56 protein-coding genes (2 of these 56 running past the window's edge) are annotated in these 56,427 nt (G+C 72.5%); 43 read left to right on the forward strand and 13 right to left on the reverse strand.

The genetic code is table 11. The annotated features are described in order from the left end of the window. Window positions 1–106 carry the 3' end of a ribonucleoside-triphosphate reductase, adenosylcobalamin-dependent gene (gene nrdJ / locus AB0E05_RS13765; protein WP_361962715.1) on the forward strand. The gene continues 1,979 nt to the left of window position 1, outside the view, so 106 of the gene's 2,085 nt are visible here — the last part of the coding sequence; its start codon lies off the left edge, out of view; it ends in the stop codon at window positions 104–106. A 61-nt stretch (window positions 107–167) separates the two neighbouring features. On the opposite strand, the gene AB0E05_RS13770 is transcribed toward nrdJ, so the two are convergent. Together AB0E05_RS13770 and AB0E05_RS13775 are read right to left on the reverse strand one after the other, a co-directional pair. Further along, entirely contained in the window at window positions 168–530 is a 363-nt protein-coding gene (locus AB0E05_RS13770) for a hypothetical protein (protein WP_361962717.1), read from the reverse strand. Window positions 531–545: 15 nt separating this feature from the next. Continuing rightward, window positions 546–1,778 (reverse strand): helix-turn-helix domain-containing protein, encoded by a 1,233-nt coding sequence (locus AB0E05_RS13775; protein WP_361962719.1) that lies wholly within the window; start codon window positions 1,776–1,778, stop codon window positions 546–548. A gap of 189 nt (window positions 1,779–1,967) precedes the next feature. On the opposite strand from AB0E05_RS13775, the gene AB0E05_RS13780 reads away from it, so the two are divergent. From AB0E05_RS13780 to AB0E05_RS13790, 3 genes are all read left to right on the forward strand, one after another. Next, window positions 1,968–2,318 carry a hypothetical protein gene (locus tag AB0E05_RS13780; RefSeq protein ID WP_361962721.1) on the forward strand — a complete coding sequence of 117 codons (351 nt, stop codon included), beginning with the start codon at window positions 1,968–1,970 and terminating at the stop codon, window positions 2,316–2,318. Window positions 2,319–2,622: 304 nt separating this feature from the next. Continuing rightward, window positions 2,623–2,853, forward strand: coding sequence for a DUF397 domain-containing protein (locus AB0E05_RS13785; protein ID WP_361962723.1), 231 nt, complete (start codon window positions 2,623–2,625; stop codon window positions 2,851–2,853). Between the two features lie 241 nt (window positions 2,854–3,094). Next, window positions 3,095–3,430 (forward strand): hypothetical protein, encoded by a 336-nt coding sequence (locus AB0E05_RS13790; RefSeq protein WP_361962725.1) that lies wholly within the window; start codon window positions 3,095–3,097, stop codon window positions 3,428–3,430. Window positions 3,431–3,486: 56 nt separating this feature from the next. On the opposite strand, the gene AB0E05_RS13795 is transcribed toward AB0E05_RS13790, so the two are convergent. After that, complete coding sequence (locus tag AB0E05_RS13795) at window positions 3,487–4,905, reverse strand: DUF6421 family protein (RefSeq protein WP_361962727.1); 1,419 nt, start codon at window positions 4,903–4,905, stop codon at window positions 3,487–3,489. Between the two features lie 296 nt (window positions 4,906–5,201). On the opposite strand from AB0E05_RS13795, the gene AB0E05_RS13800 reads away from it, so the two are divergent. Continuing rightward, complete coding sequence (locus tag AB0E05_RS13800; protein ID WP_361962729.1) at window positions 5,202–5,885, forward strand: glycerophosphodiester phosphodiesterase family protein; 684 nt, start codon at window positions 5,202–5,204, stop codon at window positions 5,883–5,885. A gap of 35 nt (window positions 5,886–5,920) precedes the next feature. Here AB0E05_RS13800 and AB0E05_RS13805 read toward each other — a convergent pair whose 3' ends face one another. Beyond that, on the reverse strand, window positions 5,921–6,472 hold the full coding sequence (locus AB0E05_RS13805) for a GNAT family N-acetyltransferase (RefSeq protein WP_361962732.1): 552 nt from the start codon (window positions 6,470–6,472) through the stop codon (window positions 5,921–5,923). Between the two features lie 212 nt (window positions 6,473–6,684). Between AB0E05_RS13805 and AB0E05_RS13810 the strand changes: the two genes are divergently transcribed. From AB0E05_RS13810 to AB0E05_RS13825, 4 genes are all read left to right on the forward strand, one after another. Beyond that, window positions 6,685–7,248, forward strand: coding sequence for a DUF5134 domain-containing protein (locus tag AB0E05_RS13810; RefSeq protein ID WP_361962734.1), 564 nt, complete (start codon window positions 6,685–6,687; stop codon window positions 7,246–7,248). A gap of 119 nt (window positions 7,249–7,367) precedes the next feature. Beyond that, window positions 7,368–8,303, forward strand: a complete 936-nt coding sequence (locus AB0E05_RS13815; protein ID WP_361962736.1) for a M56 family metallopeptidase — start codon at window positions 7,368–7,370, stop codon at window positions 8,301–8,303. A 244-nt stretch (window positions 8,304–8,547) separates the two neighbouring features. After that, entirely contained in the window at window positions 8,548–9,171 is a 624-nt protein-coding gene (locus AB0E05_RS13820) for a phosphatase PAP2 family protein (RefSeq protein ID WP_361962738.1), read from the forward strand. Window positions 9,172–9,368: 197 nt separating this feature from the next. Then, entirely contained in the window at window positions 9,369–10,073 is a 705-nt protein-coding gene (locus tag AB0E05_RS13825; RefSeq protein ID WP_361962740.1) for a helix-turn-helix domain-containing protein, read from the forward strand. Here AB0E05_RS13825 and AB0E05_RS13830 read toward each other — a convergent pair. After that, window positions 10,070–11,599 (reverse strand): hypothetical protein, encoded by a 1,530-nt coding sequence (locus AB0E05_RS13830; RefSeq protein WP_361962742.1) that lies wholly within the window; start codon window positions 11,597–11,599, stop codon window positions 10,070–10,072. The genes AB0E05_RS13825 and AB0E05_RS13830 overlap by 4 nt on opposite strands. A 172-nt stretch (window positions 11,600–11,771) precedes the next feature. Here AB0E05_RS13830 and AB0E05_RS13835 point away from each other — a divergent pair, with 172 nt between their 5' ends. From AB0E05_RS13835 to AB0E05_RS13860, 6 genes are all read left to right on the forward strand, one after another. Continuing rightward, complete coding sequence (locus tag AB0E05_RS13835; protein ID WP_361962744.1) at window positions 11,772–12,455, forward strand: DUF305 domain-containing protein; 684 nt, start codon at window positions 11,772–11,774, stop codon at window positions 12,453–12,455. A 96-nt stretch (window positions 12,456–12,551) separates the two neighbouring features. Beyond that, on the forward strand, window positions 12,552–13,922 hold the full coding sequence (locus AB0E05_RS13840; protein WP_361962746.1) for an FAD-dependent oxidoreductase: 1,371 nt from the start codon (window positions 12,552–12,554) through the stop codon (window positions 13,920–13,922). Window positions 13,923–14,110: 188 nt separating this feature from the next. After that, the gene (locus AB0E05_RS13845; RefSeq protein WP_361962748.1) at window positions 14,111–15,196 is read left to right on the forward strand and encodes an exo-alpha-sialidase; all 1,086 of its coding nucleotides are present in this window, start codon (window positions 14,111–14,113) and stop codon (window positions 15,194–15,196) included. A gap of 130 nt (window positions 15,197–15,326) precedes the next feature. After that, a complete protein-coding gene (locus tag AB0E05_RS13850) occupies window positions 15,327–15,989 on the forward strand; it encodes a uracil-DNA glycosylase (RefSeq protein WP_361963042.1) in 663 nt (220 codons plus the stop codon). Next, entirely contained in the window at window positions 15,986–17,032 is a 1,047-nt protein-coding gene (locus AB0E05_RS13855) for a BadF/BadG/BcrA/BcrD ATPase family protein (RefSeq protein ID WP_361962750.1), read from the forward strand. The genes AB0E05_RS13850 and AB0E05_RS13855 overlap by 4 nt, the downstream gene beginning before the upstream one ends. A 107-nt stretch (window positions 17,033–17,139) precedes the next feature. Next, window positions 17,140–18,171, forward strand: coding sequence for a hypothetical protein (locus tag AB0E05_RS13860; RefSeq protein ID WP_361962752.1), 1,032 nt, complete (start codon window positions 17,140–17,142; stop codon window positions 18,169–18,171). A 136-nt stretch (window positions 18,172–18,307) separates the two neighbouring features. On the opposite strand, the gene AB0E05_RS13865 is transcribed toward AB0E05_RS13860, so the two are convergent. Continuing rightward, window positions 18,308–19,357: a lactonase family protein gene (locus AB0E05_RS13865; protein ID WP_361962754.1), complete on the reverse strand. Its 1,050-nt coding sequence runs from the start codon at window positions 19,355–19,357 to the stop codon at window positions 18,308–18,310. A gap of 357 nt (window positions 19,358–19,714) precedes the next feature. Between AB0E05_RS13865 and AB0E05_RS13870 the strand changes: the two genes are divergently transcribed. Further along, window positions 19,715–20,404 carry an HAD family phosphatase gene (locus AB0E05_RS13870; RefSeq protein ID WP_361962756.1) on the forward strand — a complete coding sequence of 230 codons (690 nt, stop codon included), beginning with the start codon at window positions 19,715–19,717 and terminating at the stop codon, window positions 20,402–20,404. Between the two features lie 31 nt (window positions 20,405–20,435). Here the strand turns inward: AB0E05_RS13870 and AB0E05_RS13875 are convergent, their stop codons facing one another. From AB0E05_RS13875 to AB0E05_RS13885, 3 genes are all read right to left on the reverse strand, one after another. Next, window positions 20,436–21,239 (reverse strand): SAM-dependent methyltransferase, encoded by an 804-nt coding sequence (locus AB0E05_RS13875; protein ID WP_361962758.1) that lies wholly within the window; start codon window positions 21,237–21,239, stop codon window positions 20,436–20,438. A 136-nt stretch (window positions 21,240–21,375) separates the two neighbouring features. Then, window positions 21,376–21,606: a DUF397 domain-containing protein gene (locus AB0E05_RS13880; protein WP_361962760.1), complete on the reverse strand. Its 231-nt coding sequence runs from the start codon at window positions 21,604–21,606 to the stop codon at window positions 21,376–21,378. After that, window positions 21,603–22,472, reverse strand: coding sequence for a helix-turn-helix transcriptional regulator (locus AB0E05_RS13885; protein ID WP_361962761.1), 870 nt, complete (start codon window positions 22,470–22,472; stop codon window positions 21,603–21,605). Before AB0E05_RS13885 ends, AB0E05_RS13880 begins: the two co-directional genes overlap by 4 nt. A 334-nt stretch (window positions 22,473–22,806) precedes the next feature. Here AB0E05_RS13885 and AB0E05_RS13890 point away from each other — a divergent pair, with 334 nt between their 5' ends. Both AB0E05_RS13890 and AB0E05_RS13895 read left to right on the forward strand, forming a co-directional pair. Beyond that, window positions 22,807–23,250 (forward strand): ATP-binding protein, encoded by a 444-nt coding sequence (locus tag AB0E05_RS13890; protein ID WP_361962763.1) that lies wholly within the window; start codon window positions 22,807–22,809, stop codon window positions 23,248–23,250. A gap of 178 nt (window positions 23,251–23,428) precedes the next feature. Next, a complete protein-coding gene (locus AB0E05_RS13895; RefSeq protein WP_361962765.1) occupies window positions 23,429–24,115 on the forward strand; it encodes a TetR family transcriptional regulator in 687 nt (228 codons plus the stop codon). A 194-nt stretch (window positions 24,116–24,309) separates the two neighbouring features. Here AB0E05_RS13895 and AB0E05_RS13900 read toward each other — a convergent pair whose 3' ends face one another. From AB0E05_RS13900 to AB0E05_RS13910, 3 genes are read right to left on the reverse strand one after another with little or no spacing between them, the layout of a single operon-like run. Further along, window positions 24,310–25,221, reverse strand: coding sequence for a M56 family metallopeptidase (locus AB0E05_RS13900; RefSeq protein WP_361962767.1), 912 nt, complete (start codon window positions 25,219–25,221; stop codon window positions 24,310–24,312). Beyond that, window positions 25,218–25,586 (reverse strand): BlaI/MecI/CopY family transcriptional regulator, encoded by a 369-nt coding sequence (locus tag AB0E05_RS13905; protein WP_361962769.1) that lies wholly within the window; start codon window positions 25,584–25,586, stop codon window positions 25,218–25,220. The genes AB0E05_RS13900 and AB0E05_RS13905 overlap by 4 nt, the downstream gene beginning before the upstream one ends. Continuing rightward, a complete protein-coding gene (locus tag AB0E05_RS13910) occupies window positions 25,570–26,178 on the reverse strand; it encodes a hypothetical protein (protein WP_361962771.1) in 609 nt (202 codons plus the stop codon). Before AB0E05_RS13910 ends, AB0E05_RS13905 begins: the two co-directional genes overlap by 17 nt. 71 nt (window positions 26,179–26,249) lie before the next feature. Between AB0E05_RS13910 and AB0E05_RS13915 the strand changes: the two genes are divergently transcribed. The 5 genes from AB0E05_RS13915 (at window position 26,250) to AB0E05_RS13935 (ending at window position 31,077) form a co-directional block, all read left to right on the forward strand. Beyond that, complete coding sequence (locus tag AB0E05_RS13915) at window positions 26,250–26,711, forward strand: DUF6153 family protein (protein ID WP_361962773.1); 462 nt, start codon at window positions 26,250–26,252, stop codon at window positions 26,709–26,711. A 167-nt stretch (window positions 26,712–26,878) separates the two neighbouring features. Then, the gene (locus AB0E05_RS13920) at window positions 26,879–27,556 is read left to right on the forward strand and encodes a DUF305 domain-containing protein (RefSeq protein WP_361963044.1); all 678 of its coding nucleotides are present in this window, start codon (window positions 26,879–26,881) and stop codon (window positions 27,554–27,556) included. A 136-nt stretch (window positions 27,557–27,692) separates the two neighbouring features. After that, a complete protein-coding gene (locus tag AB0E05_RS13925; protein WP_361962775.1) occupies window positions 27,693–28,559 on the forward strand; it encodes a F510_1955 family glycosylhydrolase in 867 nt (288 codons plus the stop codon). Between the two features lie 139 nt (window positions 28,560–28,698). Continuing rightward, window positions 28,699–29,649: a hypothetical protein gene (locus AB0E05_RS13930; protein ID WP_361962777.1), complete on the forward strand. Its 951-nt coding sequence runs from the start codon at window positions 28,699–28,701 to the stop codon at window positions 29,647–29,649. 183 nt (window positions 29,650–29,832) lie between these two features. After that, window positions 29,833–31,077, forward strand: a complete 1,245-nt coding sequence (locus AB0E05_RS13935) for a LuxR C-terminal-related transcriptional regulator (protein WP_361962779.1) — start codon at window positions 29,833–29,835, stop codon at window positions 31,075–31,077. Window positions 31,078–31,174: 97 nt separating this feature from the next. Here AB0E05_RS13935 and AB0E05_RS13940 read toward each other — a convergent pair whose 3' ends face one another. Further along, complete coding sequence (locus AB0E05_RS13940) at window positions 31,175–33,394, reverse strand: NADP-dependent isocitrate dehydrogenase (RefSeq protein ID WP_361962781.1); 2,220 nt, start codon at window positions 33,392–33,394, stop codon at window positions 31,175–31,177. A 234-nt stretch (window positions 33,395–33,628) separates the two neighbouring features. On the opposite strand from AB0E05_RS13940, the gene AB0E05_RS13945 reads away from it, so the two are divergent. The 20 genes from AB0E05_RS13945 to AB0E05_RS14040 all read left to right on the forward strand — a co-directional run. Then, the gene (locus tag AB0E05_RS13945; RefSeq protein WP_361962783.1) at window positions 33,629–34,444 is read left to right on the forward strand and encodes an SAM-dependent methyltransferase; all 816 of its coding nucleotides are present in this window, start codon (window positions 33,629–33,631) and stop codon (window positions 34,442–34,444) included. Window positions 34,445–34,664: 220 nt separating this feature from the next. Further along, a complete protein-coding gene (locus AB0E05_RS13950) occupies window positions 34,665–35,864 on the forward strand; it encodes an alpha/beta hydrolase (RefSeq protein ID WP_361962785.1) in 1,200 nt (399 codons plus the stop codon). Window positions 35,865–36,218: 354 nt separating this feature from the next. Beyond that, window positions 36,219–37,397, forward strand: a complete 1,179-nt coding sequence (locus AB0E05_RS13955) for a chitinase (RefSeq protein WP_361962787.1) — start codon at window positions 36,219–36,221, stop codon at window positions 37,395–37,397. Window positions 37,398–37,544: 147 nt separating this feature from the next. Further along, the gene (locus AB0E05_RS13960; RefSeq protein WP_361962789.1) at window positions 37,545–37,895 is read left to right on the forward strand and encodes an NADH-quinone oxidoreductase subunit A; all 351 of its coding nucleotides are present in this window, start codon (window positions 37,545–37,547) and stop codon (window positions 37,893–37,895) included. Beyond that, the gene (locus tag AB0E05_RS13965) at window positions 37,886–39,025 is read left to right on the forward strand and encodes a hypothetical protein (RefSeq protein WP_361962791.1); all 1,140 of its coding nucleotides are present in this window, start codon (window positions 37,886–37,888) and stop codon (window positions 39,023–39,025) included. The genes AB0E05_RS13960 and AB0E05_RS13965 overlap by 10 nt, the downstream gene beginning before the upstream one ends. Then, window positions 39,018–39,947 (forward strand): NADH-quinone oxidoreductase subunit H, encoded by a 930-nt coding sequence (locus AB0E05_RS13970; RefSeq protein WP_361962793.1) that lies wholly within the window; start codon window positions 39,018–39,020, stop codon window positions 39,945–39,947. The genes AB0E05_RS13965 and AB0E05_RS13970 overlap by 8 nt, the downstream gene beginning before the upstream one ends. A 41-nt stretch (window positions 39,948–39,988) precedes the next feature. Next, window positions 39,989–40,555: an NADH-quinone oxidoreductase subunit J gene (locus AB0E05_RS13975; RefSeq protein ID WP_361962795.1), complete on the forward strand. Its 567-nt coding sequence runs from the start codon at window positions 39,989–39,991 to the stop codon at window positions 40,553–40,555. After that, window positions 40,552–40,857: an NADH-quinone oxidoreductase subunit NuoK gene (gene nuoK, locus AB0E05_RS13980; RefSeq protein WP_361962797.1), complete on the forward strand. Its 306-nt coding sequence runs from the start codon at window positions 40,552–40,554 to the stop codon at window positions 40,855–40,857. The genes AB0E05_RS13975 and nuoK overlap by 4 nt, the downstream gene beginning before the upstream one ends. Continuing rightward, on the forward strand, window positions 40,854–42,713 hold the full coding sequence (locus tag AB0E05_RS13985; protein ID WP_361962799.1) for a proton-conducting transporter membrane subunit: 1,860 nt from the start codon (window positions 40,854–40,856) through the stop codon (window positions 42,711–42,713). Before nuoK ends, AB0E05_RS13985 begins: the two co-directional genes overlap by 4 nt. Before the next feature lie 7 nt (window positions 42,714–42,720). Beyond that, window positions 42,721–44,226 (forward strand): NADH-quinone oxidoreductase subunit M, encoded by a 1,506-nt coding sequence (locus AB0E05_RS13990; protein ID WP_361962801.1) that lies wholly within the window; start codon window positions 42,721–42,723, stop codon window positions 44,224–44,226. Between the two features lie 41 nt (window positions 44,227–44,267). Beyond that, window positions 44,268–45,686: an NADH-quinone oxidoreductase subunit N gene (locus AB0E05_RS13995; RefSeq protein ID WP_361963046.1), complete on the forward strand. Its 1,419-nt coding sequence runs from the start codon at window positions 44,268–44,270 to the stop codon at window positions 45,684–45,686. Between the two features lie 156 nt (window positions 45,687–45,842). Further along, entirely contained in the window at window positions 45,843–46,595 is a 753-nt protein-coding gene (locus AB0E05_RS14000; RefSeq protein WP_361962803.1) for a DoxX family membrane protein, read from the forward strand. Continuing rightward, complete coding sequence (locus AB0E05_RS14005) at window positions 46,477–47,418, forward strand: zinc-binding dehydrogenase (RefSeq protein WP_361963048.1); 942 nt, start codon at window positions 46,477–46,479, stop codon at window positions 47,416–47,418. Before AB0E05_RS14000 ends, AB0E05_RS14005 begins: the two co-directional genes overlap by 119 nt. A gap of 114 nt (window positions 47,419–47,532) precedes the next feature. Further along, entirely contained in the window at window positions 47,533–48,555 is a 1,023-nt protein-coding gene (locus AB0E05_RS14010; protein ID WP_361962805.1) for a polyphosphate kinase 2 family protein, read from the forward strand. After that, window positions 48,542–51,295: an HAD-IC family P-type ATPase gene (locus AB0E05_RS14015; protein ID WP_361962807.1), complete on the forward strand. Its 2,754-nt coding sequence runs from the start codon at window positions 48,542–48,544 to the stop codon at window positions 51,293–51,295. The genes AB0E05_RS14010 and AB0E05_RS14015 overlap by 14 nt, the downstream gene beginning before the upstream one ends. A gap of 644 nt (window positions 51,296–51,939) precedes the next feature. Then, the gene (locus AB0E05_RS14020; RefSeq protein WP_361962809.1) at window positions 51,940–53,019 is read left to right on the forward strand and encodes a hydrogenase expression protein HypE; all 1,080 of its coding nucleotides are present in this window, start codon (window positions 51,940–51,942) and stop codon (window positions 53,017–53,019) included. Between the two features lie 62 nt (window positions 53,020–53,081). Beyond that, window positions 53,082–54,866: a nickel-dependent hydrogenase large subunit gene (locus AB0E05_RS14025; protein ID WP_361962811.1), complete on the forward strand. Its 1,785-nt coding sequence runs from the start codon at window positions 53,082–53,084 to the stop codon at window positions 54,864–54,866. Next, window positions 54,863–55,354 carry a thioredoxin gene (locus tag AB0E05_RS14030; RefSeq protein ID WP_361962813.1) on the forward strand — a complete coding sequence of 164 codons (492 nt, stop codon included), beginning with the start codon at window positions 54,863–54,865 and terminating at the stop codon, window positions 55,352–55,354. The genes AB0E05_RS14025 and AB0E05_RS14030 overlap by 4 nt, the downstream gene beginning before the upstream one ends. 32 nt (window positions 55,355–55,386) lie before the next feature. Next, window positions 55,387–56,013: a DUF5947 family protein gene (locus AB0E05_RS14035; protein ID WP_361963050.1), complete on the forward strand. Its 627-nt coding sequence runs from the start codon at window positions 55,387–55,389 to the stop codon at window positions 56,011–56,013. Further along, a protein-coding gene (locus tag AB0E05_RS14040; protein WP_361962815.1) for a DUF6084 family protein crosses the window boundary here: on the forward strand, window positions 56,010–56,427 show its 5' portion. Its footprint extends 263 nt past the window's final position; 418 of the gene's 681 nt are visible here — the first part of the coding sequence; its start codon is at window positions 56,010–56,012; its stop codon lies beyond the right edge, outside the window. The genes AB0E05_RS14035 and AB0E05_RS14040 overlap by 4 nt, the downstream gene beginning before the upstream one ends.

The raw sequence follows: 56,427 nt of genomic DNA on the forward strand, positions 1-56,427 counted from the left end.
CCCGTACGAGCGGCTGACCGCGGAGGAGTTCGCCGAGTACGGGGTGACCTCGGTCGAGGACTCGACGGACGAGGAGTGCAGCACGGGCGCCTGCCCGGTGCGCTGACTGCATGACGAAGACCCCCTGGCCTCGCGGCTGGGGGGTCTTTCGTGCGCTTGGGGCTCCCTTACTTCAGGCTGTCCTCGACGGCCTCGAAAATGTCCGCGTCCGTCTCCCTCTGCCAGTCCGGCAGGGCCGGCCAGTCGGCCACATACCCGGGCTTCGGGTTCTCGAAGTGCTTGAACATCTGCGCCGTCCAGCACGTCGCGACGAACCGACCCTTCTGTTCGCGAGACAGGCGAGAAGCGTGGCCACCGCTCAGTTCGAGGAACTGACGTACCTGCTCGTACACGACGCCGGCAGCCTCGCGCTCCCATTCGGGCGTGTCCCCCCATGGGGTCACGTAGCTCGACTTCGGCTGGCCAGGGAAATGCCTGTGCACTCCAGCGATCCACGCCTCACGGAAGACCCGCGCGCCCTCAATCGTCATGCCATCCCCTTCTCGTCATGCCGCCAGGGTGCCGATCTCAGCCTTCAACTCGGCGATGTGCCGGTCACGCCCCAAGTTGCCCAGCTCGACGGTCATGGCCCGGAGTCTACGGGCGACGTATCCGGACCCAGAGATCCGTGCCAGCCGCAGGGCTTCGAGCCCGTACTGCATGACCTGCTCCGAGTCCCTACGCTTGGCGCCGATGGCGGCCAGGTCGACGAGTACCGCACCGCGGCGGCGGAAGGAGTGGCCAGCGGCCAGGGGAGCGAGCGTCAGCGCGTCCTTCAACGCGGTCTCGGCCAGGTCGAGCCGGTTGAGCTGCAAGTACCGGGCGCCTCGCTCCTCCGCCAAGCGTGAGCCGTCGAAGCGCAGCCATCTGCCGTTCGACCCCTGGCCGCTGAGGCTGGCCACCTTCTCGGCCTCATCCAGGGCCTCCTCGCAGGCTCCGAAGTCGCCGAGCCAGGCGAACGCCTCAGCCTGCACGGCTGCCGCCCAGTGCCTCGTCGCAAGGCTGCCGTCCCCGCGTAGGGCGATGCGACGCGCGAACCCAAGGGTGTCGGCAGCGCGTCGGTAACGACGCTCGGAAAGGTCTACGTAGGCGCTCCGGATCAGGGCGCACGACCACAGGTCGTAGGCGCCGATTTCCTTACTCGCGCTGGCCGCGAGCGAGTACGAGGCGGCAGCATCGTGGTATCGATTGGCGTCGAAGGCCAGCTCGCCCGCCAACTGAAACAGGTCGCCGGCCGCGAAGCAGAGCGTCCCCGCCTGGGCTCGCCCCTCGCGCAGTGCATCGTTCAATGCGGTGAGCTGAGACTGTACTACTGGGTACACCGAGCCCTTGGTGCGGGCGAGTTGGTAGACCTGCCACAGGTGACCGTTCATACGCCCAAAGTCGTCGCCGCTGCCTTCCAGGGCCTCCGCCTCGTCATCAGGTATGGCAGCAATCACGCCAGACAGCGCCATGAGGCGCAGAAACTCGCGTCGGATCATCTCGTCTGGGTCCCCTGAGCCGTAGTAGGCACTCGGCGCTGACCGTACGGGCTTCGGCCGCGCCCCTGTTGAAGTAAGCAACGCATCGAGTTCGTCGAGGTCCATCTGTAGCACCTCGGCGACCCTGGGCCGCTGCGGAGGCTGAGGGCTGGATTTGCCCGTCTCCCATCGGCCTACGGTGCGCCGATCGACGCCTACCGCGAAGGCAAACCCCTCTTGGGTGAAGCCTTGAGCCCTACGCCTGTCGGCGATGCTCATGCGCGCCCCCTTCCCCGACTCTCGCTGCTCTCAACCTCGGTACCCGCCCTTGTCCCAAAGATGTCCCAACACTGACCCACGAACGCCGTGGTCCGCACGTCATTCACGCGGAACGCTGGCTTCCATCCGGTGAAACCGCCGTCAGTCAGTGAGGGACACGCTGTGAAGGCTGAGACGAGCAGATTCGAAGTGACAGCGTCGACCGAGAGTGACGCCCCGATCGACGTGGAGCTGATCCAGGACAGTGTCGACGCCGCCCTCGCCGCGAGGCTCGGCACGTCCACCCGCGCCGACATTGCGGCCAAGATCCCGGCCTTGATCGGGCACCTGCAACTGCTCCTCGGCGAAGACCTGGGCGCTGACGACGACGCACTGGTCTTGCAGCAGTTTCGCAAGGCGTATTCGCTGATCGACATGAAGAACCGACCCACCCTGGAGGCCCCGGCTTTCACGGCCTACTTCTTCATGCGCGAAGTCGCCGAAGCGACCCGGCGCCTGCTGTGGATCTACACCGAGAGGAACGGGTCCGGCGCGGCATGAGCCCCAAGACGCAGCAGGTCATCTACGTGATCGCTCTGCTCGGACTCGTGGCTGCTCTCGCGGCAGGAATCCTTGCCGGCCTGAAGGACCACTGATCACGGCACCCCATGTAGTTCGCGGCGGTCTACCGAACTTCCGCCCCCGAGGTGACTCCCTGGTCGTTCCCCCACGGCCAACAACCCTCGGGGGCGGAACCAAACGCCCGCTCCAGCCTGGGTCAGGAAGGCTGGGCTGGAGCGGGCTGCAAGTGCACTACGGCGCGGAGAGCGCTTCTCCGCAGCGTCGCACCAGGAAGGACCACCCAATGGACGGCAACATCTACAGCCTGCCGACGGACGGCGTCGAGCCGACGAGCTTCTGCGGCGGGCCCTGCACCGAGGGCTGCGTCGACTTCGCCGCGATTCCCGGCGCCGCCGACTCGTACGTGATCCGCGACTCCAAGCCCGAGGGCGCCGGCAAGGAACTGCGGTTCACCACGGCCGAGCTCGACGGCTTCGCCGTCGGTTGGGTGAAGAGCCGCGGTCTCGCCGCCTGACGTCTGCCACACCCCCAACCTGCGGGTCGCCCTACGCGCATGAGGGCGGCCCGCCCTCCCCGTTCGGAAGGCGCGCATGAGCTGGACAGGACACTTCCACGGCTACGGTCCGTGGATCGGGTCGCCCGGCAGCTACCACCAGGAAGGCGATCGACGGCCTCCGCATCCTGACCCCCCAGCGCCTCCAGCCTCCGACGAGGACAAGGTGGCCATCCGCGTTCTTCAGAGGTACCGCGAAGTGATGGCCGAGTTTCCCACCTCGACCCTGCCGCCCATGATGACCGGGCACTGGTTGATGAAGCGGGGCCAGGCGGCCCGCGAGCGCACCTGGACGGATGTCGCAGCGGCTGTCGACTGGCTGGTCAAGCACTTCCTCGACCATCCCCCGATGGAGCGCGAGGACGGCCGTCAGGCGTACGCGAGCCTGGACACGAGACGGGAGTACGCGCTGGATGTCCTCCCCGTCGGCGTGGACGTGAGCTGGGTGTACTACAACCGGCCGGGCAACATCGTTTCGCTCAGCCTGGTGTGCTGCCCGAATCGACACCACTCTGATCTCGGGTGCCCGCTCACCTGACATCGCACGTGACGAAAGGCCCCTGCTGTGAGGCAGGGGCCTTTCGTTTGCCCAGGTCAGGCGGTCTTGGAGGCGCCGATCTCAAAGGTGAAACCTGAAGAGGACGCACGAATCCCCTTGGTGGAGGCGATCACCTTCTTGAGCTTCTTGCCCAGGGCCTCATAGAACATGCTGAGCGGAAACTCGTCGGGAAGCACGTCGTCCACGAGCTTGCGCGGCGGCTGCGACAGGTCCAGGGCGTCGGGGCCCTTGGCCCAGCGGGAGCCCGGGTGCGGGGCGAGGTAGGTGGAGACCAGCTCGTACGCGGCGAACCAGTGGACCAGCTTGGGTCGGTCGATGCCGTCGCGGTAGAGCTTCTCGATCTCGGCGCAGAGCTGGTTGGTGACCTGCGGTGCGCGCTCCCAGTCGATCTTCAGGGTGTTGTCGGTCCAGCGCACCACGTCGTGCTGGTGGAGGTAGGCGAAGAGGAGCTGGCCGCCGAGGCCGTCGTAGTTGCGCACCCGCTCGCCGGTGACCGGGAAGCGGAACATGCGGTCGAAGAGGACCGCGTACTGCACGTCGCGCCCCTGCGCAACGCCGTCGGCCTCCAGCTGCACGGCCGCCTTGAAGGCGGTCAGGTCGCAGCGCAGCTCCTCCAGGCCGTACATCCAGAAGGGCTGGCGCTGCTTGATCATGAAGGGGTCGAAGGGCAGGTCGCCGTGGCTGTGGGTGCGGTCGTGGACCATGTCCCACAGCACGAAGGCCTCCTGGCAGCGCTGCTGGTCCTCGACCATGGCGCGGATGTCCTCGGGCAGCTCCAGACCGAGGACGTCGACGGCCGCGGTGGTGACGGCGCGGAAGCGGGCGGCCTCGCGGTCGCAGAAGATGCCGCCCCAGGTGAAGCGCTCGGGGGCCTCGCGCACGGCGATCGTCTCCGGGAAGAGGACCGCGGAGTTGGTGTCGTAACCGGCGGTGAAGTCCTCGAAGGTGATGCCGCAGAAGAGGGGGTTGTCGTAGCGGGTGCGCTCCAGCTCGGCCAGCCACTCGGGCCACACCATGCGCAGGACGACGGCTTCCAGATTGCGGTCCGGGTTGCCGTTCTGGGTGTACATGGGGAAGACGACCAGGTGCTGGAGGCCGTCGACCCGGTTGGCCGCGGGGTGGAAGGCGAGCAGCGAGTCCAGGAAGTCCGGTACGCCGAAGGCACCGTCGGCCCAGGCGCGCAGGTCCGCGACGAGCGCCCGGTGGTACGCGGCGCCGTGCGGCAGCAGCGGCGACAGCTCCTCGACGGCCGCGACGACCCGCTCGACGGCGGCTTCGGCGGCGGCCCGGGTGGGCGCGCCCTCGGCGTCGAAGTCGATCGAGCCGTCCGCGGACTGCCAGGGCCGGATCTCCTCGACGGCATTCTTGAGCCTCGGCCACGCCGAGTGCTCGGCAACCGACTGGGCGGTGGATATGGCGGCCGCGTCTGCGCCCTTCACAAGAATTTCCGTCATGTCACTTCCTCCACAGGAGAACCTTGCGTCAAGACACCGTATCCATGTGGCGTTCTTCCGGACAAGTGACCCCTACGGAAATTATCCTGCCTCACCCCCTTGATCGCAGGAAGGTTTACGGTCCGCATGGGTGGGAACACGCTCTTCCCCCGGTCGGATCACCCACAGGAGCGGTCTGACCCAGAGGTGGGCGCAGACACGGTTCCCACGCGGCGACGGACGGTTAGGCTGCGCCTTGCCGGGCGGCGTCGTCAGGCTGCCGCGCGGGAGCCGCCGTCGACGGAAGCGAGAGAATCTTGACTTTCCTCACCATCGGTCATCGCGGGGTCATGGGCGTCGAGCCGGAGAACACCCTGCGCTCCTTCATCCGGGCGGAACGCACCGGCATGGACGCCATCGAACTCGACCTCCACCTGAGCAAGGACGGCGCGCTCGTCGTCATGCACGACGCCGACGTGGACCGCACGACCGACGGGTCCGGCCCGGTGGCCGAAAAAACCCTGGCGGAGCTGCGCGGCCTCGACGCCGGCCGCGGCGAGCGGGTGCCCGTCTTCGAGGAGGTCCTGGGGGCGGTCAAGGCGCCCCTCCAGGCGGAGATCAAGGACGTGGCGGCGGCGCAGGCGCTCGCCGACGTGATGCTCCGCAACGACCTCGCCGGGCGGGTGACGGTCTCCTCCTTCCACGACGACGCCGTGGCCGAGATCGCCGCCCTGGTGCCGGGGGTGCGGACCGTGCTGATCGCCAGCCGCTGGGGCCAGGACGTCGTGGACCGGGCGACCGCCGTGGGCGCCGACTGGCTCGCCCTGAACATCCGCCGGCTCACCCTGGAGACCACGGAGCGGGCGCACGAGGAAGGGCTGCGGGTGATCGGCTGGGTGGTGAACACCCAGGAGCAGCTGAAGCTGGCGCGCGCGCTCGAACTGGACGGGGTCACCACCGACTTCCCCGAGATCCGGCGCACCGGCCGCTTCACGGCGTGATCCGCCCGCCCTCGTAGCCGGACCGCACCGGTGCGTCAGCCCAACGCCTTGACCAGTTCCTCGAAGACCAGGTCGTCGCGCAGCGGGGTGCCCACGCGCTCGTCGCCGTACGGGAAGGGCGACAGCCGTCCGGTACGGCGGTATCCGCACCGCTCGTACCAGGCGATCAGCTCCACCCGCTGCGCGATCACCGTCATCCGCACCTCGCGGGCGGCCCACTCCGCCCGGGCCATCTCTTCGGCCGCGCCGATCACGTGCCGGCCGACACCGGCGCCCTGGAGCCCCGGGCGCACCGCGAAGAGGCCGAAGTACGCCCACTCCCCGCGGCGTTCGAGCTGGAAGCAGCAGATCGTCTCGCCGCCGTCGGCCACCACGACGAGCCGGCTCCCGGGAGCCCCGATGATGCTGCGGACGCCGTCCGCGTCGATGCGGATGCCGCCGACCAGATCGGCCTCGGACGACCAGCCGAGCCGGCTCTCCTCGCCCCGGTAGGCGGACTGGACCAGCGCGACCAGCGCCGGCACGTCCTCCTCCCGCGCGTCACGGAAGGTGAGGTGCGCGGTGTTCCGGGGCGGTGCGCTGCTCATGGCGGTCGCTCTTCCTCTCGGCGGCGGGTTCCCGGCCGTCGGGCACGGGCCGCCGCACAGACTACGTCGTGGACCCGAGGGGGCGCGGCGCGGTGGTGCACTCCCCTGCACACCCCCCGTGCACCCCTGTGCGCTCGGGTGCGCTCCGGCTCCCGCGGGCATCGCACCTTCGACGCGGTCGCGTTCGACACCGTCACGAGGGGGGAGACGTCGTGCACGGACCCGTGCTGCCCGGTTGGCTGCTCGTCGCGCTCGGCGGGATCACCGGTGCGTACTGCCTGCTGCGGTTGCGGAGGTGCTCCGGGGACGCCCGGCGGGCCGCGGGTGACGAAGCTCTGATGGGGTTGGGGATGGCCGTGATGGCCGTGCCCGCCGCCGTCCTGACGCTGCCGCGTTGGACCTGGACGGGGTACGCGGCGGTCTTCGGGTGCGCGGCACTGGCGTCCTTATGGGCGGCCCGGCGCGGCGCCCACCATCTGCACCACCTCGTCGGATCGCTCGCGATGGCGTACATGGCGGTGGCGATGGCCCGGCCCGGCGGCGGGGCGACGGGACACGGCGGGCACGCGCCCGCCGAGGCTGCCGCCTCGGCCGGGATGCCGCTGCTGACGGGCGCGCTGCTGGCGTACTACGCGGTGTACGTGGTGCGTTCGGGGATCCGGCTGGTCCCGGCCCGTGCGGGGGCCCCGCCGGCGGCCACACCCCTGCCGGAGCTGTTGCCGGCATGCCGGCTGGCGATGGGGCTCGGGATGCTCGCGATGTTGGCCGCGCTGTGAGGCGCACGGACACCGGACGGCCCGATCGGGTCCCGGGCGCCGAACGCGAAACCGTGGCGTACGTCACATGGCGGGCGAGATCATATCCGCAGGTGGTACGGCACTCATAGGCTGTTGGCATGCTGGTCCCCCTCGTGCTGCTGTTGCTCGGCGCGCTGGCCGCTGTGGCGGCGCCCCGTCTGGTGTCGCGCGCAGATTGGTCGGAGCGAGAACCGATCGTGGCCTTGTGGGTGTGGCAGTGCGTGGTGGCGGCGGTGCTGCTCTCGTTCGCGCTGTCGATGACCTTCAGCGCCGCCGCGGCGTGGCAGCTCGTGCGGGGACACGTCTTCGCGCCCGCGCCGCAGGGCGTGGTGGAGGCGTACGCGCTGGGCACGGACGGACCCTGGGCCGCCGGTCTCGCGGTCGTCCTGGCCTTCGGCGGGCTGTGGTCGCTGGCGATGCTGACGCGCGAGGTGCGCATCGCCCGGGGGCAGCGCCGACGCCGTCGGCAGGAGTTGTTGGTGCGGGCCCCGCTGATGCCGGGCGAGCAGACCGACGGCGAACGGCTCGTGGTGCTGGAGGGCGCCCGTCCGGGCGCCTGGTGGCTGCCGGGCACCACGCCCCAACTGGTCATCACGACGGCCGCGTTGCGCCGACTGAAGGGGCGTCAGCTCGATGCGGTGCTGGCGCACGAACAGGGGCACGCCCGCGCCCGGCACGACTGGCTGCTGCACAGCTCGGGCGCCCTGGCCAACGGCTTTCCCCAGGTTCCGGTGTTCGCCGCGTTCCGCGACGAGATGCACCGGCTGGTGGAGTTGGCCGCCGACGACGTGGCGTCCAAGCGCTTCGGGCGGCTGACGATCGCCCTCGCCCTGGTCGAACTGAACGAGGAGCGCGGGGCGTTCGGGCCCTGTCCGCCGCAGCACGACCACGTGCCGCAGCGGGTGCACCGCCTGCTGGCGGCCACGCCGCGGCTGGCGCCGCTGCATCGGCTGCGGCTGACCGCGGCGGCAGCGCTGGTGCCGGTGGTACCGGTGCTCGTGGCGTTCGTCCCCGCGCTGCGGGCACTGGGCTGACCCTTCGCACCGCCCGACACCGCGCCACACCGGTCCTGCACGGGGATGGCCCGGGGCGCGGCCAGCGGGGAAGATCGGCTTCATGCATCCCCCGCATAACCCTTCTCCCGGGTCTCCTGGGACCCCCGGTCCTCCGGGGCCCCCGGGATCGCACGGGCCTCCCGTATCCCCTGAATCCCCGCCGCCCCCTCCCGCCGGCGGTGGCCGGCGGCTCTCCTTAGGACGGCCGGCCGCACTCGGACTGGTGTTGGCACTGCTGTCGGGCGTCCTGCTCTGGCTGGTCGCCGTCGCCTGGTCCCCCCTGATGTCCTTCGACCGGTCGATCGCACGGGCCCTGCACCGCAGGGCGGTCACCGAGCCCGACCTCGTCCGGGCGAACCGGATCCTGTCGGACTGGGTCTGGGACCCGTGGACGATGCGCATCCTCATCGCGGTGGCCGTGCTGTGGCTGTGGTGGCGGCGCGAGTGGCTGCTGGGCCTGTGGGTGGCCGGAACGGTCGCGCTCGGGTCCGTCATCCAGCAGTCCCTGAAGGCGGCGGTGGGCCGCGAGCGCCCGCAGTGGCCGGACCCCGTCGACTCGGCGCACTACGCGGCCTTCCCGTCCGGCCACGCGATGGTGGCGACCGTCGTCTGCGGTCTGCTGCTGTGGCTGCTGTGGCGCCACGGGCTGCGCGGCGCCTGGTGGTTCGTGTGCGTGACGGTCGCGGTCGTGTCGGTCCTCGGGGTGGGGGCGACCCGGCTCTACCTGGGGGTCCACTGGCCCACGGACGTGCTCGGCGGCTGGTTGCTGGGGGCCGGCTGGGTGGCGCTGTCGATCGCCGGGTACGCACGGATGGAGCGCCGGGCGGGCCGGGACGCGGCTCCCTGACGGTGCTTCGGGAACGTCGAGAACGCGCCGACTTCGATTCCCTCGCGCCTCGTCCTTGACTGCTGGCGCGTCTTCCGGACCGGGCGATCCCCCGCGTCGCCCGGTCCGGTCGACACCCCCGTCGAGGCGACCTCACGGTCGCACGGGGGCCTGCGCTGAGTATATTGGCTCAGAGCCAGTCAACGCAGGAGTCAAGCATGTCCCCGCGGAGCCCATCGGTCAATGAAGAGCTTCGCCGGCGTTCCCGGGACCGACTGCTCCAGGCGACGGTGGAGTTGGTCGACGAGCGGGGCTACGACACCACGACCCTCGCCGACATCGCGGACCGGGCCGGCTCGGCGCGCGGCCTCGTCTCGTACTACTTCCCGGGCAAGCGCCAGCTGTTGCAGTCCGCCGTCCACCGGTTGATGCACCGCACGCTGGAGGAGGCGATCAACCGCGAGCCGCAGTCGGACGACGGCCGGGAGGTCCTCGCCCGGGCGATCGACGCCGTCCTCGGCCTCGGCGTGGACCGGCCCGTGCTGATGCGTGCGCACATGTCGGGGGTCCTCCAGGCGGAGGGCTTCGTGCAGTGCCCCGAACAGCAGCGGCTGGCCGCCCTGCTGGGCGAAGCGGTGCAGCGGTACGGCTCGGACGCGGTCGAGGTGGACTACCCGATGCTGCGCGCCCGGCTGATGGGGGCCGTCTTCGCGATCGTGCTGCCCGGCGCCCCGATGCGCTGCGAGTTGCTACGGGCGGACCTGTTCCGGGCGTACGGGCTGGACTGGCAGCTCGGCGTTCCGCCGGGTGGTGCCAGCCACCCGGCGGAACATCCGCTGACCGTCCTCGGCGCGGGGCCGACCCCGCAGGGCCGGCTCAGGAGTCAGACTCCCCCGCCGCGTCAGGCACGTCAGACGCGCTAGTCGTCGTCGTCCTCGTCGTCGTCACGGTCGAAGTAGTCCGGCTGCGTCTGGACGTTCAGCTCGTCCAGCCACACCCGCTTCGCCGGGTCCGTGCGCCTGTCATTGATCTTCAGGACGTCCAGGCCCTTCACCATGTCGTTCGAGTAGACGTATCCGTTGTAGTAGTACGCGGACCAGGTCCCGCCCCCGATGAAGTCGGTGACGGAGATGGGGCCGCGCTCGAAGTAGCCGATCTCCTTGGGCTTCGACGAGTCGGTGAAGTCCCAGAAGGACACCCCGCCCTGGTACCACGACTGGACCATGATGTCGCGGCCCTTGACCGGGATGATCGAGCCGTTGTGCGCCACGCAGTTCTCGGTGTCGGCCTGGTGGCGCGGGATCTTGTAGTAGCTGCGGAAGACGAGCTTGCGCTTGTCGCCCTTGCCGACGAGGTCGTAGATGCCGTTGGCACCGCGGTTGGGGCCGATCTCCGCGTTGCAGGTCGCCGCGCCGCCGCCACCGAGCTCGTCCGTGAAGACGATCTTGTTGGTGTCCTGGTTGAAGGTCGCCGAGTGCCAGAACGCGAAGTTCACGTTGTCCTGGACCTGGTCGATGACCTTCGGCCGCTCCGGATCCTTGATGGAGAACAGGATGCCGTCGCCCATGCAGGCGCCGGCCGCCAGGTCCTTCGAGGGGAGCACGGTGATGTCGTGGCAGCCCGTGGTCTTGGAGACGCCCGGGTTGGTGGGCCCGCCCGGGTTGCCGCCGCCGTCGGGGCCGTCACCCGGGAAGAGCACCGGGAAGCCGATCATCTTGGCCTGCTCGGGCGCCTTGCGCGGCACCTTGATGATGGAGATGCCGTCGTGCGGCGGCTGGCAGTCCGGGAAGGCCGCGTTCGGCGAGTACGAGGAGACGTACACGTAGACGTTGCGGCGCTCGGGCACCAGCGTGTGGGTGTGCGAGCCGCACGGAGTCTCGACGGAGGCGACGTACTTCGGGTTGCGCTTGTCGCTGATGTCGAAGACCTTCATGCCCTCCCAGGAGTTCTTGACCGTCGCCGACTGCGACGTGCTGGCGCAGGAGTCGTCGCTGCGGGAGGAGTCGGTGGACAGGAAGAGCAGGTTCCCGGAGACGGAGATGTCGTTCTGGGAGCCGGGGCACAACACCTGCGAGACGGTCTTCGGGGACTTCGGGTTGGAGATGTCGAAGATCCGGAAGCCGTCGTAGTTCCCCGCGTAGGCGTACTTGCCCTGGAACGCGAGGTCGGAGTTGGTGCCCTTGAGGGCGTCCTTGGGGATGTTGGCGAGGTGTTCGACGTTGTCGCTGCGGACGATCTCGTCCACGCCGGGTATCTCGCCGCTCTTGATGGCGGTGCGGGCCTCGGCCTCCTGGCCCGAGGTGACCTCCTTCTGCTGGACGGGACCGTCCCCGGGGTCGGGTATCGCGGCTGCCGGGGCAGCCGTGAGCAGGGTCGCGAACAAGCCGGCCGCGGCTGCCGCCACGCCCAGACGTCTGCGCCGTGCTCGGGTGGTGTGCAACAGGGTCACTGCGTCCTCCCTCGTGTCCGTTCTGGTCGAACGGTTCACACACCACGGAAGTATCTTGCTTAGCATGCGCATTTCAATAGAGCGCAACACGCCCGTCATGAAAGTTTTTGATCTCCCTGCCGGGGAACTGCTTACAACGGTCGCTCTCAGCCAAGTGCCCCAGGAGGTCACCGTGTTCCGCCAGCCCTCGACCGCCGGCACCCGTGCGCCGGCCACCCTGGCCGCCGTGGCCCTGGTCGCAGCCCTCGCCCTGAGCGCCTGCGACTCCGATTCCGGCTCCGGTTCCGACGCCGACGCCTCCCGCTCCAGCGCGGCGCAGGGCTCGGTCGTGGCGCCGGGCAAGCCCGGCGAGGCCGCTCAGACGCTCACCCCCGAACAGGCCGCGAAGGCCGTCCCGGACGACTCGCCGAACGCCGCCGACTTCGCGTACGCCGAGATGATGGTCAAGCACCACGCCCAGGCGCTCACCATGACCGCGCTGGCGCCCGAGCGCGCTTCCTCCACGCAGGTCAAGGGCGTGGCGGACCGGATCTCCGCCGCCCAGAAGCCGGAGATCGACGCGATGAACGGCTGGCTGAAACGGTTCGCCGCCAAGAAGCCCAAGGACGGCGGCCACGACCACGGCGCGATGACGATGCCCGGCATGGCCACCGAAGCCCAGCTCGACCAGTTGCGGGCGGCGAAGGGCGCGGCGTTCGACGAACTCTTCCTGAAGCTGATGATCACCCACCACCAGGGGGCCGTGAGCATGGCCGCCGACGCCCTGTCGGACGGCCGCAACACCCTGGTCCAGGAGATGGCGAACGACGTGATCTCCCAGCAGTCCGCCGAGATCGGTCGGATGCAGAAGATGTGACGGACCGCGGCGACGGAGTGACGACGCACGCACGGAACCTCCTCAGGGCCCCTTCCCGGTGGGATGCTGGAATTCCCCGCGGGAAGGAGCGCCCACGTGCTTCGCGTCGCCGTCGTCGGCTCGGGACCCAGTGGGGTCTACGCGGCCTCGGACCTCGTCCGACAGAGCCAGGTCCCGGACGTGCGGGTGCACGTCCTGGACCGGCTGCCCTGCCCGTACGGGCTCGTGCGGTACGGGGTCGCGCCCGACCACGAGAAGATCAAGTCCCTGCAGAACAACCTCCGCGGGGTGCTGGAGGACGAGCGGATCGGCTTCCTCGGGAACGTGGAGGTGGGGGCGCACGGGCTCGGGCCGCAGCGGTTGCTGGAGCTGTACCACGCGGTCGTGTACTGCGTGGGCGCGGCCCGTGACCGCAGGCTCGGCGTGCCCGGCGAGGACCTGCCCGGCAGCCATTCGGCCACCGACTTCGTCTCCTGGTACAGCGCGCACCCCGACGCGCCGCACGACTTCGCCGGGCCCGCGCTGGCGGCGCGTTCCGCCGTGGTGATCGGGGTCGGCAACGTGGCGGTCGACGTGGCACGGATCCTCGCGCGCGCGGCCGACGACCTGCACCGTACGGACGTGCCGCAGGGCGCCCTCGGCGCGCTGGCGGCCAGCGGGGTGCGCGAGGTGCACATGGTGGGCCGCCGCGGCCCCTCGCAGGCCAAGTTCACCACCAAGGAGCTGCGCGAGCTGGGCGCGCTGACGTCGGCGGAGGTCGTGGTCGACCCGGCGGAGCTGGCGCGGGACCCGGCGTACGGGTCACCGGACGCCGCTGCGGCGCTGCCGGCGGCGATCCGGCGGAATCTGGACGTCGTACGGACCTGGGCCGAGCGGACGCCCGACAGACCGGCGGCCGCAGACGGTGTGCGACGGCTCCACGTGCGCTTCTTCCTGCGCCCGGTCGAGCTGCTCGCGGACGGCGGACGGGTGGGGGCCGTGCGGTTCGAGCGGACCGCGCCGGACGGCGACGGCGGCGTGCGGGGCACCGGGGCGTACGAGGACGTGCCGGCGCAGCTGGTGCTGCGGGCCGTCGGGTACCGCGGCGTGGCACTGCCCGGGCTGCCGTTCGACGACCGCAGCGGGACGATGCCGCACGCGGCCGGACGGGTGCTGCGCGACGGTGCTCCGTCACCCGGCGAGTACGTGGCGGGGTGGATCAAGCGGGGGCCGACCGGGGTGATCGGGACGAACCGGCCGTGCGCCAAGGAGACGGTGGCCTCCCTGCTCCAGGACGCGCCGGCGCTCTCGGCGCGACGGGTGGCGGACGACCCGCTGGCGGAGTTGCGCGCGGGCGGGCACCGGCCCGTCGAGTGGCCCGGCTGGCTCGCCATCGAGGCGGCGGAGTCGGCGCTCGGGCTGTCGCTGGGGCGGGGGTCGGTGAAGATCCCGGACTGGGCGGGGCTGCTGGACGCGGCGACGCGGTGACGGCCCCGGCACGGCTCGTACGGTCGCGAGGCGTGGTCACGGTGCGCGGTCGCGGTGCTGGCGGGAGCTGCTTGGCTGCTCCCGTTCAATGGCTGTGACCTGCGACGACGTGGGCCCGCAGGCCGTTGTCAGTGGTCGGGTGCAGACTGGCCCGTATCCGCGACAACGACGTCCTGGAGGTAGGGGCCATGACCGCCGTTCTGCTGACCGTCGGCACACGCAAGGGACTCTTCATCGGCCGTCGCAGGGGCGGCGCGTGGGAGTTCGACGGACCTCACTTCCCCGCCCAGGCCGTGTACTCGGTCGCGATCGACCGACGGCGGGACGTGCCCCGGCTGCTCGTGGGCGGGGACAGCGCGCACTGGGGCCCGTCCGTGTTCCACTCCGACGACCTGGGGGCCACCTGGGTCGAGCCGTCCCGCCCGGCGGTCGCCTTCCCCAAGGACACCGGCGCCTCCCTGGAGCGGGTGTGGCAGCTCCATCCGGCCTCCGCCGCCGATCCTGACGTGGTGTACGCGGGCACGGAGCCCGCCGCCCTGTTCCGCTCCACCGACCGCGGCGAGAGTTTCGACTTCGTGCGGCCCCTGTGGGAGCACCCGACGCGGTCGCGGTGGGAGCCGGGCGGCGGCGGGGAGGCGGTGCACACGGTGGTGACGGACCACCGGGACCCGAGCGCGGTGACGGTCGCGGTGTCGACGGCCGGCGTGTTCCGCTCGCAGGACGGCGGTGACAGCTGGTCCCCGTCGAACGACGGAGTGTCCGCCGTCTTCCTGCCCGATCCGCACCCCGAGTTCGGCCAGTGCGTCCACAAGATCGCCCAGGACGCCGGCGACCCGGACCGGCTCTACCTCCAGAACCACTGGGGCGTCTACCGCAGCGACGACGCCGGCGCGCACTGGACGGACATCGGCGAAGGGCTGCCGTCGGACTTCGGCTTCGCGGTCGCCGCCCATCCGCACCGCCCGGACACCGCCTACGTCTTCCCCATCACCGCCGACAGCGACCGGGTGCCGGCCGGGCGCCGCTGTCGGGTCTTCCGCACCGAGGACGCCGGCGCCAGCTGGGAGGGGCTGTCCAACGGGCTGCCGCAGGGCGACCACTTCGGGACGGTGCTGCGGGACGCCCTGCGCACGGACGACGCCGACCCCGCCGGCGTCTACTTCGGCAATCGCAACGGCGAGGTGTACGCCAGCGCCGACGACGGCGAGTCCTGGCAGCTCATCGCCTCCCATCTGCCCGACGTGCTGTGCGTACGGGCGGCGGTGGTGGAGTGAGCGGTCCGCGCGATGCCCCAGGGCATCGCGTCAACAGCGGTCCCGCGGCCGTCGGCGGTGATCGTCGGCGGACGTGCGGACCGACGCCGTTGGACCAGTAGAGTGACGCTTCGTGACAGCGCGACGGCCTTTGAAGGAAATTGTCGAACCCGGCTGGGCGCAGGCCCTGGAGCCGGTGGAGGAACGCATCGCCGCGATGGGGGACTTCCTCCGCGGGGAGATCGGGGCGGGGCGCACGTACCTCCCGGCGGGGCAGCACGTCCTGCGCGCCTTCCAGCAGCCCTTCGACGAGGTGCGCGTCCTGATCGTCGGTCAGGACCCCTACCCCACCCCGGGGCACGCGGTGGGGCTCAGCTTCTCCGTGGCCCCCGACGTCCAGCCGGTGCCCAAGAGCCTGGACAACATCTTCTGGGAGATGCACAAGGACCTGGGGCACCCGCGGCCTTCGAACGGCGATCTGACGCCCTGGGCGCGTCAGGGCGTGCTGTTGCTCAACCGCTCGCTGACCACCGCGCCGCGCAAGCCGGCCGCGCACCGCGGCAAGGGCTGGGAGGAGGTCACCGAGCAGGCGATCCGGTCGCTCGTGGCCCGCGGCACCCCGCTGGTGTCGGTGCTGTGGGGGCGTGACGCCCGCAATCTGCGCCCGCTGCTGGGGGACTTCCCGGCGATCGAGTCGGCCCATCCCTCCCCCATGTCGGCGGACCGCGGTTTCTTCGGCTCGCGCCCGTTCAGCCGGGTCAACGAGTTCCTGGAGAAGCAGGGGGCACAGCCGATCGACTGGCAGCTGCCGTGAGCACCCCGCCCGCCCGTCTGGTCGTCGGGGTGGACTCGGGCGGCTCCGGAGTGCGGGTGGCCCTCGCCGACGCGGCCGGCCCCGGTGCTCCAGAGGTCGTCGAGGCCCGCACCCCCGTGCGCACGGGCCCCGCGGGCATCGACGCGCAGCATCTGCTGGAACTCGTGCTGCCGATGGTGCGGGCCCTGTTCGTACGGACCGGGCGCGAGGTGCAGGGCACCGGTCCCGGCGCCGTGGTGGCGGCCGTGGCCGTCGGCGCGGCCGGGATGGCGACGCTCGGCGGGCAGTTGCGCACGGAGCTGCCCGGGGCGCTCGCCACCGCGCTGGGGGTGCGCCGTCTCGCGCTCGCCGCGGACGCCGTGACGGCGTACGCGGGCGCGCTCGGCCAGCGCCCCGGCGCGGTCGTCGCGGCGGGCACGGGAGTGATCGCACTCGGAACGGATCTGTCCGGGTGGCGCCGGGCGGACGGGTGGGGCCATCTGCTGGGCGACTGCGGCAGCGGTGCGTGGATCGGCCGCGCCGGGCTGGAGGCGGCGATGCGCGCCCACGACGGCCGCCGCGGCGGCTCGACGGCCTTGCTGGCCGCCGCAGAGTCGGTGTGGGGGCCGGTGACCGGGCTGCCGGGGCACTTGTACCCGCGGACGGACCGGCCGGCCGTGCTGGCGTCGTTCGCGCCGCACGTCGCGCGGTGCGCGGTCGAGGGCGACCCGGTGGCGACCCAGGTCCTCACGCGGGCGGCCGGGCACCTCGTGGAGGCGGCGGCGGCCGTGTGCCCGCCCGCGCAGCAGGGCGCCGCGCAAGGCGACGGTGTGGACGTGGCCCTGACGGGCGGTCTGTTTGCGATGGGCGATCCCCTGGTCGTACCGCTGCGTGAGCAGATGGCGGCTCAGTTGCCCGCGGCACGGCTCGTTCCGGCCGTCGGCGACCCGCTGGCCGGTTCGGTGTCGATCGCCGCCGCGCTCGCCGACGGCTCCCTGCGACTCCCGACCGATCCCGCACTGCTGCACGTACCGACGGACGCACCGGCAGAGCGGGGCAGATGAGACGCGCCACCCTTTTCACCCACTGCAGCGGATAAAAACGGACAGATGACGCCGGACGCCCCCCTCCCCGAACAGCCGCGCCGACAAAACCAGTAGCATGCGGCGCCATGAGCTCCCCCACTGGGCCAGCACCCGGCCTGCCTGTACGAATGCCGCGTCCCCGCCAGTCCGGACGCCACCGCCGCCCGGAGCCCGTGGCGGCGCCCGAGGGCGCACCCGCGCTGGTGCTCGCCGTACCCGGCGCTCCCACAGCCGCGACGCGGGGACTGGCCGAAGAGGTCATAAGCATCGCGCGTTCGGAGCTGCCCGGCCTGGAGGTCGGCATCGGCTACTTGGACGGCGTCGACCCCCAGCCGCCCGTTGCCGAGCCCTTCGGCGCTCCCGTTGAGGGCGTCGAAGGCGTCGAGGCAACCGTTGCGGACGCAAACCCCGTTGCTGCCCCCGGTGGCGCGGACGCCTCCGCCGGGCCGTCCCTGACCAGCGTGTTGGCCCGTACGGCCGCGCTGCGCACCGAGCGGTACGAGATCGCCACGGCCGCCGGCCGTGAGGTGCCTGCGCCCGAGGGCCCGTCCGCCGTCGTGGTCCCGCTGCTCGCCGGCCCGGACGCGGCCCTGATGGCGCGGATCCAGCAGGCCGTCGACGCCAGCGGTGCCGCGGTGGAGCTCACCCAGGTGCTGGGGCCGCACCCGCTGCTCGCCGAAGCCGTCCACGTACGACTGTCGGAGGCGGGGCTGGCCCGGGCGGACCGCGCGCGGCTGTTCACCGTCGCCACGGCGGCGGACGGCATCATCCTGGCCACCGTCGGCGGCGACGAGGCGGTGCGGGCCGCCGGGATCACGGGCATGCTGCTCGCGGCCCGGCTGGCGGTGCCGGTGATGGCCGCGGCGCTCGACGAGGCGGGCTCGGTCGCCGCGACGGCCGAGCAGTTGCGTGCCTCCGGCTCCGGCCAGCTGGCCGTTGCCCCGTACCTGATCGGGCCCGAACTGCCCGACGGGCTGCTGGAGACGGCGCTCAAGGAGGCGGGCGCGCCGGCGTCCGAGGCGCTGGGCGCCTATCCGGCCATCGGCAAGCTGGTGCTGTCGCAGTACACGACGACGCTGGGCATCACGCCGCAGCCGCAGGGCTCGCCCCTGCGCTGAGCGGAGGGCAGGGCGAGCGCCGGCTTCGACGGATGTCCGCCGCGCCGCACGCCGTCGCCGGGCCGCCGCCGGCCGGTCACCTCGCCGACCGGCCGGGGCCTTGGCACGCGCCGCACCACAGCGCGTGCCGTACGGCTCAGGCGAAGACGACGCAGGAGGCCGCGGGGGCGTCCAGGGAGCCCGCCCGTCGCGGCACCCCGCTGCCGGGGGCCACGTCGAACCACGTGACGTTCCCGGACCGTTCGTTGGCGACGTACAGCCTTCGGCCCGCGGGGTCGAGCTTCAGGTCACGCGGCCAGTGGCCGCCGCAGGGGACCGTGGTGGTGAGTTCCACCCGCTCCCGGTTCGCGTCCACCGCGAGGACGGCGATGCTGTCGTGACCGCGGTTGGCGACCCACAGATGGGATCCGTCGGGCGAGACGACGACCTCGGAGGGGTACGTGCGCGGTGTGACGCCCTCGGGCACCACCGGCACCTCCCCGACCGGGTCCAGCCGGCCCGTCGCGCCGTCCCAGCGGCACACGGTGAGCGTGGGCTGGAGCTCGTTGAGCACGTAGGCGTGGGTCCCGGCCGGGTGGAAGGCGAGGTGGCGCGGGCCGGTGCCGGGGCGCAGCGACGTCTCGCCGTGCACGGTCAACTCGCCCGCCTTCGCGTCGAGGGTGCACACGTGCACGGTGTCCGTCCCGAGGTCCACGCCGAGGACCCAGCGGCCGGAGGGGTCGGCGAGGACCTGGTGGGCGTGCGGCCCGCGCTGGCGGTCCGGGTCGGGGCCGGAGCCCTCGTGCTGGAGCACGCCGCTGACGGGCTCGGGGCGGCCCTCGTCGTCGAGGGGGAGCACGCTGATGCTGCCGGAGCTGTAGTTCGCCGTCAGCAGGTGATCGTCGAAGACGGTCAGGTGGGTGGGTCCGGCGCCGCAGACGGGGACCCGGGCGCCGTGCTGGCGCGGGGAGGCGCCGCGGACGTCGAAGGCCGCGACGGCGCCTTCCGCGGTCTCGGACACCGCGTACAGGACGGGCTGGCCGGCGATCCGCGCCAGGGCGAGGTAGGAGGGGTCGGCGATCGCGTCGCTCGCCCCGGTCTCGGTCAGGGCACCAGTCGCGCCGTCGACGGAGACGGCGAGGATGCCGCGGCCTCCCGCCGAGGTGAACGATCCGATGAATGCCCGTCCCGTGCTCTGGTCGCCCACGGCGGTGTCCCTCCCACTGATGCTGTTGTTGCCCGGCCCGACGGTAGCAGCGGTCTAGACCAACTGTCTGTATGCAGCGGCGCACGCCGGCGGATTCGCTGTGCTTACCCGCGGAAGCGGGGATCTACCCTCCGGTAGCAGGTTGTCTGCGCGCCGATCGCGGGCAGGAGGGACGGGCCGCTGGTCAGCGGCGCGGAGGCCGGGTGCCGGGGCGTAGCGCGCCGGGGGCGCACATACGCGATCGCGCGCTCACCAGCGTGAACACTGCGACGGACATGGGCCGGTGGTGCGGGTGGGACATCACTCTCGCGACGGTGCCGGCGCCCCTCGTGACGCGACTGCTGGCATCCTGGATGCATGAGCCATGCACGCACCCTGTCGGTCATCTTCGATCTGGACGGCACGCTGGTGGACAGCGAGCCCAACTACTACGAGGCGGGGCGCAGGGTCCTGGCCGAGTACGGAGTCACGGGCTTCACCTGGGAGCGGCACACGGACTTCATCGGCATCGGGACGCGCGAGACGCTCCAGACGCTGCGTGCCGAGCACGGCATCGAGGCGCCGGTCGAGGAGCTGCTGGCGGGCAAGAACCGTCACTACGTGGAGTTGGCCAGGACCGCTACCGAGGTGTACCCGCAGATGCGGGCGTTCGTGGAGTTGTTGGCCGGGGACGGGGTGCCGATGGCGGTGGCCTCCGGCTCCTCGCCCGCGGCGATCGACGCGGTCCTGTCGGGAACGGGGCTGGACGCCCTGATTCCGACGGTCGTCTCCGCGGAGGAGGTGGCACGGGGGAAGCCCGAGCCCGACGTCTTCCTGGAGGCGGCCCGCCGACTGGGGGCCGCGCCCGGGCAGTGCGTGGTGTTGGAGGACGCACCGCCCGGCGCCGCCGCCGCGCACGCCGCGGGGATGCGCTGCATCGCCGTCCCGTACGTGGCGGCGACGGTGGACGACCCGGCGTTCGGCACGGCGAGCCTGCTGTACCGGGGCGGCCAGGGCGAGTTCACGGCGCGGGCGGCGTACGACTGGCTGCGCGGGCAGCGACCCTGACCGCGCCTGACGCCCCGGCCGCCCCTGGGCGTCAGGCCTTGTGCGCCACCCCGACGTACACCGGCACCCCCGCGGTGTCCGCACCGGCGCCCTCGGGCTCCAGGTCCCACTCCTCCAACGGCACGACGCCGGGCTCGGCCAACTCCAGCCCCTCGAACAGCGCGTGGACCTCCGTACGGCTGCGCAGCCGGAGCGACATGCCGCTGGCGCGGTAGATCTCGGTGACGCGCCCGAGGGCCTCCGGATCGAAGTCGCCCGTCCCGTGGGCGAGCATCAGTGCGCTCCCGGGAGGCAGCGGCTCCAGCAGGGTGCGCAACGCCTCCTGCGGATCGGCCTCGTCGGGCAGGAAGTGCAGCAGGGCGATCAGGGACAGGGCGACCGGCTCCCTGAAGTCCAGCACCTCCCGGGCCTCGGCCACGATCTTCGCCGGCTCCCGCACGTCCGCCTGGACGTACTCGGTGCGGCCGGCCGGGGTACCGCGCAGCAGGGCCTCGGCGTGCCGGAGGACGACCGGGTCGTTGTCGACGTAGACGATGCGCGCGTCGGGGGTGATCTCCTGGACGACCTGGTGGAGGTTGGGCTCGGTCGGGATGCCGGTGCCGACGTCGAGGAACTGGCGGATCCCCTGCCGGGCGAGGTGCCGTGCCGCGCGGCGCATGAAGCCCCGGTTGGCCCGGGCGAGGCGCCGGCCGTCGGGCAGCACCTTCAGCACCTGCTCGGCCGCCGCGGCGTCGACCGGGTAGTGGTCCTTGCCGTTGAGGAAGTAGTCGTACATCCGGGCCGAGTGGGCCTTCCCGGTGTGCACGCCGTCCGTGCCGTACCCGGTGTCGGTCATCGCGGGGTCCTCCGTCGTCGCTCGTGGCCGTGGGAAAACGTGTGCGGGCGTCGTGCAGCGGTGGCGCGGGTGCCCGCGGATGCTGGGGTGGTGGGAACGCAGGGCCGGATCGGGCATGTGCCCGGGCCGGCGCCGGTCAAACGAGCAGGAAGTCCGCGTCGCCGTTCTTCACGCCTTCGACGACCTCGGCGATGTCGCGGGCGGCGAAGATCAGGGCGGGCCCGTCGGGGTCCTGGGAGTGGCGCACGGCCACCCGGTCGTTGCCGAGTTGCTTCACCTCGACGCAGTTGCCGCCGTTGCTGCCGCTCCAGGGCTTCCTCCACGCGTGCGCGCCGAGGGTGACGTCCGCCTGGCTGACGTGGCTCATGGGTCTAGCTCCTTGCGAATGACGTCGAGGAAGCGCAGGGTGTCCCTCCTCGACAGTGCGTATGTGCTCATCTGGTCGAGTACCTCGCGGTAGAGCGCGACCTCGACCGGATCCTCGCTGTACGTCGCCCTGCTGAGGCCGTCGATGCCCACGACGTCGGGGAGTTCCGGGACCTCGAACCGGAAGACGGAGAAGGGGCCGAACCCGCCGGGGTGCAACCCCGCGGTGAACGGGGCCACCTGGAGGGTCACGGAGGGGAGTTCCGCCACGTCGAGGAGGTGCTCGAACTGGGCGCGCATCACGTCCGACGGTCCGACGGGACGCCGGAGAACCGTTTCGTCGACGATGGCCCAGAACTGCGGCGGCTCCGGATCGGTCCGCGTCAGCAGCGCCTGGCGCTCCTGGCGCAGGGCGATCTGACGCACCACCACCTCCGGTGCGGCCCTGGGCAGTCCGAGGCTCAGCACGCACCGCGCGTAGTCGGGGGTCTGGAGCAGGCCGGGCACGACGTGCGGCTCGTACGCGCGGATCCTGCGGGCGCCGCTCTCCAGGCTGACGTGCACGCCGAACCAGTTCGGCAGCACGTCGCGATAGCCCTGCCACCAGCCGGAGACGTTGGCCTTCTCGGTCAGCTCCAGGAACTCGCCGGCCTCCTCGTCCACCACGCCGTAGATCTCCAGCAGCGCCTTGACGGTCAGCCACTTCAGGGCGACCTCGGCGCGCTCCATGCGCGTGATGGTGGTGTGGGACTGCCGCAGTCGCCCGCCCACCTCCTGCGCCGAGAGCCCGGACGCCTGCCTGAGCTGCAACAGCCGTCTGCCCAGGACCATCTGCAACACCGTGGGGGCCGACCTCGGCTCACTCACCTCACGGCCCCTCTCGAACACCGGTTCACGGGGTGCAGTGTGCCATGCGAGCAAGAGCCTGCACAGGACACACACCTCACAGTGCACCGTGCAGAGTGTCGCTTGCCAACTCCCTTGACCCGGTCCATAGTTGGCGCAGTGACTCGGCTCACGCGGCTGACCGGCCGACGTGTTCGAGACGCGGCGACGCCCCTGGTCGCTCACCACGACGGGGGCGCAGCTCCGGAGCGGTCCCCTACTCCTTCGCGGTGCGCGCGAAGACACCGCGAGGACGGCGTCCACCCTCTCCGGTCGTCGTCCTGGGCTGGGAGTGCCCCCACCGATAGGACTGCCCGTGACGACCGCCGCAGACTTCCCGTCCCTGCGCCCACCGAACGACGACACCGTCAGTACGTGCCTGTTCGACTTGCCGTCGGACCACCGTTCGGTCTCCATCGCCCGCCGCTTGGCCGCGACGTACCTGGACAGCCGCATCCAGTGCGACGAGGACGTTCGGCACTCAGTGAAGCTGCTGGTCAGCGAGTTGGCCACCAATGCGATCCGGCACACCGCGGGGATCCAGTTCCGCTGCCGGGTGCGGTTGGAGCAGAACGCGGTGCGCATAGAGGTGGAGGACCGGGGGCACGCGCCGGCGCTGATCCGGCCCCGGGCGGCTTCGCCCGACGACGAGTGCGGCCGGGGCCTGCACCTGGTGGCCCGGCTGTCCAAGGACTGGGGGATGCGGCGCCGGGACCACGGGCCGGGTTCGGTCGTGTGGGCGGTGGTGGCGGCGCGCTGACCGACGCGCCGACCGAACGACGGAGAAGACGTACGAGCGCTCCCCGAAGCCCGCTCCCCCATCACTCCGTGAAGTCGGGGGCGGGCCGCGCCCGGTGGTGCGGACCCCCTTCGCGTACGCGGGACACTTCGGTCGACGGCACCTTGCCACGTTTGAAGCGGACGTTTTAAATGAGGGCATGACCCGCGTCCCCTCCGACTGCGCCGCAAGGCGCACCTCCACGGGCGACTCCGCCGGCCCTGCCCGCAGGGACACCCGCGAGCGCATCCTCGACGCCGCGGTCCGGCTCTTCGGCGAGCGCGGCTACGCGGCGACGTCGCTGCGCGCGGTGACGGAGGCCGCGGGTGCGAACATCGCCGCGGTCAACTACCACTTCGGCTCCAAGGAGGGCCTGTTGCGCGCGGTGGTCAGCCGCGCCATGGCGCCCGTCAACACCGAGCGGGAGCAGCGGCTCGACCGGCTCCTCGCCGACGGGGGTCGACCGCGGGCGCGGGACGTGGTGCGGATCTTCACCGAGACCGGCGCGAGCCTGACGAGCGGACATGAGGGGCAGGGCGAGGTGGCCCGCTTCCTGGGGCGGGTGATGTTCGAGCCGGAACCGGCCGTACGGCGCGTCTTCGCGGACGAGGTCAGCCCGGTCGAGGGGCGCTGTCTGACAGCGCTGGGCGCGGCCCTGCCCGCGCTGGCGCCGGACGAGGTCGCCTTCCGCTACCGCACGCTGGTGGGGCTGCTGGCCCTGCATCAGACCGGCGCGCTCGACGACCTCTCGTCGCCCGCCGCGAAGGAGCCGGCGACGGCCGCGGAGCGCGCGACGGCGGTCGAGCGGCTCGTCACGATGGCCACCGCCCTCTTCGACGCCCCCTGACGCTCTCCGCCGGGCCGTCCGGTCCCGTCCGACGGACGCACGCGACTGCTATACCGCTTAGTGGTTTAACGCTAGGATCTCCATGGCACCTCGCCACCGGGGACCCTCCCGGGCCGAAGCAAACCCCGTGCCCGGCCAACAGGAAGCGGGAGGGCCCCCGGCTCGACCCCGGCCCGTCTCCCCCGGCCACCGGCTCAGACGGGGCCGCAGGCCACCAACAGCGGCAGGAACGGCGCCGCCACCGAGGCGACGAGCACCCCGATCCAGGTGAGCCGGCGGGGGCGGTCCTGCGGGGTGAGGATGCGGCGGAGCCTGATCAGGACCCCCGAGCCGCCCGCCCCCAGCGCGGTCCGCGGCGCCCGCCCCGCCGCGACCTCGCACATGGCGGTGGCCAGGGCGTCGCGCGAGTGCAGCCGCAGCGCCCGGTCGTCCGCGATCATCTCCAGCAGCAGCGCGGTCTGCTCGTGGGCGTGCCGGGCGAGCGGCAGCCCGGGGAAGGCGCGGGCGAACGCCTTCGTGGCGACCTGGACGAGGTGGTGCCGGCCGCGGATGTGGGCCTTCTCGTGTTCCAGCACGGCCCGCAGCTGCTCCTCCGTCAGCCGTTCCAGCGCACCGCGGGTCACGACGATCCGACGGGCGCGCCCGGGCAGGCAGTAGACCGCGGGCGCTTCGTGCTCGACGACGGTCACCCCGTACTCGGAGGCGTCCGAGCCGATCACGGTCAGCAGGTCGGCGTGGCGCCGCCGCTCCCGGCCGGCCTGCCACGCCGTCCACGCCAGCCAGCCGAACGGCAGTGCCAGGATCGTCAGCGGGGCCATCAGCAGGCCGACGTCGGCGAGGGAGGCCGGGGAGTCCACGGGCTGGGCGTCCGCGGCCAGCCCGCAGGCGGACAACAGCCCCACCAGGCCCTCGTGCACGTGCTGCTCGACCAGCACCAGGTGGTACACGGACAGCGCGGTCGCCACCACGAAGGTGAGCATCAGGCCCTGCCAGGCCAGTACGGCGACGGTCGGCGCGCGATGCGCCCAGCGGGCGCCGGCGAGCGCGTACGGGACGGCGGCCCCGACCAGCACCGCGTACCCGGCGAGCGCCGCGGCCGTGATCACGAACCGCTCCGCCGCTTGGCGGCGCGCAGCGCGGAGCGCAGGGCCTGCACCTCGTCGGCGGAGATCTGCTCCACGAAGCTGAGGAGCACGCCGGCCGGGTCGGGGTTGCCCTCCAGGGCGTCCTGCATGCGGGCGGCGGTGTACTGCTGGCGGGTGCAGGTGGCCCGGTACAGCCAGGCCCGGCCCTCCTTCTCGCGGGTGAGCATGCCCTTGGTGAAGAGGATGTCGGCGACCGTCTTCACGGTGCTGTAGGCGATGGGGCGCTTCCTGTTGAGGTCGTCGCGGACCTCCCGGGCGGTGGCCGGACGCCCCCAGTTCCAGAGGCGGTCCATGATCTCCGCCTCCAGGTCACCCAGCTGTCGCACGCCCACTCCCTTCGTCGGCGGCCTCGACACCCCCGCCGTCCAGGCTGCTCATCGTAGTGGTCGCACCGGTGGCGGCCGGGCCGTCGGAGGGGGCGGGGGCCGGCGCGGGAACGGCACAGGCGTCCGCGGTGCGCAGCCGGCGCACCAGCGCGTGGGCCAGCAGCGCGAGGGAGGCGACCGCGAGGACCGGCTGCGCGGGCGCCCAGTACGTCATCGCCCCGCTCATCCCGAGCGCCAGCACCACCAGCTTGTTGCAGACGGGGCAGCCGACGGCGAAGACCGAGAGCACGCCCGCGGCGATCGCCCGGGCCCCGCGCGGCCGGGGCGCGGCCCGGGAGGTCGAGCCGCCCGCGTAGGTGGCGACGAGCAGGCCCATCAGGATCGAGCTGCCCGCCCACACCGGATAGTTCCACCAGACGACGGGGGTCATCCGGGTGTAGAGGGACGACGGGACGACACCGGTCGGCACCCCGATCGCCACCGCGGCGAGCACGGCCACGACCACCGCCACGGCCCACTGCCGCGGCTTCCACGACCCCAAACCCATCGCGGCTCCCGAGCCCATCGCGCCCTCCTTCGTCGACAACGCCAAGAAGCTTAGTAGAAGCTGGGCGGCTGAAGCACCGGGGGGCGCCCTTCTGTATCGTCGGGTGCGGAGGTCACGTGGCGCGTACGAGCAAGACGATCAAGACAGCGGGTGTCTGGGGACATCTGCTGTTGGTCGTGCTCGCGCTAGGCATCTTCGCGATGCACACCGTGGGGCACCCCGACGCCGAGTCCGGCGCGTCCCACGGCGGCGACCGGATGGCGGCCACGTCCAGCACATCCACCGTGCTCGCCGTGTCGACCGTCTTCGACGGAACGCACTCCGCCGCATCGCAGGTGCCGGCCGTCCAGGACGCCGGTGGCGACCACGACGCGGCCGGCTCCGGCATGGCGATGGACATGCTCTCCCTCTGCATGGCGGTGCTCGGGACCTGGATCCTCGCCGCCCTCCTCAAGGCCGCCCTCGTCCGCAGCGGGGACCGTTCCCCGCGCCGGCGCACGGGCGTCCCCGTCGCTCCCCTGCGGGGCCCGCCGCCGCGCGGCCCCGACCTCTCCTCGCTGTCGATCCTGCGGATCTAGGCCGTACCCGTCGCGGGCCGCTGTGGCGTGCCCGCACACCGCGTTCGTACGACCTGTCCGACATTCCGATCGGACGTCCCGAAGCAAGGGCCGATCGGAGATCACCGCACGAGGTAAGTGACGTGACCGAGAAGCACGCTGACAAGCACGAAGAGAAGCACGCCGCCATGACGCCGTCGCCGTCCCCCGCCCGGGGACGCCGAGTGGTCCGACGCGGCGCGCTGGTCGCCGCCGTGGCGGCGGCCGGGCTCCTGCTCGCCGCCTGCGGCAACGACGACGACATGGGCGACATGGACCACGGCAAGAAGGACTCCACCGTCTCCGCGGGCGCGCAGCCGGGCGACAACCCCGCGCCGGGCGCCTTCAACGACGCCGACGTGATGTTCGCGCAGATGATGATCCCGCACCACGAGCAGGCCCTGGAGATGTCCGCGCTGGCGAAGGACCGGGCGCAGGACGCGCAGGTCATCAAGCTCGCCGAGCAGATCGCGGGGGCGCAGGACCCCGAGATCCAGAAGATGAAGTCCTGGCTCGCGGCCTGGGGCAAGCCGGAGTCCGGCGGCTCGATGCCGGGCATGGACCACGGCTCGGGCTCGTCGGGCGACGCCGGCATGGACGGCATGATGACCGACGAGGACATGGCCGCCCTCAAGGCCGCGAAGGGCAAGACCTTCGACACGCTGTTCGCACAGCTCATGGTCAAGCACCACGAGGGCGCGATCACCATGGCCGAGGACGAGCAGAAGAACGGCAAGAACGCCACGGCGAAGAAGCTCGCCGGCGAGGTCGTCAAGGGCCAGCAGGCCGAGGTCGACGAGTTCAACGCGATCCTCAAGCGGCTCTGACCGCGCGGGCGCACCGGGCGCCGGGCCCCCGCCGCGCGGCCCGGCGCGTGCCGGTGCGCCGTCCGTACCTCCGCGTACGCCTCCGCACCGCTCCGCACCCTTCCCCGCTCACACTCCACGACCTGATCAGGACCCCATGAAGAAGCGCCTCATCGCCCTGTCCGCGTCCACCCTCGCCCTCGCGCTGACGCTCACCGCCTGCGGCGGCGACGGCGACGACGGCGGGAAGTCCGCCGCGTCCGCCGACATCAGCCACATCCACGGCGTCGGCGTCCACCCCACCGACGGCAAGCTCTACGTCGCCACGCACAACGGCGTGTACACCCCGGGCGACAAGAACGCGCCCGTCCTCGTGGGCGACCGCAAGGACGACTTCATGGGCTTCGCCATCACCGCCGACGGCACGTTCCTCGCCAGCGGACACCCCGCACCCGGCCGGGACGCCCCCGCGAACCTCGGTCTGATCGAGAGCGCCGACGTCGGCAAGACCTGGAAGGACAGGTCCCTCACCGGAGAGGTCGACTTCCACTCCCTTGAGCACGCGCACGCCACCATCTACGGCTACGACAGCACCAACGGGCTGCTGCGCGTCAGCAAGGACGGCTCCACCTGGGAGACCCGGAGCGAGCTGAAGGCCCTCGACCTCGCCGTGAGCCCGACCGATCCCGACACCGTCCTCGCCACCACCGAGTCCGGGATCGCCCGCAGCACCGACGGCGGCAAGACCTTCGCCCCCGGCGCGAAGCCGGTGATGGCGTTCCTGTCGTGGTCGGACGCGAAGGCGCTGTACGGCGTCGACCCCACGGGCAAGATCAGCGTCAGCGCCGACGGCGGGAAGACCTGGAAGGAGACGGGCACGGCGCCCGGCGGACAGCCGCAGGCGCTGACCGCGATCGGCGCCCAGCGGCTGATCGCGGCGACCGGCGACGGGGTGTACGAGTCGCAGGACGGCGGCGCCTCCTTCACCAAGCGCCTCGACGTCACGTCGGGCGGCGGGCACTGAGCGGAGCGCCGTCGGGGTCGCGGCCGGGGCGCCGGCCGCGACTGCGGATGCGGGGCGGTTGAGCCGGGCGTTGACTTGAGCCGTGCCGCGCCCCGGGCGTCGACCCCGTGGCGCCCGCTGCGAAGGATGACGACCCAAGGTGGCCGAACCGGACCTCGACCTGCCGCGCTCGCTGCTCCGGGCGGGCCTCGCCGACCCCGAGCACCTGCCCGAGCACCTGGCCCGGTTCGCGCTGCGGCACATGGGGCCGGTCGCGGACCGCGCGGTGGCCAGGACCCGCGAGCAGCACCCGGAGGCGGATCCCGCGGAGCTGCGTGCCCTCGTCGTGGCGCGCGGCCGGCGCAACACCGTCACCGAGGGCGCCTTCGTCGGCGGACCCTTCCTGCTGCTGATCCCGGTGGCGTTCTGCGCGGCACTGCTGAACCAGGCGCGCACGGTCCTGGAGTTGGCCGGTCTCGACGGCCGGGACCCGACGTCACCCGAGCGGGCGGCCGAGCTGCTGGTCCTGATGGGGGTGCACCCGGACACCGCGAGCGCGCGCACCGCGCTGGCGGCCCCGGTCTCGGCGCAGGCGGGGGCCCGCCGGGCGGTGCTGCGGCCCGGGGCGCTGTGGCGCCTCACGCTGCGCATGGCCCGACTGCTCGGGCTGCTCGGGCCGCCGGGCGAGGACGGTCACCAGCGGGTCCGGTGGCGCACGTGGGCCGTACTCCTCGCACGGTCGGTGACGGTGGGGCTGGTGTTCGTGGTGGGGCTGGTGGCTCCGCTGGTCTGGCTGCCGTACATGGCGGTCTCGTACCACGCGGCGACCGGACGACTCACCGAGCGGGCCGCGCTCTTCTACTTCAGCGAGCCGGCGCCGCAGCGGCGGGGCGAGCGCAGCGTGCCGGGGCTCGCCCAGGCGTACGGCAAGGCGCTGGGGTCGATGGTGCTGCCGGCTCTGGTGACGTTCCTCGTGCTGGTGGCGGGGGTGCGCATCGAGCACTCCCGGTGGCCCGTGCTGACCATGGCGCTGGTCCTGCTCTCGGTGGCCACCGGAGCGTTCTGGCAGGCGCGCCGGGGCGGTCGACGGGCGCGGGCGCGCCGGGAGTGAGCGCGCGGCGCCCGGCGCGGGCGTACGCGGTGGGCGCGGGCCCGCACGCGGCCCCCGACGCGTGCGGACCCGCCGAAGGCGGTCCGTCAAGTGCGGTGTGCCCCGCCCACGCGGGTACCAAAGTATGCGTGGATCCGTCCCGTTCCCATCCCGGGAATCCGGGGGTCGACCTAGCCTGCGCGGGTGACCTCAGCTCCTCGCTCCCCTGCTCCGTCCACCCCGGACCCCGCGGCGGCCCGGCGTGCGCTGCTCGGCTCCCTCGACCGGTCGTTACGTCACCTCGGCCCCGGCCGCGACGGCGCCGCGCCCGGCACCCCGGTCTTCCTCGACGTGCTCCAGGCCACCGCCGGGGCGCTGCTGCACGCCGTACCGGCGGACGTGTGGTGCGCCGTGGCCCTCGATCCGGCGACGCTGCTGGACACCGGCGGGCTGCACGAGCACGGGTTCCCGCAGAGCGTGATGCCGCGGCTCTTCGAGATCGAGCACGCCGACCAGGTCGGGGTGGACAACGTCCGCGCGCTGGCGCGCCGCAGTGCCCCGGCCAGTCTGCTGAGCGCCTCCATGCAGGGCCGGGTGGCGCAGAGCGTGTACTGGCGCGACGTGCTGCGCCCGGTGGGGCTCGCGGACGAGCTGCGGGTGGTGCTGCGGGACGGCGCGCGCACCTGGGGCCTGTTCGTGCTGTGCCGGGGAGCCGACGCACCGCCCTTCACGGCCGCGGAAGTCCGGCTGGCCTCGGCGATCAGCGCACCGGCCACGGTGGCGCTGCGCCGTTCGCTGCTGCTGACGGGGATCGACCGCGCGGACGTTCCGGACGCGGCGGGGCTGCTGGTGGTGGACGACGAGGGGCGCACCCGGCTGTGCACGGCCACCGCCGAGCGCTGGCTGGCGCTGATCCAGGAGGCCCATCCGCCGCCGGGGCAGCGCTTCCCGTACACCCTGACGGCACTGGTCAACCGGGCGCGGACGGCGGAGCCCGGAGTGCAGGTGCGGTCCCGGGCGATCAGCCTGACCGGGCACTGGGTCACGCTCAGCGCCTGGCGCGAGGCGCGGGGCGACGCGGGGCACGAGGGGGACGCGGCCGACGGCGAAGTCCTCACCTACGTGTCGCTGGCCGCCAGCCATCCGCGGGAGCTCACGGCCATCGTGCTCGACGCGTACGGACTGACGCCGCGGGAGCGGCAGGTCGCCCAGCACGTGCTCCTCGGGCACTCGACGGCGGAGATGTCGGCCCGGCTGCACATCGCCGAGTACACCGTCCAGGACCATCTGCGGAAGGTCTTCGACAAGGCGGGGGTGCGCAGCCGCCGGGACTTCAGCGGGGAGCTGTTCCAGCGCTGCTACCTGCCGCGGCTGGACGATCCGCCGCTGACCACGGACGGTCGGATGCGCGAGGACGGCGGGCGCGAGCGCGGGGCGACGGGGCCGTGAACGGGTCCGCCCCGCCTCCGGCGGGTGTCTGCCGGGGGCGGGGCGGGGACGTGCGCCGAGAGGGGACCGGGTGCGCCCGGGTCCCCTCACCGAATCGTCAGCCGAGGGACGCGACGGCCTCGTTGAAGGTCCGGGACGGACGCATCACGGCCGCCGCCTTCGCCGGGTCGGGCTGGAAGTAGCCGCCGATGTCGGCCGGCGAACCCTGCACCCCGAGCAGCTCGGAGACGATGGTCTCCTCCTGCTCGGACAGCGTCTTCGCGAGCGCCGTGAACGCCTCCGCGAGCTGCGCGTCGTCGGTCTGCTGGGCCAGCTCCTGCGCCCAGTACAGCGACAGGTAGAAGTGGCTGCCGCGGTTGTCGATGCCGCCGACGCGACGGGTCGGCGACTTGTCCTCGTTGAGGAAGGTGCCGGTGGCGCGGTCCAGGGTCTCGGCGAGCACCTTGGCGCGGGCGTTGCCCGTCGTGGTGGCCAGGTGCTCGAAGCTGACCGCGAGGGCCAGGAACTCGCCCAGGCTGTCCCAGCGGAGGTAGTTCTCCTTGACGAGCTGCTGGACGTGCTTGGGCGCGGAGCCGCCGGCGCCGGTCTCGAAGAGGCCGCCGCCCGCCATCAGCGGGACGACCGACAGCATCTTGGCGCTGGTGCCCAGCTCCAGGATCGGGAAGAGGTCGGTCAGGTAGTCGCGCAGCACGTTGCCGGTGACGGAGATGGTGTCCTCGCCGCGGCGGATGCGCTCCAGGGAGTAGCGGGTCGCGTCGACCGGCGCCAGGATCTCGATGGTGAGCCCGTCGGTGTCGTGCTCCGGCAGGTACTGCTTGACCTTCTCGATGAGCTGCGCGTCGTGGGCGCGGCCCTCGTCGAGCCAGAAGACGGCCGGGACGCCGGTGGCTCGGGCGCGGGTGACGGCGAGCTTGACCCAGTCCTGGATCGGCAGGTCCTTGGTCTGGCACATCCGGAAGACGTCGCCGGCGGCGACCGGCTGCTCCAGGACCGCGTTGCCGGCGGCGTCGACGACGCGGACGGTGCCCGCGGTGGCGACCTCGAAGGTCTTGTCGTGGCTGCCGTACTCCTCGGCCTTCTGGGCCATCAGGCCGACGTTCGGCACGGAGCCCATGGTGGAGGGGTCGAAGGCACCGTTGGCCCGGCAGTCGTCGATGACGACCTGGTAGACGCCGGCGTAGCTGCTGTCCGGCAGGACGGCGAGGGTGTCGGCCTCCTGGCCGTCCGGGCCCCACATGTGGCCGGAGGTGCGGATCATCGCCGGCATGGAGGCGTCGACGATGACGTCGCTGGGCACGTGGAGGTTGGTGATGCCGCGGTCGGAGTCGACCATGGCCAGCTCCGGGCCGGCGGCGATCTCGGCGTCGAAGGACGCCTTGATCGCGGCGCCCTCGGGCAGGGCCTGAAGGCCCTTGAAGATGGTGCCGAGGCCGTCGTTCGGGCTCAGACCGGCCGCGGCGAGCGCGGCGCCGTGCTCCGCGAAGGTCTGCGGGAAGAAGGCGCGCAGCACGTGGCCGAAGACGATCGGGTCGGAGACCTTCATCATCGTGGCCTTGAGGTGCACGGAGAAGAGGACGTCCTCGGCCTTGGCGCGGGAGACCTGGGCCGTGAGGAACTCGCGCAGCGCCGCGACGCGCATCACGGAGGCGTCGACGACCTCGCCGGCGAGCACGGGGACCGACTCGCGCAGCACGGTGGCGGTGCCGTCCTCGCCGACCAGCTCGATGCGGAGCGAGCCCGCCTCGGTGACGACCGCGGACTTCTCCGTGGAACGGAAGTCGTCGGCGGTCATGGTCGCGACGTTGGTCTTCGACTCCGCGGACCAGGCGCCCATGCGGTGCGGGTGGGCCTTGGCGTAGTTCTTCACCGACGCGGGGGCGCGGCGGTCGGAGTTGCCCTCGCGCAGCACCGGGTTCACGGCGCTGCCCTTGACCTTGTCGTACCGGGCGCGTACGTCGCGCTCCTCGTCCGTCTTGGGGTCGTCCGGGTAGTCGGGGAGGGCGTAGCCCTTCTCCTGGAGCTCGGCGACCGCGGCCTTGAGCTGCGGGATCGAGGCGGAGATGTTCGGCAGCTTGATGATGTTGGCGTCCGGCGTCTTGGCCAGCTCGCCCAGCTCCGCGAGGGCGTCCTCGATCCGCTGGCCCTCCTCCAGGTGCTCCGGGAAGTGGGCGATGATGCGGCCGGCCAGGGAGATGTCACGGCTCTCCACGGCGACCCCGGCGGTGGCGGCGTACGCCTTGATGACCGGCAGGAACGAATACGTCGCCAAGGCCGGGGCCTCGTCGGTGTGCGTGTAGATGATCGTTGAATCAGTCACCGGGTGCTCCGCTCCACTCCACGTCTGCAACATTGCTCGATGTCAAGATATCCGATTGCTCGATGTCAAGATATCTGGTGGTCGGCCACCTCCCGACAGGCCCCCGCCATCCGGTCCCGACCGGCCCCTGCCCTGCGTGCGGCACCGCAAGACGTGAGCTGGGTCTCCCCGCGGAGATGCCTTCATGGTTCACTGATCAAGAAAAGCTTTTGGCTCCCTGCAGGAGGCGCTTCCATGCCCGACCGTGACCCCCGGTTCGCTTCCACCGCCGACGTGCGCGCCCGAATTGACACGGGTAAGCCGCACTCGGCCCGCTTCTGGAACTACTTCGTGGGCGGCAAGGACAACTACGAGGTGGACCGGGAGATCGGGGACCACATCAAGCAGATCTTCCCGGGCCTGGTGGACGTGGCGCGCACCAGCCGGCACTTCCTGGGGCGCGCGGTGCGCCACCTGGCGACGGAGCAGGGCGTCCGCAACTTCCTGGACGTCGGCACCGGGCTGCCGACCGCCGACAACACCCACGAGGTGGCGCAGCGCGTGGCGCCCGACGCGCACATCGTGTACGTGGACAACGACCCGCTCGTCCTCGCGCACGCCCGCGCGCTGCTGACCAGCACGCCCGAGGGGAAGACGGCGTACATCGACGCCGACCTGTACTCGCCGGAGAAGATCCTCCGGGAGGCGGGCGCCACCCTGGACCTGTCCCAGCCGGTGGCCCTGATGCTGCTCAACGTGCTCGGGCACGTCGCCGACCACGAGCAGGCCAAGGCACTGGTGTCGTCGTTGATGGCGGGGCTGCCGTCGGGCAGCTTCCTGGTGATCAGCGACTCGACGGCCACCAGCGACGGGATGATCGCCGCGTCCAAGGCGTACAACGACAGCGGGGCCGTGCCCTACTACGTGCGCAGCGTGGCGGAGATCACCGGCTTCTTCGACGACCTGGAGCTGTTGGAGCCCGGGGTCGCGCAGGTCACCCGGTGGCGGGCGGAGGACGGGGCGGTGCACGAGGACGTGGACGCGTACTGCGGCGTGGCCCGCAAGCCGTAGCGCCACCGCCGTTGCACCGGGCGGGACTTCGCAGGTCGCGGGGGCCGCGAGGGGCCTTGCCACGTCCTGCTGGTGTGCATCGGCCCACAGTTGGCGAAAGGGCGCGGCGGCAACCGCCCACAGGCGTACGTCGTCGCGCCCCGGCACCTACTGAAGATGCACGAAGCGACCTCCCACGGTCTGACGCGGAGCGGGAGTTGTACGCCCTAACGTCTCTTGCATGATGCGAATCACCCGCACCGCCACGGCGGTCGCCCTCGCTTTGAGCCTCGCGCTGCCGGTCGCGGTGGCGTCCTCGGCGTCCGCCGCCGGGGCGCCCTCAGCCGCGCCGGCTGCCGAGGCCCCCCACAAGCAGGCCATGCAACTGCCGCGCCCGACCGGTCAGTACGGGGTCGGCAGCTCGGTCCTCCACCTCGTCGACCGCTCCCGCAAGGACCCCTGGGTGCCGACGGCCGACGGGCGCGAGTTGATGGTGACGGTCCACTACCCCGCGGCGCGCCGGGGCGGTGACGGTGCCCCCGCGCGGTACCTGACCACGGCGGAGGCCAAGGCCCTGGTCGAAGGGTTCGGGGTGCAGGGCGTGCCGCCTGAGGTGTTGAGCGCGACGCGGACCCACAGCCGGGTCGGGGCGCGGCCCGCGGCGGGGAAGTTCCCCCTGGTGGTGCTCTCGCCGGGCTTCGGCGCGTCCCGGTTGACGCTCACCAACGCCGCCGAGGACCTCGCCAGCCGGGGTTACGCGGTCGCTCTGGTGGACCATGCGTACGAGTCCTTCGGCACGTCGATGCCGGGCGGGCGGACACTGTCCTGCGTGGCCTGCAAGGCGCTGGACGTGGACGGGGTGCCCGCCAGCGTGGTCACCTCCACGCGCGCCAAGGACGTGTCGTTCCTGCTGGACCGGCTGACCGGGCGCCAGGCGGAGCGGCACCACCCCGCGCTGGCACAGCTGATCGACCGCCGACGGATAGGCATGGCCGGGCATTCGATCGGCGGCGCCAGTGCCGCGTCGACGATGGCGGGCGACCGGCGGGTGCTCGCCGGGGTCAACATGGACGGGGCGTTCTGGGAGGACCTGCCCCCGCAGGGGCTCGGCGGTCGTCCGTTCATGATGCTGGGCACCGACGACGACGTGCACCGGCCGGGCGGCAAGGACACCACCTGGGACCGGATGTGGCCCACGCTGGACGGCTGGAAGCGCTGGCTGACGGTGGCCGGTTCGGACCACGGCTCCTTCTCCGACTTCCCGTTGATCCTGGCGCACTTCGGGCTGCCGCAGCCGCCGCTGCCCGCCCCGCGCGCCGCTGACCTGGTGCGCACCTATCTCGCGGCCTTCTTCGACCAGCATCTGAAGGGGGTGGCGCAGCCGGTGCTGGCGGGCCCTTCGGCCCAGCATCCCGAGGTCGTGTTCCACCACCACCGGTGACGGACGCCCGCCGGCCGGTGCTCGAAGGCCGGTCAGCGGGTGATGGCTAGCCCGGGGGACGAGGACCGGCCATGGGGCCAGCGTCGACCGGTGGGCTCCTGAGGCACCGTCGAGGCACTGTCTGGGACCTCAACTCCCCTTTGGTCCAGACCTCTTGACGATAGGTCTGGACCAACCTACGTTGTGCCCAACACCCCCACGTACGTCTCCAGGCCCCCCACAGTCCCAGGAGGTGAGCGTGCTCGGCCGCATTCCCCCCACACCCCCCTTCGCCGTGTCCCGCCCCCCGTCCCCGGTCGCTCGTCGTCGACCACCCGCTGTGGGCGACCTGTGCGGACAGGAAGGGAGCACAGCATGAGAGGTCGTCTGTCCCGGCTGCTCGGAGCCGGCCTGGCCGCTGCGATCGCCGTACCCCTGCTCGCCGCGGTGGCCCCCGGCCAGGCATCCGGCGCCGATGTCACGGAGCGCACCACCGTCCTGCGCGACCGACAGGGCGCGCCCTGGGCCGCGCCGCAGAGCGCACCCGAGGTGGTGGCCCAGACCGGAGTGCGGGCCGCGGCAAGGACTTCGGCGGCGGAGACCTGTCCGGTGAAGTCCAAGCCCACCGGCAAGGTGCTGCACGGCTACTGGGAGAACTGGGACGGCGCCGCCAACGGCGTCCACCCGCCGCTCGGCTGGGTCCCGATCACCGACTCCCGCATCCGGGCCCACGGCTACAACGTGCTCAACGCCGCCTTCCCCGTCATCCGCTCGGACGGCACCGTGCTGTGGGAAGACGGCATGGACAACACCGTCAAGGTCGCCACCCCGGCCGAGATGTGCCAGGCCAAGGCGGACGGCATGACCATCCTGATGTCCATCGGCGGCGCCGCGGCCGGCATCGACCTGAGCTCCAGCGCGGTCGCCGACCGGTTCGTGGCCACCGTCGTCCCCCTGTTGAAGAAGTACAACTTCGACGGGATCGACATCGACATCGAGACCGGTCTGGTCGGCAGCGGCAACATCAACCAGCTCTCCGCCTCCCAGGCGAACCTGATCCGCATCATCGACGGCGTGCTCGCCCAGATGCCGCCGAACTTCGGCCTGACCATGGCCCCCGAGACGGCGTACGTCACCGGCGGCAGCGTCGTGTACGGCTCGATCTGGGGCTCGTACCTGCCGATCATCAAGAAGTACGCGGACAACGGCCGGCTGTGGTGGCTCAACATGCAGTACTACAACGGAAGTTACTACGGCTGCTCCGGCGACTCCTACCAGGCCGGCACGGTCGAGGGCTTCCGGGCGCAGACCGACTGCCTCAACCGCGGGCTGGTCATCCAGGGCACCACGATCCGGGTTCCGTACGACAAGCAGGTCCCGGGGCTGCCCGCCCAGCAGGGCGCCGGCGGCGGCTACATGCCGCCGAGCCTGGTCTCCCAGGCGTGGAACAGCTACGGCGGATCCCTCAAGGGCCTGATGACCTGGTCCCTGAACTGGGACGGATCCCGGAACTGGACCTTCGGCAACAACGTCAAGGCGCTCCAGGGCCGCTAGGGCGCGCATGTGAGGGATCGCTGAACCGGTGGGCCGTCCTCGCTCTGGGGGCCGGGCGGCCCACCACCCTCCCCCGTCGCCCTCGGCGGTCGCGTCCACGGGCGCGCCTGCCGCGGCCCGGCGCTCCCAGGCCGCACCATGGGCGCGATGAGTGCATGGGAACCGGTGCTGGTCCTGCTGGGCGTCGTCGCGGCGGGCGTCGCGCTCCTGTACGGCGGGGGCGCCTGGCTCGCCGTCGTGCGCCGGCCACTGGTGGCGGACCCCTTCAGCGGCGGGCTCGCGCCGCGTGAGCACGCCTTCTCGCGCTACCACGCGCGCTGGTACCCCGTCACGATGGTCTTCCTCGCCTTCGACATGGAGATGTTGTTCATGTACCCGTGGGCGACGGTCGTCGCCGACGTGGGGACGAGCGCGGTGGTGGAGATGTTCCTCTTCCTCGGCATCCTGTTCGCCGCCGTCTCCTACGCCTGGCGCGAGGGGGCGTTCCGATGGGCCTGAGGGCCGCGCTGCGGCGGGCGGCCGTGGCCCGGCCGGGCGTTCTGCTGGTGGCCCGACCCGGTGCGACCGCCGTGCGGTTGGCGGCGGAGGCCGAGGTCCACCGGCGCGGCTGGCCGCGGGTCGCGGCGCCGGCCGCGGCCAATCTGCTGGTGGTCGCCGGCGACGGCGCGGGCGGGGACGACTGGGTGGAGGCGGTGTGGCGGCAGGTGCCCGCGCCCCGGGCGAGGGTCGTCCTCCCGACGCCCTCATCCGTAGCAGCGCAGTTGGACGCGGGGGCGGCGCTGCTGACGCAGGTACCGGCGCCGCCCGACTCGTACGCCCTCACAGGACTCAAGGAACCCGAGGAGCCCAAAGGTCCGAACGGCGCCGAGCGGTCGATGGCCGACCGGGCGGACGACCGCGACGGACTGCGGCTGGACCTGCTCCACCTCCCCCTCGGACCCGCCCTCACCGACTGGCCGTGCGGACTGGTGCTGGACACCGCGCTCCAGGGCGACGTCGTCCAGCGCGCCGACGTGCGCTGTCTCCCCGCCCCCGAGGGGACGGAGCCGTACTGGAACGAGCCCTGGCTACGGGCGCTGCGCGGACAGGCCGTCACACGGGACGAGGCGGCCCGGCGCCGCTGCGCGGCGCACCTCGACAGCCTCGGCCGCTTCCTCGCCGTCAGCGGTTGGCCGGCCGCCGCCGCGAGCGCCCGCCGGCTGCGGGACGGCGTCCTTGCGGGCAGCACACCGGACCCGGGGCCGTTCGTCCGCCGGGTCGCCCGCTCCCGGACGCTGCGCTGGCTGACCGCCGGACTCGGCCCGTTGCCGTCCTTGCGCGCCCATCAGCTGGGGGTGACGGGACCGGCCCTGGTCGCCGACGGGGACGCCCTCGACCGCGTCCACGTCTGGCTCGACGACGTCGTCCGCAGCGCCGCCGACTTCGGCGACCTCCGGCCGCTGCCCCGCACCGACGCGCTCGGGCCCCGCGGCAGGGTGGACCGCCCGCAGCCGCCGTCCGCCGCACTGCTGCTGGCGCTTGAGCACCTGCTGCCCGGGGCGGAGTTCGCCGCGGCCCGGTTGATCGTCGCCAGCCTCGACCCGGACGTCGACGAGTTGGCGCAGTCGGCGCAGGTCGCCCGTGGCTGACGTCGCGCCCCTGTGGGCGACCGTGGTGCTGCCCTTCGCCCTGACGGGCGCCGCACTGGCCACCGCCGCCTTCCACTCGGTGCTCGCCGGCCGCCCGACCTCGACCCGGGCCCTCGCGCGCCACGCCGCCGCGCCCGTACGAGAGGGGCTGCGGCTGCTCGTGCAGCAGCCGCGCCGCACGCCCGCCGCCGACACCGTGCTGCTGCGGGTCGGCGTGGTGTTGGTGCCGGTGGCTGCGGTGCTCGCCGGGGCCGTCCTGCCGCTGGGCGCCACCGCCGTCGCCGATCCGTCCGTCGGCGTGGTGTGGTTCAACGCGATGGAGGCGCTGGCCTGGGCCGCGGTGTGGCTGGCGGGCTGGGGGCCGAACTCGGCGCTGGCGCTGATCGGCGGCTACCGGTTCCTGGCGCAGGGGCTGGCGTACGAACTGCCGCACATGTTCGCCCTCACCACGGCCGCACTGGGCGCCCAGTCGCTGCGCGTGGGGGACGTCGTCGACGCCCAGGAGTCGCTGTGGTTCGTGGTGTGGATGCCGGTGGCGTTCGCGGTCTATCTCGCCAGTGCCCTCGCGATGTCGTTCTGGGGGCCGTTCGACCGGCCGACCGGGGGCGACGTGGCGGGCGGCGTCGCGGCCGAGCTGTCCGGGGCGGACCGACTGGCGTTGTTGGGCGGCCGGTGGCTGCTGCTGGTGGTCACCGCGTCGTTCTCGGTGCCGCTGTTCCTCGGTGGCGGTCACGGGCCCTGGCTGCCGGGGTGGGCCTGGACGCTGGTGAAGACGGCGGTCGTCCTCGCGGTGCTGGGCGCGGTGCGGGAGCGGCTGCCGGCGCTGCGGATGGACCGGTACGTGGAGCTGGCCTGGTTGGTGCTGGTGCCGCTGGTGCTGCTCCAGGCCCTGGTGGTCGCCGTCCTGGTGCTGGTCCCGTGACGGCGTCCTGGGGCCCGGGCCCGGGAGGGCGGTGAGGTGAGGTGACGGTGATCGACGTCGTCTTCTGGGTGTTCGCTGCCGTCGCGGTCGTCGCCGCGGTGTGGGTGTTCCGCTTCGACTCGATGGCCCGGGCCACCTATGCGCTGCTGACCTCGCTGCTGTGCACGGGCGGCGTGGTGGTGCTGCTGGGCCTGGACTACCTGGGCGTGGTGATCGTGCTGATGATGACCGTCGAGATGGCCCTGATGGCGGTCTTCATGGTGATGTTCATGATGAACCCGGCCGGTCTGATGCCGATGACGATGGTGCACAACACCCGGGGCGCCGCCGTGATCTGCACGGCGCTGTTCGCCGCCCTCGCCGCCGCCGTCGTCCTGACGCCCTGGCCGAAGCGGCGCGGCCGGCCGCCGGCCGATGCGACCGAGCAACTGGGGCTCTCTCTGATGGGCCCTCAGATGTTGACGATGATGACGCTCGGGATGGCGCTGTTCGCCGCCATCGTCGGCACGGTGGTACTGGCGACCCGGCGCGGTCGGTACGACCGCTACGGCGACGACCTGTCCGCGGCCCGGGCGGCGGACCCCGCGCCGGGCGGGGTGGGCCGATGAGTCTGGAAGCGGTCCTGCTGCTCGCCGCCGCGCTGCTCGCGGTGGGGCTGTTCGGCGCACTGACCCAGCAGTCCGTGGTGATGTTGATGATGGGTCTGGAGCTGATGCTGGGCGGGGTGATCGTGGCCGCCGCCGGCGTGTGGCGGTACGTCGCCCCGGCGTCCGCGGACGGCCAGGTGCTGGTGGTGCTCGCGGTGACCGTGATGGCCGTGGAGATGGCGATCGGCTTCGCCGTGGTCACCGCGCTCTTCCGGGCCCGCGAGGTCGACGTCACCGACGGTGCGACGGAGCTGCGGGGGTGAGCGGGCTCCTGTGGGCGCTGATCGGCCTGCCGCTGGGCGGCGGGGCGCTGTTGGCGTGCGCGGGGCGCCGCGCCGACCGGTTCGCCGCCCCCGCCGCCGTGGCACTGGGCACCGTCGACCTCGGCCTCGCCTGCGCGGCTGCCGTCACCCGGCCCGAGGCCCGAGGCCCGCTGCTGGCGGGGCTGCCGTTCCACCTGCGCGTCGACGGGCTGTCCGCGCTGCTCGTGGTGACCGTCACGGCCGTGGCCGCCGTCGTCCTGCTCTTCAGCGTCTGGAGCATCGGGCCCGGCGAGGCCCGGGCCCGCTTCTTCGGGCTGATGCTGCTCTTCAGCGGCGCGATGCTGACCACGGTCACCGCCGTCGACCTGCTCACCCTGCTGATGGGGTGGGAGGCGATGGGGGCGGTGTCCTGGGCGCTGATCGGCTACTGGTGGCGGGAGCCGGTCAGGGTGCGGGCCGCGGGCACGGCGTTCCTCACGACCCGGGCCGCCGACGTCGGGCTGTACGTGGCGGCGGGCGCGGCGCTCGCCGGCGTGCCGTCCGGCTCGCTCGCGCTGGACCGCCTGCACGAGGCGGGCGGGCCCTGGCTGTCGGTGGTCTGCGCCGGGGTGGTGGTGGCCGCCCTCGGCAAGTCGGCCCAGCTCCCGTTCAGCCACTGGCTCTCGCGCGCCATGCAGGGCCCGAGCCCGGTCTCCGCGCTGCTGCACTCCGCGACGATGGTGGTGGCGGGGGCGTATCTGCTGCTGCGGCTGGAGCCGCTGCTCCGCGCGTCGGGCTGGGGTGCGCCGCTCGTCGCGTGGACCGGTGCCGCGACCGCCCTCGCCCTGGGGCTGGTGGCGGTGGCGCAGCGGGACCTCAAGCAACTGCTGGCCGCCTCCAGTTGTGCCCAGATCGGCTTCATGGTGCTGGCGGCGGGGGCCGGGGGCCTCGCCGGGGGCACGCTGCAACTGATGGCGCACGCCGCGGCCAAGAGCCTCGCGTTCCTCGTCGCGGGCGCGTGGTTGGCGTTGCTCGGCACCCAGGTGCTGCCGGCGCTGCGGGGCGCCGCACGGGCGGACCGCGCCACGGGTGCGGCCTTCGTCGTCGCGGCCCTCACGCTGGCCGGGCTGCCGCCGCTCGCCCTGTGGGCGGCGAAGGACCTGGTGCTCGCGGCAGCGGCGCAGCACGGGCCGTGGTTGTACGCCACGGGACTGGCCGCCGCCGTGGTCTCCGCGGTGTACGCGACCAGGGCGCTGTGGTTCGTCCTCGTCGGGGAGCGTCGACGGGCGGGGGCGCCGCCGCTCTTCGCCCGGCTCGCCCTGGTGCCGCTCGCGGCGGCCTGTCCGCTGCTGACGTTCGTCGCCTTCCCGCCGCTGCGCGACGCGTTCGTCCGGGTGCTGGGCGCCGGTCCGCAGGTCGAGCCGCACGCCGGGGAGTTCGTGCTCTCCGGCGCGCTGGCCCTTCTCGCCTCCGCCGTCTGCTGGCGGTGGGGGGCGGCCGGGGCGCCGCTGCCGCAGCCGGTGCGCGCCTGGTTCGCCGGTTGGCTGGGGCTCGCGACCGCCGTGCGCCTGCTGGTGGTGCGGCCCGTGCTGGCGACGGCCGGAGCGCTGGCCGCGTTCGACGACCGGGTGCTCCACCGGGCGGTCACGGCGTCGGCGCGGGGGGCGGTGCGGCTGGCCCGTTGGGTCGACGCGGCCCTGGAGCGCCGGGTGGACGGAGCCGTCCACGGCATCGCGGGCGCCACCGCGCGCCTCGGCCGCCTCGCCCGCCGGCCCCAGACCGGTCAGGTCCACCAGTACCTCGCCCAGGCGGTGTCCGCGTTCGCGGTGCTCTCCGTCGTCCTCGTCCTCTTCGCCGTCCTCGCCGGATCGGGGTGATGCCCGCGTGCTCACCGTCCTCGTCCTCTTGCCGACCGCCGTGGCGGCGGCCTCGCTGTGCCTGCCGCGCCGCACGCCGCAGCGGGTGTTCCCGCTGGTGTGGACGGTCACGGCCGCGGTCGAGTTGGCGCTGGCGCTGGTCCTGTGGGCGGGGTACGGCCCGGGCGGCGGCATCCAGCACGAGACACGGGTGCGGTGGATCCCGAGCGTCGGCATCGGCTACCACGTCGGGCTCGACGGGCTCTCGCTGCCGCTGGTGGCGCTGACGTGCGTGCTCTTCCTGGCGTGCGCGGTGTACGCGCTGCACGAGCGGCGGCGGGCACGGGAGTTCGCCGCGCTCTTCCTCTTCCTCCAGACCACCTGCCTCGGCCTCTTCGCGGCCCTGGACCTGATCCTGTTCTTCGTCTTCTTCGACCTGTCTATCGTGGCGATGTACTTCGTCATCGCGGGCTGGGGGCACCGGGGCGCGGCGCGGGCCGCGCTCCAGTTCTTCCTGTACACCTTCGTCGGCTCGCTGGCGCTGCTGCTGGGGTTCATCGGGCTGTACCTGGCGGCGGCGCCGCACACCTTCGACATGGTGGACCTGACGCGGCAGAACCCGCTGCCGGGCGCGGGGGCGTACGCCACGCTCGTGCTGCTGGCGGTCGGGGTGGGGCTCGCGGTCAAGACGCCGACGGTGCCGTTCCACACCTGGCTGCCGCCGGCGCACACCGAGGCGCCCGCCGCGGGGTCGGCGATCCTCGCGGGGGTGCTGCTGAAGATGGGCACGTACGGCTTCCTGCGCATCGTGGTGCCGCTGCTGCCGGGTGCCCTGCGGGCGTACGCGCTCGTCTTCGTCGCGGTCGGCGTGGTGTCGGTGCTGTACGGGGCGCTGGTGGCGCTGGCGCAGCGGGACTTCAAGCGGATGGTGGCGTACACCTCGGTCAACCACATGGGGTACGTCGTGCTGGCGGTCGGTGCGGCGGCGGCCGTCTCCGCCCCCGGGCAGGGCGCCCGGCACCTCGCGGTGACCGGGTCGGTGGTGCAGATGGTCAGTCACGGGCTGCTCACCGGGGCGCTGTTCCTGCTCACGGGGGTGCTGTACGAGCGGGGGCGCACCCATGACATGGCCGCGTACTCGGGGCTCGCGGGCCCGGCGCCGGTGTTCGCGGCGCTGACGGGCGCGGCGGCCTTCGCCTCGCTGGGGCTGCCCGGGTTCTCCGGTTTCATCGCGGAGTTCCAGATCCTGGCGGGCAGCCTGGGGCCGCGGCCGGTGGCGACCGTGCTCGCGGCGTTGGGGATCGCCCTGACCGCGGGGCTGCTGTTGCGGGCGGTGCAGCGGATCCTGCTCGGTCCGCTGCGGCTGCCGCGCGCGCCCGGTGCCGCCCGGCCCTTCGGTGACCTGCGGGCCCACGAGGTGGGGTCGATCGCGCCGCTGCTGGTGCTCGCGGTGGTCATCGGGGTGGCACCGCGCTTCTTGTTGGACGTGGTGGAGCCGGCGTCCCGGGCCGTGTTGATGCTGGTGGCGCGGTGAGCGGCGCCCTTGACGCGCTGGGCGCTGCGGGTGCGATCGCGATGGCCGGCATGGAGGAGAACCCGCTCGACCTGCTGCCGGAGGTGTTGTTGGCGGCCTCCGCCGTCGGGGGGCTGCTCCTGGGGTGCTGGCTGCCGCGGGCCCGGCAGTGGCCGGTGGCGGCGTTGGGTTACGGGGCCGCCGCGGCGGGGATCGTGGCCGCGGCGCTCCAGCCGCCGGGCCCCGCCTTCGGCGGCGCGTTCGTGGTGGACGACGTGACCTCGGCGAGCCGGATCATCGTCCTCGGCGGGCTGCTGGTCGTCCTGGCGCTCGGCGTCCGTCCGCTGGCGGGGCACCCGCGGCAGAGCGAGTACGCGGTGCTGCTGCAACTCGCCTCGTTGGGCGCCCTGTTGTTGGCGGGGAGCGCGGACCTGCTGTTGCTGGCCGCCGCGTACTTGCTGGCGAGCGTCCCCTCGTACGTGCTCGCCGGCTTCGGCAAGGACGCGGCGGGCACCGAGGCGGCGATGAAGTACTACGTGGTGGGGGCGCTGCTCGGAATCGTGATGCTGGGCGGGATCACGCTGCTGTACGCAGCCGCCCGCGGGGTCGGCTACCCCGCCCTGCGGGCGGAGTTGCCGGGCGGGCCGCTGGCGCTGGCGACGGTGGGCGTCGTCGCGGTGACGGCGGGGCTGCTGTTCAAGGCCGGGGGCGTGCCGGGGCACTTCTGGGTGCCGGACGCGGTCCAGGGCAGTGCGGCGCCGGTGGCCGCGTTCTTGACCACGGTGCCGAAGGTGGCGGCGCTCGCGGCGCTGTACCGGCTGGGGGCGGAGGCGGTCGCCGGGGCGGAGGTGCCCTGGGCGGCGCTGGTGGCCGTGGTCTCGGCGGCGTCGATGACGCTCGGCAATCTGGCGGCCTTCTTCCAGCAGGACGTCCGGCGGCTGCTGGCGTACTCGACGATCAGTCAGGTCGGTTATCTGCTGCTGCCGGTGGCGGTGGTGGGGCGCACGGGGCTGGCGCAGCCGGCGTTGCTCTTCTATCTGGCGGCGTACGCGCTGACGAACCTGGGGGCGTTCGCCGTGGTGTGCGCGGTGCCGGGGCGGCGCACGATCGACGCGTACCGGGGGCTCGGGCGGCGCAGTCCCGCGCTCGTGGGCGCGCTCGCGGTCTGTCTGCTGGGGCTGGTGGGGACGCCGCCGACCGCGGTGTTCCTCGGCAAGGTGACCGCGTTCAGCGCGGCCGTGGACGGGGGCTTCGCCTGGCTCGCGGTGGTGGCCGCGGCGAACACGGTGGCGTCGCTCTTCTACTACCTGCGGTGGATCGCGCCGACGGTGGCGACCTTCCGTGGGCCCGGGCCGGCCGGCGCGGCGGGCGCTGCGGGCCTCGTCCGGCCGGCCGCGGTCACCGCGTACGCGGCGGCGGCCGGCTCGGTGGCGCTGGGGCTCGTGGGAGGGCCCGTCCTGGCGTTGCTGGAGGGTTCCTGACGCAGGTCCCGGGTTCGGGGTTGACAGCGGACCTGGACCATCTCCCCTGATGGAATATTGGTCCAGACCTTTACGAGGGCGCCGATCGCCTTATAGCGTGTTCGCTGGTGAAACATCCCCCACAAGTTTCATCAACCCCCCACAAGGAGTTATGCGTTGACTGGCATCCTCGATGCCGCCCTGTGTCGTTACCGACGGCACAGCACCACCATCCTCCGGGTCTCGGTCGGACTGGTCTTCGTCTGGTTCGGCGTCACGAAGTTCGTCCCGGGCGCCAGTCCGGCGCAGGACGTCGCCACGCAGACGATGGACGTCCTTGCCTTCGGCATGGTGCCCCCGGGGACCTCCCGTCCCCTCCTGGCGCTCTTCGAGACCGCGATCGGCCTCGGGCTGGTCACCGGAGTGCTGTTGCGGCTGGTGTTGGCGGCCTTCTTCCTGCACATGGGCGGAGTCTTCTCCGCCCTGCTCATCCTCCCGGACCAGATGTGGAGCGCTCAGGTGCCGGCCCCGACGATGGAGGGGCAGTACATCATCAAGAACGTGGTGCTGATAGCCGCTTGTCTGGCCGTGGCCGCCGACGACGGCCGCCGGTCGGTCGTGCGGCGCGGCAGACACCGGGGTGACGCACCCCGGCCGCACGGCGCCGCCCCAGGGAATCAATGCTGGTCCTCGCCCGGTTGCAACGGAGGTGATCTGTCGATCACGTCCATGGACGAACCGAGGAAGGGCGAGGCGCACGATGGAGCGAATGCGTGCTGTGCTGCATGCGGGGACGAGCGGGCTCTCCGGGGTGACGGTCGCGGAACGGTCCGTTCCGTCGGTCGGCCCGGGCGAAGCGCTCATCCGGCTGCGGGCAGCCGGGCTCAACCACCGCGACCTGTTCGTGGCGGAGGGCCGCTCTCCGGCTGACGCGCCCCTGGTGCTGGGTGCCGACGGCGCCGGAGTCGTGGCGGCCGTGGGCACCGGCACCGAGCTGGCGGTGGGCGACGAGGTGATCGTCGACCCCACCGTCGGCTGGGAGCGCGCGGCCGAGGTGCCCGAGCTGCCCGAGATCCTGGGCGGCCCGCGCCACGGCACGTTCGCCCAGTACGTGGTCGTACCGGCGCGCAATGCCCTGCCGAAGCCCGGTCACCTCGACTGGGCCGAGGCAGCGGCGCTGCCGCTCGCGGCGGTCACGGCCTACCGGGCGCTGTTCACCCGGGGCGGGCTGCGCGCCGGGGAGCACGTCCTGCTGCCCGGCATCGGCGGCGGGGTCGCGACGTTCGCACTGGCGATGGCGAAGGCGGTCGGGGCCCGGGTGAGCGTCACCTCCCGGAGCGGCCAGAAGCTGCGGCGCGCCCGTGACCTGGGCGCCGACCAGGCGCTGGACAGCGGGGCGGACTGGGGCGCGGAGCTGGGCCGGTCCGTGGACCTGGTCGTCGACAGCGTGGGCTCCGCGACCTTCGACGCCGCCCTCGGCACGCTGCGCGCCGGGGGCCGACTGGTCACCCTGGGCGCCACGACGGGCCCGGACGTCGCGGTGTCGCTGCGGGAGCTGTTCTTCCGGCAGATCAGCCTGATCGGCACCTCGATGGGCAGCGCCGAGGAGTTCGCGGCCATGCTGCGGCTGGTCGACGAGCACCGCATCCGACCGGTGGTGCACGGGGCCTTCCCGCTGGCCGAGGGGCCGCGGGCGCTGGCCGCGCTGGCGCAGGGCAACCAGTTCGGCAAGCTCGTGCTGACGATCGACTGAGGCCCCCCGGGCGCACCGCGGGCACCCACCCGAACGGTCCGCCGCGCTTGCCGGCTCACCCGTCCGCGCGAATGCTGGCGGATACCCCTGTGCGGGGAGGAGGGCTGGTCGGCCATGGCGGACAAGAGAGCCAGGCGCATCGCGGACTTCATTGAGCCTCTGCGGGTCGTCCCCGGTTCCGAGGTCGACCTGGCGGAGGACTTCGATCCCCGCTACCGGGCCCACCTCAAGAAGAGCCAGGGCGTGGAGCTGCTGCGCACCGGAGTCGGGTTGCTGACCGAGTACCAGGCGCGGCTGGCGGCCCAGGACACGTACGGCGTGCTGGTGTGCCTCCAGGCGCTGGACGCCGGCGGCAAGGACGGCACCATCCGGCACGTGATGAGCGGGATGAACCCGCAGGGCGTGCGGGTCAGCAGCTTCAAGGTGCCCTCCGCGGAGGAGTTGGACCACGACTACCTGTGGCGGTACGGCAAGCAGCTGCCCGACCGCGGCGGCATCGCCGTCTTCAACCGCTCCCACTACGAGGAGGTCCTGGTCGTCCGGGTGCACCCGGACGTGCTGGACCGGCAGAAGCTGCCGGCCCCGGCCCGGCGCGCCGGGATCTGGGAGCGCCGCTACCGCGAGATCAACAACTGGGAGCGCTACCTCACCGACAACGGCTTCAAGGTCGTCAAGATCTTCCTGAACCTCTCCAAGGAGGAGCAGCGCATCCGCTTCCTCAAGCGGATCGACCTGCCGGAGAAGAACTGGAAGTTCTCCGCGGCCGACGTGCGCGAGCGCCGCTTCTGGGACGACTACCAGCAGGCGTTCTCCGAGATGCTGTCGGCGACCAGCACGCCCTGGGCGCCCTGGTACGTCGTCCCGGCGGACCGCAAGTGGTTCGCCCGCATCTGTGCGTCCGCGGTGCTGGTGCACACCCTGATGGAGATCGACCCCCAGTACCCCACGCTCGGCAAACGGGCCCGGGAGGACCTGCGCACCGCCCGCCGCGAGTTGGAGGAGGAGGCGCCGAAGGGTGCGTCCGCCGATCCGTACGCGACCGGGCACCCGGACGCCGCGGGCCCGGGCGGCGACGGAGGCGGGAAGCGCAGGAAGAAGGGCGGCGGGAAGCGGAGGCACGGCCGTGACCGCGGCTGAGCCGGCCGACGGCGGCGACCGGGCCGCGCCCGCCTGGTACGCGCGCGAGCCGGCCGAGGTCGCGGCAGCCTTCTCCGTCGATCCCGCCACCGGGCTTTCAGCGGCCCGGGCGGCCGAACTGCTCCAGCAGCACGGGCCGAACGCGCTGCCCGAGGAGAAGCCGCAGCCCACCTGGCGCCGCTTCCTCGACCAGTATCGCAGCTACATGCAGTTGATCCTGGTGGCCGCCGCGGTCGTCTCGCTGGCGATCGGCGAGTGGAGCACCGGCATTCTGCTGGTGCTGCTCACCCTGCTCAACGCGGTCGTCGGGCTGCGCCAGCAGGGCAAGGCGGAGAGCGCGATGAACGCGCTGAAGTCGATGATGAAGGCGACCGCCCGCGTGCGGCGCGACGGGCGGGAGTCCCAGATCGCGGCGCAGGAGCTGGTCCCCGGGGACGTCGTGCTGCTCGCGGCCGGCGACCAGGTGCCGGCCGACGGGCGGATCGTCGCCGCCAGCGCCCTCCAGATCGACGAGTCCGCCCTCACCGGGGAGAGCGTCCCGGCGCCCAAGGACGCCGGGACCCTCCAGGGCGACCTCGGCCCGGGCGAGCAGTCGAACATGGCCTTCATGAACACCCCGGTCACCCACGGCAGCGGGGTGCTGGTGATCACCGGCACCGGCACCGGCACCGAACTCGGCCGGATCTCCGGGATGCTCACCACCACGCGCGCCGAACAGTCCCCGCTCACCCGGCAGCTCGACAACCTGACGCTGTGGATCGCGGGCGCGGCCGGGCTGACGATGATCGTGATGTTCGCCCTGGGACGTACCCGGGGGCAGGCATGGGACGCGCTCTTCGTCAGCGCCGTCTCGCTCGCCATCGCGGCCATCCCCGAGGCGCTGCCGACGGTGACGCAGGTGATCCTCTCGGTCGGCAGCCTCAACCTGGCCCGCCGCAACGCCATCGTGAAGGACCTGCCGTCCGTCGAGACCCTCGGCTTCACCTCGGCGATCAACTCCGACAAGACCGGCACCCTGACCATGAACCAGATGACCGTGGTCGAGGTGTTCAGTCCGACCGACCGGTACACCGTCTCCGGCACCGGGTACGACCTCCAGGGCCAGGTCCACCGCGCCGCGGGCTCCACCGCCAGCGTCGAGGACGCGATCGTGCCGTTCCTGGTCGCCAGTGACGCCGAGTTGGTGGAGGGCAAGGTCGTGGGCGACCCGACGGAGGGCGCCCTGCTCGTCCTCGGCCACAAGGCGGGCCTCGACATCGCCGCCACCCGGGCGGCGCTGCCGCGCCTCGCCACCCTGCCGTTCGACCCGGACTACAAGCTCATGGCCACCTTCCACACGGCGCGCGACGACGCGGGCCGGGAGGTGGTGCGCTGCTACGTGAAGGGCGCGGCGCCCGCGGTGCTGGCCCGGGCCGCGACCGCACTCGCCGGTGGCCGCACCGTGCCGTGGACCGAGGAGTCGGCCGAGCGCGCCCGGCAGGCGACGGAGCGCATGGGCAGCGAGGGCCACCGGGTGATGGCGGCGGCGACGCGGGACCTGGACCCCGCGGACTTCGACGCCGACGGAGACCTGCTCGGCTACGTCACCGGGCTGCGGATGACGGCCCTGGTCGGCATGGTCGACCCGCCGCGCGAGGAGTCCCGGGCCGCGGTGGCCAGCGCCCAGCAGGCGCACATCCGGGTCCGGATGGTCACCGGCGACGACGTCACCACGGGCGCGGCGATCGCCCGCCAACTCGGCATCCCCGGCGAGGCCGTGCTCGGCGCGGACTTCGCGGCGCTGCCGGAGCGGGAGCAGCTCGCCCGCATCGACGCCATCGGAGTGGTGGGCCGGGTCGCGCCCGAGCACAAGGTGCTGTTGGCGCAGACGCTGAAGAAGAAGGGCGACGTGGTCGCGATGACCGGCGACGGCGTCAACGACGCACCCGCGATCAAGGCGGCGGACATCGGCATCGCCATGGGCAGCGGCACCGACGTGGCGAAGAACGCGGGGCGGATGATCCTCTCCGACGACAACTTCGCCACGATCGTGTACGCGGTGGAGGAGGGCCGCAAGCTCTACGACAACCTCACCAAGTACATCCGTTTCGTGCTGCTCCTGCTGGTGACCTTCGTGCTGACGTTCCTCGGCGCGACCGTCCTCAACATCGCCGCCGGCGAGCCGTTCACCCCGCCGCAGGTGCTGTGGGTGCACTTCGTCGTGAACGCCCCCTTCGGCTTCGCCCTCGGCTTCGACCGCGAGAGCCCGGGACTGATGCGCCGCCACCCGCGCCCGCGGGGCGAGTCGGTGCTCACCCCGTCCCTGCTCACCACCGTGGGGCTGAGCGGTCTGGCCCTCACGGTGCTGCTGCTCGGGCTGATCGAGTTGGGCGAGCGGCAGTTCGACAGCGTCGCCGTCGGGCAGTCGACGGCATTCACCGCGTTCGCGCTCTGTCTGATCGTGGCCGCGTTCGAGTGCCGCAGCGAGACGGAGTCGGTCCTGCGGGCGTCCACCTTCGACAGCAAGCAGATGAACTGGGCGGCGCTCGGGGAGTTCGTGCTCGCGGTCGTGGTGACCCAGGTGGACGGCTTCCGGCGCGTCCTCGGCACCACGCAGATCGATCTGCGCCAGTTCGGCTGGGCGCTGCTGGCGGCGCTCGTGCTGCTGTGCGTGTGGGAGCTGGGCAAGCTGCTGGCCCGCCGTGCGCGGGGACCGGAGGTGGCCCCGACCGAGCCCGCGGCGGGCCCCGCGACCGCGTAGCACCCGTGCGGGTGGGCGGGGCCGGCGCGGTGGCACCGTGGCGCGCGAGCAACTTTGGCGACCGCGGGCCGTCCGTGGCTGGTCGCGCAGTTCCCCGCGCCCCTCATTCCCGCGCCCTGCGGGCGTCGGGCCAGCCCCGGCGCTCCGCCTTCCCCACGCCCTGATGCCCACACAGGTGCCATACGCGGGCGCGCCGTCATGGACCGGGAGCGCTCACGGCTGCTGGCTGATGCACAGTTCCGACCTCTGTCCCCTGCGGACGCGGGCCCCACCGCCCACGCGCCCTGAACGCCCGGCAGGGCGTTGCAGGGGCGCGGGGAACTGCGCGACCAGCCACCCACGGCCCGCAGCCGCCGTCGCCGCTCACGCACCACGGCGTTACCGCGCCCCGCAGCCGCATCGCGCTCGGCGGAACACCCCGATGGAGGCCACGGCGACGAGCAATCCTTAGGGGGCGTCCCCGCCGCCTCGGCCGCGAGCCGGGCAGGGCCGCCTTGGGCGATCGCGCGCCACTCCCCCGGCCCCGTACCGCACCGCCTTCCGGACGACCTCCGCAGCCCTTCGGCGGCTCGACCCCGCCGTGCAGTGATATGACCCGCATGGGACATTTTGCGTGAATCGTCCCTTCCCACGGAGGCATCCTCATGAGCGGGACAGCTACCGCCGACACCGGCGCCGCCGGCGGCGCGGACACCGAGCCCGGACCGGTTCACATCCTCTGGATCAACGCGGGGCTGAGCTGCGACGGCGACTCCGTCGCCCTCACGGCCGCGATGCAGCCGAGCATCGAGGAGATCGTCACCGGGGCACTGCCCGGGCTGCCGCCGGTCGCCGTGCACTGGCCGCTGATCGACTACGAGTGCGGCCCGGTCCAGGGCGCGGACAACTTCGTCGAGTGGTTCTTCAAGGCGGACCGAGGCGAGATCGAGCCGTTCGTGCTGGTCGTCGAGGGGTCGATCCCCAACGAGCAGATCAAGCAGGAGGGGTACTGGTGCGGCTTCGGCGACGATCCGGAGACCGGCCAGCCCATCACCACCAGCGAGTGGCTGGACCGGCTGGCGCCCAAGGCCACCGCGGTCGTCGCCATCGGCACCTGCGCCACGTACGGCGGCATCCACGCCATGGCCGGCAACCCCACCGGCGCGATGGGCGTGCCCGACTACCTGGGCTGGGACTGGAAGTCCAAGGCCGGGCTGCCCATCGTCTGCGTCCCCGGCTGCCCCATCCAGCCGGACAACTTCGCGGAGACCCTGACGTACCTGCTGTACCAGCTCGCGGGCGCGGCGCCGATGATCCCGCTCGACGACCGGCTGCGGCCGACGTGGCTGTTCGGGGCGACCGTCCACGAGGGCTGCGACCGCGGCGGCTACTACGAGCAGGGGCAGTTCGCCACCGAGTACGGCACCCCCGAATGCCTGGTGCGGCTCGGCTGCTGGGGGCCGGTGGTCAAGTGCAACGTCGCCAAGCGCGGCTGGATCAACGGCATCGGCGGCTGTCCCAACGTCGGCGGCATCTGCATCGCCTGCACGATGCCCGGCTTCCCGGACAAGTTCATGCCGTTCATGGACGCCCCGCCGGGCTCCCACCTCTCCTCGAACGCCAGCTCCGCCTACGGCGCCGCGATCCGTCGGCTGCGCGCCATCACCACCAAGACGGTCGACAAGGAACCGAAGTGGCGGCACCCCGGGCGGGAGCTGACCACCGGATACCGCTCCCCCTGGTGACCGGCGCCGGCCGCCGCCACCGCCCGCCACCACCCCCGTACGCGAAAGGGCACGACTGACAGATGGCACCGACGACGAAGGCGGCCGGCGACAGCAGCGGCCTGGTGGAGATGAGCTGGGACCCGATCACCAGGATCGTGGGCAGCCTGGGCATCCACACCAAGATCGACTTCAAGCAGAAGCGGGTCGCGGAGTGCTACAGCACCTCGTCGGTCTTCCGCGGCTACAGCGTCTTCATGCGCGGCAAGGACCCGCGCGACGCCCACTTCATCACCAGTCGGATCTGCGGCATCTGCGGCGACAACCACGCCACCTGTTCGGTGTACGCGCAGAACATGGCCTACGGGGTGAAGCCGCCGCACCTGGGCGAGTGGATCATCAACCTCGGCGAGGCCGCGGAGTACATGTTCGACCACAACATCTTCCAGGAGAACCTGGTCGGGGTCGACTACTGCGAGAAGATGGTCCGCGAGACCAACCCGGGGGTGCTGGAGCAGGCCGAGCGCGCCGAGGCGCCCCACGCCGGGGACCACGGGTACCGCACCATCGCCGACATCATGCGCGCCCTCAACCCCATCGAGGGCGAGTTCTACCGGGAGGCGCTCCAGGTCAGCCGGTACACCCGGGAGATGTTCTGTCTGATGGAGGGGCGGCACGTCCACCCCTCCACCCTCTACGCCGGCGGCGTCGGCACGGTGGCCACCGTGCAGCTCTTCACCGACTACCTCACCCGGCTGATGCGGTACGTGGAGTTCATGAAGAAGGTCGTCCCCCTCCACGACGACCTCTTCGACTTCTTCTACGAGGCCCTGCCCGGGTACGAGGAGGTCGGCCGGCGGCGGGTGCTGCTCGGCTGCTGGGGCAGCCTGAACGACCCGGACCACTGCGACTTCACGTACCGCAACATGACGGACTGGGGCCGGAAGATGTTCGTCACCCCGGGCGTCGTGGTCGACGGCAAGCTGGTCACCAACGACCTCACCGAGATCAACCTGGGCATCCGGATCCTGCTCGGCTCCTCCTACTACGAGGACTGGGAGGGCCGGGACCTCTTCGTCACCCACGACCCGCTCGGCAACCCGGTCGACCCGCGCCACCCCTGGAACCAGCACACCATCCCCGCGCCGCAGAAGCGGGACTTCGACGACAAGTACAGCTGGGTGATGTCCCCGCGCTGGTTCGACGGCAAGGAGCACCTCGCCCTGGACACCGGCGGCGGCCCCATCGCCCGGCTGTGGTCGACCGCACTGTCCGGACTCGTCGACATCGGCTACGTCAAGGCCACCGGCCACAGCGTCCGGATCACCCTGCCCCGCTCCATGACCAAGCCGGAGACCACCTTCGAGTGGAGGATCCCGCAGTGGAGCAACGCCCTGGAGCGCAACCGGGCCCGCACCTACTTCCAGGCGTACGCCGCCGCAGCCGCCCTCCACTTCGCCGAGAAGGCGCTGGACGAGGTGCGCGCCGGCCGCAGTCAGACCTGGGAGAAGTTCGAGGTGCCGGACGAGTCCATCGGCTGCGGCTTCACCGAGGCGGTGCGCGGGGTGCTCTCGCACCACATGGTGATCCGGGACGGGAAGATCGCCAACTACCACCCGTACCCGCCGACCCCGTGGAACGCCAGCGTCCGCGACAGCTACGGCACCCCCGGCCCCTACGAGGACGCGGTGCAGAACACCCCCATCTTCGAGGAGAACTCGCCGGAGGACTTCAAGGGCATCGACATCATGCGGGCCGTGCGCAGCTTCGACCCCTGTCTGCCCTGCGGGGTGCACATGTACGTCGGCGGCGGACGCACCCTGAAACAACTGCACGTCCCCACCGGGCTGAGCGGACTGGGCGGATGACGGCCGAGACCTGCGGTGCGGGCGTCCAAGATGCCCTGGACCGGCTGGCGGAGCAGGGCGAGGACGCCCTGGCGGCGGGCGAGGCGCTGGCCCGCGAGCTGATGGCCCTGCACACGGAGGGGCTGACCGCCCTGCTGGCGGGGCTGCCCGCGGGCGCGCTCACCGCGGCGCTCGACGACCCGTCCACTGCCGGCCTGCTGGTCCTGCACGACCTGCACCCGGAGGACGTGACCCGCCGCATCGAGCGGGCGCTCGCCTCGCTGCCGCAACTGCGCACCGAACGGATCGACTTCGAGGAGGCGACCGGCGCGCTGACCCTCGGCAAGCCCGCCGGCGGCGGTTGCGGCTGCGGCGGCGGGGGCGAGTCCGCGGTGGAGGACGCGCTGGCCTGCTACGCCCCCGAGGTCACGTCGATCGTCTGGCGCACCGCGCCCGCCGAGCCGCCCCTGCTCCAGATCGGCAGCCGTCCCCCGGCGGCGGTCCGGTGAGCACCCGCCAACTGCCCCGCACCGGCACGGCGTTGCTGCGCACGCTGCGCCGCCCCGCCGAGCCGACGGTCCGCCCCGAACGGTGCGCCCTGTGCGGGGTGGGGCTGTCGGGGGCGCACCACCACCTCGCGGACACCGCCGAGCGCTCCCTGGCCTGCGCCTGCACAGCGTGCGCCCTGTTGTTCCAGCGGCCCGGCGCGGCCGGCGGACGCTACCGGCCCGTACCCAGCCGGCTGTTGTACGACCCCGAGGGCGCGCCGGGCCCGGACGTCTGGGCCCGGCTGCGGATCCCGGTCAGCACCGCCTTCCTGCTGCACAACGCCGACCGGGCGCAGCCGGTGCTGTGCTACCCCAGCCCCGCGGGGGCGACCGAGAGCGAGCTGTCCCCCGCGACCTACGAGGCCGTCTTCGGCGGCAGTCGGCTCGCCGCCGCCCTGGAGCCGGACGTGGAAGCGCTGTTGCTGCGCCGCAGCGGCAGCGGACCGGAGCGGATCCAGTGCTTCCTCGTCCCCGTCGACCTCTGTTACGAGCTGGTCGGCAGGATGCGGCGCACCTGGCAGGGCTTCGACGGCGGCGCCGAGGCGCACGCCGAACTCGCCGCCTTCTTCGCGGCCGTCGACGAGCGGGCCCGGCCCCTGAACGAGGAGTTGTCGCCATGACCGAACTCGCCTTCGCCTGTACGGAAGTACGGGCCGACCGGCACGCCGCCGGGCCCACGCTGCTGTTCCGGCTGCGGATCACCGGCCCCGAGCACATCCGGGTGCACGCACTCGCCCTGCGCTGCCAACTGCGGATCGAACCGGCGGGGCGGGAGTACGCCCCGGCCGAGTCGGAGCGGCTGACCGGGCTGTTCGGGGAGCGCGAGCGGTGGGCGACCACCCTCAACCCGGTGCAGTTCGCCGAGGTGTCGACGATGGTGCCCGGCTTCACCGGCGAGATGGACGTCGAACTCGCGGTGCCCTGCACATACGACCTGGAGATCGCCGCCGCCCGCTACTTCCGGGCGCTCGACGACGGGGAGGTGCCGCTGCGGCTGCTCTTCTCGGGCACGGCGTTCAGCGGGCCGGCCGGCT

Origin of the sequence: Streptomyces sp. NPDC048057 (assembly GCF_040653095.1) — a bacterium.
In the GTDB taxonomy this organism is placed as follows: Bacteria; Actinomycetota; Actinomycetes; order Streptomycetales; family Streptomycetaceae; genus Streptomyces.

Coding starts and splice junctions, on each gene's coding strand:
- AB0E05_RS13770 (WP_361962717.1), bottom strand. CDS start 530: ATGACGATTGAGGGCGCGCGGGTCTTCCGTGAGGCGTGGATCGCTGGA.
- AB0E05_RS13775 (WP_361962719.1), bottom strand. CDS start 1,778: ATGAGCATCGCCGACAGGCGTAGGGCTCAAGGCTTCACCCAAGAGGGG.
- AB0E05_RS13785 (WP_361962723.1), top strand. CDS start 2,623: ATGGACGGCAACATCTACAGCCTGCCGACGGACGGCGTCGAGCCGACG.
- AB0E05_RS13790 (WP_361962725.1), top strand. CDS start 3,095: ATGGCCGAGTTTCCCACCTCGACCCTGCCGCCCATGATGACCGGGCAC.
- AB0E05_RS13795 (WP_361962727.1), bottom strand. CDS start 4,905: ATGACGGAAATTCTTGTGAAGGGCGCAGACGCGGCCGCCATATCCACC.
- AB0E05_RS13805 (WP_361962732.1), bottom strand. CDS start 6,472: ATGAGCAGCGCACCGCCCCGGAACACCGCGCACCTCACCTTCCGTGAC.
- AB0E05_RS13815 (WP_361962736.1), top strand. CDS start 7,368: ATGCTGGTCCCCCTCGTGCTGCTGTTGCTCGGCGCGCTGGCCGCTGTG.
- AB0E05_RS13825 (WP_361962740.1), top strand. CDS start 9,369: ATGTCCCCGCGGAGCCCATCGGTCAATGAAGAGCTTCGCCGGCGTTCC.
- AB0E05_RS13845 (WP_361962748.1), top strand. CDS start 14,111: ATGACCGCCGTTCTGCTGACCGTCGGCACACGCAAGGGACTCTTCATC.
- AB0E05_RS13860 (WP_361962752.1), top strand. CDS start 17,140: ATGAGCTCCCCCACTGGGCCAGCACCCGGCCTGCCTGTACGAATGCCG.
- AB0E05_RS13870 (WP_361962756.1), top strand. CDS start 19,715: ATGAGCCATGCACGCACCCTGTCGGTCATCTTCGATCTGGACGGCACG.
- AB0E05_RS13875 (WP_361962758.1), bottom strand. CDS start 21,239: ATGACCGACACCGGGTACGGCACGGACGGCGTGCACACCGGGAAGGCC.
- AB0E05_RS13880 (WP_361962760.1), bottom strand. CDS start 21,606: ATGAGCCACGTCAGCCAGGCGGACGTCACCCTCGGCGCGCACGCGTGG.
- AB0E05_RS13895 (WP_361962765.1), top strand. CDS start 23,429: ATGACCCGCGTCCCCTCCGACTGCGCCGCAAGGCGCACCTCCACGGGC.
- AB0E05_RS13920 (WP_361963044.1), top strand. CDS start 26,879: ATGACGCCGTCGCCGTCCCCCGCCCGGGGACGCCGAGTGGTCCGACGC.
- AB0E05_RS13925 (WP_361962775.1), top strand. CDS start 27,693: ATGAAGAAGCGCCTCATCGCCCTGTCCGCGTCCACCCTCGCCCTCGCG.
- AB0E05_RS13945 (WP_361962783.1), top strand. CDS start 33,629: ATGCCCGACCGTGACCCCCGGTTCGCTTCCACCGCCGACGTGCGCGCC.
- AB0E05_RS13950 (WP_361962785.1), top strand. CDS start 34,665: ATGATGCGAATCACCCGCACCGCCACGGCGGTCGCCCTCGCTTTGAGC.
- AB0E05_RS13955 (WP_361962787.1), top strand. CDS start 36,219: ATGAGAGGTCGTCTGTCCCGGCTGCTCGGAGCCGGCCTGGCCGCTGCG.
- AB0E05_RS13960 (WP_361962789.1), top strand. CDS start 37,545: ATGAGTGCATGGGAACCGGTGCTGGTCCTGCTGGGCGTCGTCGCGGCG.
- AB0E05_RS13965 (WP_361962791.1), top strand. CDS start 37,886: ATGGGCCTGAGGGCCGCGCTGCGGCGGGCGGCCGTGGCCCGGCCGGGC.
- nuoK (WP_361962797.1), top strand. CDS start 40,552: ATGAGTCTGGAAGCGGTCCTGCTGCTCGCCGCCGCGCTGCTCGCGGTG.
- AB0E05_RS13995 (WP_361963046.1), top strand. CDS start 44,268: ATGGCCGGCATGGAGGAGAACCCGCTCGACCTGCTGCCGGAGGTGTTG.
- AB0E05_RS14010 (WP_361962805.1), top strand. CDS start 47,533: ATGGCGGACAAGAGAGCCAGGCGCATCGCGGACTTCATTGAGCCTCTG.
- AB0E05_RS14020 (WP_361962809.1), top strand. CDS start 51,940: ATGAGCGGGACAGCTACCGCCGACACCGGCGCCGCCGGCGGCGCGGAC.
- AB0E05_RS14025 (WP_361962811.1), top strand. CDS start 53,082: ATGGCACCGACGACGAAGGCGGCCGGCGACAGCAGCGGCCTGGTGGAG.
- AB0E05_RS14030 (WP_361962813.1), top strand. CDS start 54,863: ATGACGGCCGAGACCTGCGGTGCGGGCGTCCAAGATGCCCTGGACCGG.